The following is a 55,638-nucleotide window of genomic DNA, read 5'->3' as shown; positions in this document are numbered from 1 at the left end:
GCCGGTGAACAGCACCTTGCCGCCCGCCGCCGCGAAGGCGCGCACCACCGCCTCGCCGATGCCGGACGTGCCTCCCGTGACCAGACCGACCTTGCCGTTCATTGAACCCGTCATTGATACTCCCCCTGATACAGTATTTCGCATGGCGGGCCTTGTCGCCTCGTCCACACCGCCCGGCCCCGCTGCCACGGATCATCCCAGCGGGAACCCGGAATGGCAAGTCGCAGGGCCTGCACAAGAACCGGTTCACTATGGGGGCGGGGCGCGACGTGCGCACACTAGCCAAACCGATAGGTCCATTGCGGCGCGGAACACAGGAAGCTTCCAGGGCTTCAGAGCATAGACAAGGGGAGGAAAGCCGATGAGCGACGAGCACGCCCGCAACGAACGCAATATCGCCCTGACCCGGGCGATGTACGAGGCCACCGGCAGCGGCAACTGGGAGGCCGCCGCCGACATGCTGACCGACGACTTCGAGGCCCGGGAGGCGGACTGCCTGCCCTACGGCGGCACCTATCGCGGCCGCAATGCCCTCAAGGAGCTCTACACCAAGGTGATGGGCATGCTGCCGGTCAAGGGCCTCGACATCCATGCCATCACCGCGGGCGAGAACCGCGTGATGGTGCTGCTCAGCCTTGTGCTGGAAAGCGGCGAGGCCATTCCCCTTGTGGAGACCATGCGGTTCCGCGAGGACGGCAAGTGCTGCGAGATCGTGCCCTACTACTTCAACCCGGAACAGGTGCAGCGGGCCGCGGCGCAGCGCGCCGCCTGAGCTGAGCCGGCCGGAATCGAAAAGGCGGCCTGGCCTCCCCCCACGGGACAGCCAGACCGCCTTTTCCATTTTCGATTGATCGAACGATCCTCCGGGCCGGCCCCTGACCGGCCCGGATATCGCGTCTCAGCGCTCCAGCAGCTGCTCCGGCGCTTCGATGATCTCGCGCAGGGTCGCCAGGAACCGCGCGCCGTCCGCGCCGTCGATGGCGCGATGGTCGCAGGACAGGGACAGGCTGATCATCGGCACCATCCGCAGCGCGCCGTTTTCCTCGATCGGCTGCGGGCGCACCGCACCCACCGCGAGAATGGCGCCCTGCGGCGGGTTGATGATTGCGTCGAACTGGTCGATGCCGAACATGCCGAGGTTGGAGAGCGAAAAGCTGCCGCCCTCGAACTCGTGCGCCTGAAGCCGGCCCGCCTGGGCCCGGTCGATCAGCGCGCGGGTCTCGGCGGCGATCTCCGGGATGGACTTGAGGTCCGCCGCGCGGACGACCGGGGTGAGCAGACCCTTGGGGGTCGCCACCGCGATCGAGATGTCCGCGTTGGGGAAGCGGTGGATCTCGTCGCCGTGCACCTGGATGTTGACCTCCGGCACCCGGGTGAGCGCCAGCGCGCAGGCCTTGACCAGATAGTCGTTGATGCTCGCCTTGGCGCCGAGCGCCAGGTTGGCGATGCGCCGCACCTCGACCAGCCGGTCGGCGCGGGCCTGCACCCGCACATAGAAGTGCGGCACGTTCTGCTTGGACTCGGTGAGCCGGCGCGCGATGGTCTTGCGCATGGGGGTCATGCGGATGACCTGCACCTCGCCCGACGGCACGGCGCGGCGTCCGCCGGCCGCCTCGACCGCCGCCAGCACATCGCACTTGCGGATGCGCCCGCGCGGGCCGCTGCCCTGAAGGCTCCGCAGGTCCACCCCGTGCATGACCGCCAGACGCTTGGCCATGGGCGAGGCGAACACATCCTCGTAATCGGCCGTGGTCGGCGCGATCGAGACCGGCGCGCCGCCGCCGACGGCGCGGGGCGGCCGCGCGGCGATTTCCACGTCCTGCGCGGTGATGCGGCCGTTGCGGCCCGAGCCCTTGATCCTGGTAACATCCACCTGAAGCTCGGCGGCGCGCAGACGCGCCTGCGGGCTGATGGCCAGATCCTCCGGAATATGCACGGCCTTCGGGGCCGGTGCCGCAGCCGGAGCCGCCGCGGGCGCGGCAGGTGCCGCAGCCGGCTTTGCTTCCGCCTTCTGACCGCTGGCCGCCGCCATGCGGGTGTCCGCCGGCTTGAAGCTCGCGATGAACGCGTCCACCTCGCTGTCGGGCACGTCAGCGGGCGCCATGACCGCCAGCAGCTCGCCGACCGCATAGGTGCCGCCCGCAGGCGCCAGAATGCGGCGGATCACGCCGTCCTGCTCGGCCTCGATCTCGTTGGTGATCTTGTCGGTTTCCACCAGCGCCAGCACCTGGCCCTTGGTGAAGGACTCGCCCTCCTTGACCATCCACTCGGCCAAATGGCCTTCCGACATTTCGATGCCCCATTTGGGCATCGTGAAGGCTTGGACTTTGCTCACGCCGTCCCTCCTCAGTAGGCCAGGGTCTTGCGGACAGCCGCCTCGATCTTCTCCGGCGACGGCAGGTAGGCGCGCTCCAGCTCCCGCGCAAACGGAATTGGCGTATGCGGCGGCGTGACCATCTCGATGGGCGCCTTCAGGCTGGAGAAGGCCTTGTTGGCCACCAGCGCGGCGATGTCCGTCGCCAGCGAGCAGCGCGGCGGGCTTTCCTCCACGATCACCAGACGGCCGGTCGCCTCGACGGAGTCGAGAATGGCGTCCTCATCCAGCGGGCTGGTGGTGCGCAGGTCGATCACGTCGCAGGAAATGCCGTCCTGCGCCAGCGCATCGGCGGCCCGCTCGGAGAAGCCGACCATCTGGCCGCAGGTGACGATGGTCACGTCCTGGCCCTCGCGGGTCACGCGCGCGTGGCCGAACGGGATCAGGTAGTCCTCATCCGGCACCTCGCCCTTCACCGTGTAGAGCGCCTTGTGCTCGAAGAACATCACCGGGTCGCGGCCGCGCAGCGCCGACAGCAGCAGGCCCTTGGCGTCCGCCGGGGTGGCCGGCATCACCACCTTGAGGCCCGGAATGGAGGTGAGCATGGAATAGACCGCCTGGCTGTGCTGGGCGGCCGCGTTCATGCCCGCGCCGTAGACAAGGCGCACCACCGCCGGGCAGTCGGTCTTGCCGCCGAACATGTAGCGGAACTTGGCCATCTGGTTCCACAGCTGGTCAAGGCAGACGCCGACGAAGTCCGCGAACATCAGCTCGGCGACCGGGCGTTTGCCCGCCAGCGCCGCACCCGCCGCCGCGCCGACAATGGCGCTCTCGCTGATCGGCGTGTCGATCACCCGATCCGGGCCGAACCGCTCATAGAAGCCGGTCGAGGTGCTCCAGATGCCGCCAATGGCCTCGGGACCGCCCGGGGTGCCGTTGCCGCCCACCAGATCCTCCCCGAGCATGATCACGTCGGGGTTGCGCTCCATTTCGCTGTACAGCGTGCGCGAGATCGCCTCGCGAATGGTCATCACAGTCATGAGCCTTCCCCCCCTCAGTACTCGGCATACACGTTGGTGAGCACATCCTCAGGCCGAGGCGGCTCCGCCGCACGCGCTTCCCGCACAGCCTCGTCGATCAGCTGGACCACTTCCGCGTCCACCTGGTCGAGCGCCGCCCCGTCGATCAGGCCGGCCGGGATCACCTTGTTGCGGAAGGCGACGAGGCAGTCGCGCTCGGCGCGGATCCGCTCCAGCTCGCCCGGGCCGCGATAGCGCTGCGGGTCGCCCTCGAAGTGGCCGAAGAAGCGCTCGGTGTCGAACTCGATGGCCGCCGGGCCGTTGCCGGCGCGCACATATTCCAGCAGCTCGCGCATGGCCTCGTAGCTGTCGAAGAAGTCGCAGCCGTTGGCCCGCCACACCCGCATGCCGAAGGCCTCGGCGCGGCTGGCGATGTCGCGCTGCGTGCCGACGGAATAATCCACGCCGGTGTGCTCGGAGTAGTGGTTGTTCTCGAACACGAAGATGGCCGGGACCTTGAGCACGACCGCCATGTTCATGGCCTCGAACGTGGTGCCCTGGTTGCAGGCGCCGTCGCCCGAGAAGGCCACGGCCACGCGGCCCTTGCCGTCCAGCTTGGTGGCAATGGCCGCGCCCACCGCCTGCGGCGCGCCCGCGCCGACGATGCCGTTGGCGCCCAGCATGCCCTTGGTGGTGTCGGCGATGTGCATGGAGCCGCCCTTGCCGCCGCCGAGACCGTCGCGGCGGCCGTAGATCTCCTTCATCATCGCCTTCACGTCGCAGCCCTTGGCGATGCAGTGGCCATGGCCGCGGTGGGTGGAGACGATGAAGTCCTCATCGGTCAGGTGCTCGCACACGCCGACCGCGACCGCTTCCTGACCCGCATAAAGATGGGTGAAGCCGGCGATCTCACCCGTGGTGATTTCCACATGCAGGCGCTCTTCGAATTCGCGTATCGTCTTCATCTGACGATAGGCGCGTAGCAATTGCTCACGGCTCAGCTGCATTGCTGCTCCCCCCACTCCTTACGTGTATGCCCGGATTTCATAGCCCGAGCACGGTTTTGGCAACGATGTTGTACTGGATTTCATTGCTGCCGCCGAAAATTGTCCAGGCCCGGCTGTTGAGATAACGGGCCGCCGCCACCTGGGCTTCCTTGGTTCGCACCGGAGCCGGCGCAGTGTTGCCGTAAAGCGGCCGCTCCTCGGGCAGTTGCAGGCCCGCATAGCCCCAGGTCTCCATCGCAAGCTGGTCCACCTGCTGGTGGAGGCTGGAGGCGATGGCCTTGACCAGCGAGGTCTGCGGACCCGGCCGGCGCCCCTGCGCCAGTTCGGCGAGAATGCGCAGCTCGGTGAGACGCAGCGCCTCGGCCTCCAGCTTCAGCCGCGCCAGACGCGCCGCAAAGGCCGGCTTGTCGAGCAGCACGCCGCCGGTACCCGAGGGCTCCTCGGCCGCCGCGCGGGCGATGCGGTCCAGATCCGCCAGCAGCACCGGCGCAAGGCACGAGCCGCCGCGCTCGTTCTCCAGCAGGAACTTGGCGATGGTCCAGCCCTGACCTTCCTCGCCGATGCGGTCCGCCTCCAGCGCAACCACATTGTCGAGGAACACCTCGTTCACCTCATGATCGCCCGCCAGCGTCTTGATCGGGCGCACCGTGACGCCGGGCTGGTTCATGTCGATGAGCAGGAAGGTGATGCCGCGCTGCGGCTTCACGGTCGGGTCGGTGCGCGCCAGGCAGAACATCCAGTTGGCGTGGTGCGCGTGGGTGGTCCACAGCTTGGTGCCGTTGACGATGTAACGGTCGCCCTGCTTCTCCGCACGGGTTTGCAGGTTGGCAAGGTCAGACCCCGCGCCGGGCTCGGAGAAGCCCTGGCACCAGTAGTGCTCGCCGCTCAGCAGCTTGGGCAGGAAGCGCTGCTTCTGCTCGGGCGTGCCGAAGGTGTAGATGACCGGGCCGACCAGCTTCAGGCCCAGCACCGGCAGCACCGGCGCGCCCGCCAGCGCGCACTCCATCTCGAAAATGTAGCGCTGGACCGGCGTCCAGCCCGGGCCGCCGTATTCGGCGGGCCAGTTGTACGCCAGCCAGCCCTTGGCATAGAGGATACGCTGCCACTCAAGCCCGATGTCGGGCTCGGCGAACACCGTGGGCGACGCCCGCGCGCCGGAGCGAAGCCGTTCCGTCAGATGGGTGTCGAGGAAGCTGCGCACCTCGTCGCGAAACGCCAGTTCCTCGGCTGAAAACTGCAAATCCATAGAATACTTGCCTAACGCTCAAGAATGGTCACGGCGGAAAGACCAGGCGCGCCCTGAACATGGCTGTAGGCGAGACGGGGGTTCTCGACCGCCTGACGCGCACCGGCCTGGCCGCGCAACTGCACTACGTTTTCATAGACCTGGCGCAGACCCGACGCGCCGATGGGCTCGCCGCAGGCCAGACAGCCGCCGTCGGTGTTGATGGGCAGGCGGCCGCCGCGACGGCTCCACCCTTCCGCCAGCCACTGCTCCTGCTCGCCATCGCGACAGAAGCCGTTCTCGGCCATGTGCATGATCTCGGCCCCGGACTCGGTGTCCTGCAACTGGGCCAGGTCGATGTCCTCGGGGCCAACGCCCGCCATCTCGAACGCCGCCCGCGACGCCAGATGGGTGGCCGATTCCCCGCGCTCGATGTCCAGCGCCGGCGAGAACACCTCGAAGGAGCCCGGCGGACGGGTGCGCACCGTCGCCGCGCGCAGCTTGATCAGCGCCGCGCCCAGCTCCCGCGCCTTCTTCTCGCTGGCCAGAATCAGCGCCACGCCGCCCTCGGAGGGCGAGCAGAACATGTATTTGGTGAGAGGATCGCTCACCATCTGCGAATTGAGGATGGTGTCGATATCAACCGGCGTGCGCCGCCAGGCATGGTCGGTGAGCGAGCCGTTCTCGAACGCCTTCTCCGCCACCCGCGCGAGCGTCAGCGGCGTGATGCCGTAGAGGCTCATGTAGCGCCGGATCTTCATGGCGAAGAACTGGGTGGTGAGCATCATGCCCGTCTCGCCGTACCAGTCCGGCAGGCCCCAGTCCGCCGGCTTGGGGTCAAAGGCGCCGCGGGGGTGCTTGTCGAAGCCGACCGCCATGCCGATGTCGAACTCGCCCGACTTGATGGCCGAATAGGCGCCGAACAGCGCCGAGCCGCCGGTGGCGCAGCCGTTGAGCACGTTGATGAAGGGAATGCCGGTCAGGCCCAGCTGGCTGACCATGGTGTCCGCCTTGCCCGCGGCGTCCGAGCCGCCGAAGGCGAACTGCATGTCCTTCCACTCCAGCCCCGCATCCTCCAGCGCCTTGCGCGCGGCGTAGATGCCCTGCTGCAGGCCGGTGCGCTCGGGCGTCCGGCCGAAGGGATGAATGCCGATGCCGACAATGTAGACATTCGTCATTATGCCGTCTCCCTGGCTGGGCCGAAGGCGTAGGTGACAACCTGCACGCCGTCCGGATCGGTACGGAAGGGTTCGAGCGTCAGCGTGAGCGGCATGCCGATCTTCAGCTGATCAAACGGCACGCCGGTGAGGCGCGCCTCGACGATGATCTCGCCCGGCAGCTCCACATAACCCAGCGCAAACGGCTCGAACGGCTCGGGACCCGCATAGGGCGGCGACTTCGGCGCGAACCGCTGGACCGTGAACGACCACAGCTTGCCGTGGGGGCTGAGGGTGATGGGCTCGTACAACTCGCGCTCGGCGCCCGTCGGCAAAGGAAAGACGATCCGGCCAGACTCGCGGTGCCGGCCGCCGATCAGGCGCGGCGGGTCGCCGTCAACAAACAGATCTGGCGCGATGGGGCGCATAGTCATGGTTCCGGCCCACAATCAGTTAACGGAATGCTGTCACTAAGCGCATTTTCTCCAGAGCCGTGGACTCTGATAAATGCTAGGTGGAAACGAGGCCCCCGCAAATTCACAAACAGGGCAGGCCCCCGCTGCCAGAACCGAGTAGCGTTGTGGCGCAAGGATTGCAGGAGAAGCCCTATGCACCAGCCAGATATTGCGGAGCTCGTCGAGCGCACCCAAGCCTTCATTCGCGACGTGGTCATCCCCTACGAGAAGGACCCGCGCGCACGGGGGGGCCACGGCCCGTCGGAGGAGCTGTCGCTGGAGCTGAAGGCCAAGGCCCGCGCCGCCGGTCTGATCGCCCCGCAGCTGAGCCGGGAGTTCGGCGGCTATGGCCTGACCCACCGCGAGACCGCCCAGCTGTTCCGCGCGGCCGGCTACTCGCCGCTGGGCCCGGTGGCCATGAACATCATGGCCCCGGACGAGGGCAACATGCATCTCCTGGAGAAAGTGGCCTCGCCGGCGCAGAAGGAGCGCTTCCTGAAGCCGCTGGCCGCCGGTAAATGCCGCTCCGCCTTCCTGATGACCGAACCGGACGGCGGCGCCGGCTCCGATCCCTCCATGCTGGCCACGACCGCCCGGCGCGAGAACGGCGGCTGGGTCATCAACGGCCGCAAGACCTTCATCACCGGCGGCGACGGCGCTGCCTTCGGCATCGTCATGGCCCGCACCGAAACCGGCGCCACCATGTTCCTGGTGCCGATGGACACGCCCGGCATCCGCATCGAGCGGGTGCTGGACACCATCGACAGCTCCATGCCCGGCGGCCACGCCGTGATCGTGCTCGAGAACGTGCGGGCCGAGGACGACCAGATCCTCGGCGCGGCGGAGGAAGGCTTCCGCTACGCCCAGGTGCGCCTGTCGCCCGCCCGCCTTACCCACTGCATGCGCTGGTGGGGCGCGGCCAAGCGCGCCCATGACATCGCCGCCGACTACGCCTGCCGCCGCATGGCCTTCGGCAAGCCGATCATCGACCACGAGGGCGTGGGCTTCATGCTGGCCGACAACCTGATCGATCTGAAGCAGGCGGAGCTGATGATCGACTGGTGCGCCGGCGTGCTCGACACCGGCGCGCTGGGCACGACCGAGTCCAGCATGGCGAAGGTGGCCGTCTCCGAGGCGCTGTTCCGCGTCGCCGACCGCTGCGTGCAGGTGCTGGGCGGCACCGGCGTCAGCGGCGACACGGTGGTGGAGCAGGTTTTCCGCGAAATCCGCGCCTTCCGCATCTACGACGGCCCGTCGGAGGTGCACCGCTGGTCGCTCGCCAAGCGCATCAAGCGGGAGCGCAGCAATCAGCCCTGACGCCTGATATCCTCTGTGCTATCGGGGAAGCCGCGCCGCCCTGGCGCGGCTTTTCTGTTGAGGACGGGGGGAAGACGCCATGACGGTTGCCGCCGCGGACATTCTGCCGGACGCGCCGGATCTCGCCACAGCGCTCCGGCTGCCGCCCCGGCGCGCCGACTCCATCCGGCGCACCCTCTCGCTGGACGGGTGCCGGCCGGAGGGCCGCGCGGGCCCCTTCCTCATCGCGGCGCGCGGGCGCGACCTGCGGACACCACCCGCCCCGGCCGCCCCGGAAATCCTGACCGAGGACACGCTGCGGGTGCGCCTCTCGCCCGACAAGATCATCGAGGCGCTGGACGCCAGCCCCGCCGCCGATGGCCTGGAGGATCTGATCGGGCGCAGTTCCCTGCGCGGGTTCCGCGCTGCCCTCGCCGCCACCCCCGGCTTGGGCGCCATTGCCGGGCGGCCGCTGCGGGTGCTGCTCGATGATCTGGTGGGCCTCAGCATCATCGAGGGGGCGGTGTGGCTCCACTGGTCGAGCAACGGGCAACCGCCCGGCCCTCCCCCGCCGGACCGCCGGCCGCCCGTTGGCACCTGCCTCGGGTTCCGGCCCGGCTCCAGCGCGCTCACGGCGCGCCACGCCCCGGAGGAGACGGTGTTCGTTCCCCCGCTGGAGACGGGCGGCGACCCTTATGCCTTTCATCCGGGCCTGGTCGACGACGCCGGCCCGTCCGTGCGCCGCCTGCGCTGCATCGACGTCTGGCGCGACGGCGACCTCCACATCCATGCCCTGTTTCAGGACAGCGTCACCCTGCCCGACGGCCGCCGGGCCGGGGTCCACGCCTATGCCTTGCGCGCGACGGCCGACGCCCGCACGCACCGCCTGACCGCGATCGCCGCAACGCCCACGCTGCTGCCGCATCGGGAATGTTTCGACGGCCCCGCGAGCCTTCACGGCCTCATCGGCCTGCCGCTGCCGGAGCTGCGCGACACCGTGCCGGGGCTGCTGCGCGGTATTGCCGGATGCACCCATCTGAACGACGCCGCCCGCGCCCTGACGGAAGCGGCAATACTCCTCCGGCTTCTCCCCGCGGCGTGATGCGGCACAAACAAAACGCCCCGGAAACGAAGCCGGGGCGTTTCTTTGTAAAATGCAGGCTATTTTTTCAGGCAGGGAACCTGCGCCGCCGCACCGCGGCCAGACCAAGACCGGCAAATCCCGCGGCCAGCAGGCCGAAAGCGCCCGGCTCGGCCACCTCCTGCGGAGCCGGATCCAGAGAAACCGGAATCTCGGTGAGCGTAACCCGGGTTGCCGTCCAGAACTCGCCTAATCCCTCCACTGCATTCGGAAGGGTGTAGACAAAGTTGGGCCGCTCCGGATCCGAGAACCAGAGCACAAAGTCATAGGTGGTTGTAGCGGACGGCGTCAGGGACAGCTGGCCGTCGATCAATCCGCCCAGCATGATGTCGATACCAATCCGCCCTATGCGCGTATTTTCCAGGGTGAAGTCGACATCAAGCAGGGAAAAGGTGATCGACGTCAGCGTGAGTGATCCAAGCTCCATGTCGTGCTGGTAGGAGAACCTGCCCTGATGCAGGGTGATCGGCCCCTCGGTTTCAGCCGTGAACTCGTACGTCTTGCTGACAATCGCTGCTTCCGCCGCGCCCGTCGCGCCCCCTGCACAGGAAAGCGCCAGCATCAGAGCGAGCAGCCTGAATCCGGATTTCATATGGGTGCCTCCCTCCAAGAGTAATTCCGGAGCGGATGCAAGAAACCTGCCATCACATAATATCAATGACTTACCCTTTCAGCGCCGCGTCTGTTGTAAGGAATATCTTACACTTCCGCTCCAACGCCGCAGACCTGCGGGCAACAGGCGGCAGGGGCGTCCCCCGCTGATTTGATAAGTTACCCGTATAAGATTTCCCATCCTTTCATATTGGACCTGCGCAACGGCAGATGATCCTATTTCCCCGCTGGAAACGCCGGATCGAGAACATCCAGAGAAAAAGCCGCCGTTCCGATCCTTCCAGCCTCAGCACACCGAATGTTCCCGAAAGAGGGACTTCGAGCCGGACATTTTCGCAGCTGGAGGGGAATCCCATGAGCCGCTCGCGCCCGACACCTGCTCTCAAGTTCGCGTTGATCGCCGCCACCGCTCTGACCAGTCCGTCCATCGCCCTGGCCGATGACCAGCCAGCCGCTCAGGACAGCAGAACGTACATCGGCCTCGAAGACATCGTGGTGACCGCCCGCAAGAGAGCGGAGTCCGTGCACGATGTTCCGGTCTCCATCGTTGCTCTCTCCGCCGAGCGCGTGGACCGGATGGACCTCACCAGCATCGAGAAGGTTGCCGCCCAGACGCCGCAGTTCCAGGTGTCCCGCTCGGCAGCGGGCAGCGCGGCCCGCCTCAACCTGCGCGGCATCGGCTCGTCCTCGTCCTCCATCGGCATCGAGCAGTCGGTCGCGGTTGTTGTGGACGGCGTCTATTACGGCCAGGGCCGCATCATCAACGAGGGCTTCTTCGACCTCGAACGGGTGGAAATCATGAAGGGCCCGCAGGCGCTGTTCTTCGGCAAGAACGCCACCGCCGGCGTGATCTCCATCACCACCGCCGACCCCGGTGACAGGCTCGAGGCCATGGCGCGCGCCGGTTACGAATTCAACGCCCGGCAGGTCTACGGCGAGGCGATCATTTCCGCGCCGCTCTCCGATACCCTCGGGCTGCGCGTCGCCGCACGCGCCAGCAAGATGTTCGGCAGCCTGTTCACCAACGCCGCCGACGACGTGATCTACACCACCCGCGACTGGGTGACCGGCACAGCCACGGAGCATGTTGCTCCTGCCGGCAAGTCCGACACGCCGCGCGAAGGCGACATCCTGACCCGCGCCACCCTGAAGTGGACGCCCACCGACCGCCTGACCGGCACCCTCAAGATGAGCTACGGCCGCAGCACCACCGACAACCCGGCCTGGAACGCCGTTCCCTACCGGTGCGCCTCCGGCAGCGCCACGCTCAACCCCAACACCCCGTGCGGACGGCGGTTTGTTCACTATTCCAACCACTTGCCGAAGGCGCTGGCAGACACCTTTCCCCACACCAAGTCGGACGGAAGCCTCTACAACACGTACAACAGCTTCAGCGTGACCGGCACGATCGGCTACGAGTTCGACAACCTGACCATCACCTCGGTCAACAACTACAACTACAACCGCAACCGGTTCACCTTCGACGGCGACTACGCCTCGTCCTCGGCCTCCAACACCTTTGCGGTGGAGGACACCGACTATCGCGCCTTCTCGTCGGAGCTGCGGCTCCACACCACCTACGACTCGCCCGTCAACCTGCTGGTGGGCGGCTACTACCAGAAGACCAGGCGCGACTACGACCAGTACGTTGCCACCGGCGGCGCCGAGAACAGCGAAGCGCCCGCGCACCTGCGCTATGTCGCCTTCCAGAAGGAATCCCAGACCAAGGGCGAGACGCTCTCCGTCTACGGCCAGCTCATCTGGGAGATGGTTCCGGGCCTCGAAGCGACCGGCGGCGTGCGCTACATCCACGAAACGAAGGACAGCTATTTCCTCCAGCCCTACGTCGCCCCGTCTCTGGCGGCGCTGTTCATCCCGAACGACCGGCTGAAAGCTGACCAGACCTTCGACAACTGGTCGCCTGAAATCACGCTGACGTGGAAGCCGAATTCGGACATCACCGTCTATGGCGCCTACAAGACCGCCTACAAGTCCGGCGGTTTCTCCAACAGCACCACCTACGTGCGCGCGACCCGCGTGCAGGATGTGGCGTTCGGACCGGAAAAGGCGAGCGGCTTCGAGGGCGGCATCAAGACCTTCCTGATGGACCGCCAGCTCCGGCTCGATCTCAGCCTCTACACCTACAAGTACACCGACCTTCAGGTGGACTACTTCAACTCGGCCACCTTCGCCTACATCAGCACCAACGCCGGCTCGGCCCGCACCAAGGGCATCGAACTGGAGGCGGAGTTTGCACCGCATGCGGTGGAGGGCCTGACCCTCAGGGGCTCGATCAACTACAACAAGGCCCGCTATATCGACTTCATCGCGCCGTGCTACTCGGGCGAGACCATCCAGGAAGGCTGCACCTTGCTCAGCCCGCAGGGCGCGCGCATGCAGGACATCAGCGGCGCGCCCACGGCCGTTGCGCCCAAGTGGACGGGCTCGTTCGGAGTGTCCTACGACACGCCGATTTCGAACACCCTCACCTTCGGCCTCTCGGCGGACGGCCGCTACAGCAGCAGCTATCTGGCCTCGGCCTTCAACAACCCCTATTCCCGGCAGAGTTCCTACGTGAGCCTCGACGCCTCGGCGCGCGTGACAACCCAGGACAATCGCTGGCAGTTCGCCCTCATCGGCAAGAACCTGACCAACCGCTTCATCGCCACGGGTGTGGTGGACGGCCCGAGCACCGGCTCGGGCACCGGCACGGCCAACGGCGTGTTCGCCGACCAGGTGGGCTACATCTCCATGCCCCGCACGGTGCAGGTACAGCTGACCTGGCGCTACTGAGCCGAGACGAGCGAAACAGTCCTACCGGAGGTACCGTCATGCACGCACCCCATGCGAACACCACCGCCGCGGAAGCGGCGGTGGAACGCGACCTGCTGGAAAATTCCCTCCGCCAGCTGCTGGAGCGCCACTGGGCCCCCGCCAGACGGCAGGACCTGACCCCCGTCTGGCAGGCGCTGGTGGAGGCCGGCTTCACGGACATGGCGAGCCGGCATGAATTGCAGACCTGGAGCCACGTGTTCCATGCCCTCGCCCAACTGGGGCGGGCCGGGTGCCCGGCCCCGCTGCTCGCCGCCGCCATTGCCGCGACCCTGCTGCCGCCGGGCTGGGTGGCGACAGACCAGCCGCTTGCCCTCGCCTTCTCGGGTCCGGCAGCAGACACGGACGAGGCCACCTTTACGTGGCAGAACGGTCACGCATCCGGCCGCATTCCCTTCGTCGAAGGGGCATCCCGGGCCGGCGCGATCCTGATCTTCCACCAGGACGGGCGCGCACCAGAGAAATCTGTCTGTCTCGCCTTCGACCCCGGTGCTGTCGAGATCGTCGAGACGCCCGTGCTGGCGCAGCCCGGGCACACCGAACTGCGCTTCACGAACGCGCCCGCGCGGGCGCACAGCCTCTCGCCGGAGGATTGGGCGCTGGGCCGCCGCCTGTACCAGCTGGGCAGTCTCGCGCGGGCGCTGGGGGCCGCGCGTCGCGGCGTGGACCTGGCAGTGGAACACGCCCGCGTCCGCCACCAGTTCGGCCAGCCGATCGGCCGCTTCCAGGCGGTGCAGCACAAGCTCGCCACCTGCGCCATCCTGCTCGATGCCTGCGGGCTACAGATCGACGAGGCCGTCGACGCTCTGGTCCGCGGACATTCCAGCAGCGCGCGCCTGACCACGCTTGCCACCGCCTTCGTGGTGCCAACCCTGCGGCAGGTGGCGCTCGAGACCCAGCACATGCTGGGCGCCATAGGGTACGCCGAGGAACACGAAGCGCCGCATCTGTTCCGCCTCATCCATCAGGATGTCATGGGGCCGGGCGCGACCCTGTCGATCCGGCGGGAACTGGCCGCGCTGCTGCTGGACGAAGCCCCCACGGAGGAGCGCCCCGAGTCCGAGGATATCCGCCGGTTCCGGCTGGCGGTGCGGGACTGGCTCGACCGCAACTGGACGGAAGCCGACCGCGCCGCCAACCGCCAGCGCCCCTTCAGCGACAGGATCTGGAACATTGACTTCGCCCGGCGCATGGGCCGGGATGGCTGGACCCGCCTCAACTGGCCGCGCCATGCGGATGGGCAGGACCGCAGCGCCATGGAGCAGCTGGTTTTCGTCGAGGAAATGCAGCGCGCCGGCGCGCCCGACCTTTCGACCATCGTTTCGTGCCGGATCGTGGGGCCGGAGCTGATCGAATTCGGCTCGCCGGAGTTGAAGGCGGAACTGCTGCCCGGAATCAGCGACGGCAGCATTTCGTTCTGTCTCGGCTACAGCGAGCCCGAGGCGGGATCGGACCTCGCCAGCCTGCGCACCCGCGCCGTGCGGCAGGGCGAGAGTTACGTCATCAACGGGCAGAAAATCTGGACAAGCGACGGCCACCGCGCCTCGCACATGATCCTCGCGGCCCGCACCGACCCGGACCCGGCCAAACGCCACGCCGGCATCAGCCTGTTCCTCATTTCCATGGATACGCCGGGCATCGAAGTGCGCCCCAGCATGGCGTTCTACGGGCACCCGTTCTGCAACGTCTTCTTCGACAATGTGGTGGTGCCCGCAACCGCCCGGCTCGGCCCCGAAAATGGCGGCTGGCCCATCCTCGCCCGCGCGCTCGCCTCGGAGCGCATCATCATGGGCGCCTACGCCACGCAGCTGGAGCGGCTGTTCGAGGCCCTGATCGCCCACCTGCGCGACACCCCCAGGGGGGCCGACCCGGTGGTGCGGGACCGCATCGCTCAGCTTGCCGCCGAGGTGCATGCGGCACGACTGCTCGCGCTGCGCTCCATCCGGATGTCCGACAGCGACGAGGCCCCTCTTGTCGAGGCCGCCATGAGCAAGGTATTCTCCAGCGAACTCGGCGAGCGCCTCACCGAAGCGGCCGTCGACATTCTCGGCCCTGCCGCCCTGCTCAGCGAGGGCCCGGGCAATCCGCCGCTCGGCGGGCGTATCGAGGAATTGCTGCGCCGGTCGATCATGATGGTCATCGGCGGCGGAACCAACGAGATCCAGCGCAGTCTCATCGCGCAACGGGGGCTGCGGCTGCCGCGATGAATGAACCTGTCTACTGACATTTGTTATAGCTCTGACGCTTTTTTCACAGGTCTACTCTTCCCCTGATCACACCAAACAAACAATCGGTGGGTCAGGGGAGGACTTATGCATTGGATCGACGTCAAACACGTCCGCATGTTCGTCGCTGTGGCAGAACATGGTTCTTTCACGAAGGCAGCCGAACAACTGAATATCGCCCAGCCCTGGCTTTCCGTACAGATCCGGAAGCTGGAGGACAGCGTCGGATTTCTTCTCTTCAAGCGTGGCCGCAAGCAGGTGGTCGAACTCTCGCCCAAGGCCAGGACGCTGCTGCCCGTCGCCTACGAATTTCTGGAAGCGCACCAGAAATTCGCAAAATGCGCCAGCATGATCAGGAACGGCTTCAACCAGCAGCTGATGATCGGCGCGCCGGAATTCAGCGTCGACGTGACGGAACGCCATGACCTGATCGACTCCCTGATGCAGAAGCACCCGGATCTCGAAATCGACATCCTCAACGGATATTCCAGCACCCTGCTCGAAAAACTGCGCAGCCAGGAACTGGACGCCGCCTTTCTCCTCGGCCCCATGCAGTTGCCGGACATGGACACGCTGGTCATCGGCACCACGGAACTGGCGCTGCTCATGCCCGCCCAACACCGGCTCGCCAACCTGCCGCGCATTCCGCTGGAAGCGCTTGCGGGCGAGACGATCGGCAACTTCCGGCGAAAATTCAATCCGGCCGTTTACGACCTCATCGCGGAAATTCTCGCGAGCAAGGGAATTTCCGTTTCCTTCTGCCCGGAGGCAAGCGCCATGGGCGTGCGCCACCACGCCGTCCGCCACAACCAGCCTGTTCTGGTGACGGAATGGTTCCGGGATTCGCTGGCCCGCCTCGACGGCCTTGTGCTCCGCCCGGTCGATGATCCCTCCATCCGCTTCGAGCTTCTGCTGGCGCGCCGGCAAGGCGACAACCGCCCGCACGTGGCCGCGCTGTGGAAGTGCGCGAAGGCCATGATCCAGGAGTCAGGGCAGCCATCGCGGGACTACAATCATTTCCTCTCAAAAGAGCAGCGGATTGATATTAGAAGTCAGCCCATGGCCTGATTAAGCTTCACTGGCTTTCGGGAGAGAAGCGGCAGAATCCGCCGAAATTATCGGCGCCTTCTCTCCCGGCACTGCCCCTCTGGTGGTCAGGAGAAAACAGCCAGTGTCTGCCTCGTCCTTCCATGAATGGCGTGATCTCAGCGCTTTTTTCCATCCCCGCTCTGTCGTCCTTGTGGGCGGCTCGAACCGCTCCGCCTGGTCTCACCTGATTTTCGGAAATCTGCGCACCATCGGCTTCGAGGGCCGGATTCATATCGTCAACCAGCGCGGCACCGAGGCGCACGGCCTCCAGGGCTACACCAGCTGCACCCAGCTTCCCGAAGCCCCCGACCTTGCCTACGTGTTCGTGCCGCAGGCGGCGACACCCGAGGCGCTGGAGGACGTGGGCAATGCCGGCATCCGCAACGTGATCCTGCTCACCTCCGGCTATGCGGAGGCGGGCGCGGAAGGCGTTGCCCGGCAGAATGAAATCGCTGCCATCGTCCGCCGGTTCGGCATGAACCTGCTGGGCCCCAACGGGCTTGGCTACATCAATTATCCCGCGCGGGTGGCGCTGGCCGGCTTCCCGGTCGACGAGCGGGTGCGCCCGGGCGGCGGCATCGCCGTCATCTCCCAGAGCGGCGCAACCGCCCATGTGATTTCCCGCTTCGCCCGCCAGCAGGGCATCGGCTTGAGCACGGTGGTCGCCACCGGAAACGAGGCGGATATCGCGGTGCACGACGTTATCGCCCATCTGGCGACCGACCCGGACACCCGCGCCATTGCCCTCTTCATCGAAGGCATCCGCAACACCGCCGCCTTCCTCAGGGCGGTGAAACTGGCACAGGAAAACGACAAGCCGGTGGTGGCGCTGAAGGTGGGGCGCAGCTCCCTTGCCACAAAACTCGCCCAGGCGCACACCGGCTCCGTCACCGGCGACGACCGGGTGTTCGACACCATCTGCAAACAGCACAACATCATCCGGGTGGACTCGATCGAGGCTCTGGCCACCACCGCCGGGCTCCTCGCCGCGACGGGCCGGATCAACGGCGGTGTCGCCATCGCCTCCATCTCCGGCGGCGCCTGCGAGATCATCGCGGACCGGGCGGAAGCGGTCGGCCTCAATCTTCCCGAACTCGCGCCCGAAACAAAGGCCCGGCTTCAGGACCTGCTGCCCGAGTTCGGCAGCGTCAACAATCCGCTGGACGTGACGGGCGCCGCCGTGCGCGAGCCCGAGCTGTTCGAGAAAATGCTGAAGGCCCTGGCCGACGACCCCGCCGTGGAACTGGTCGCCTGCATCCAGGATCTGCCCAGCGACGAGGCCGACACCTACGTCCCCGAACTGATGACAAGCGTCGGCAAGGGGCTGGCAGGCGGCCGGCGCCCGGGTCTGCTCATCAGCCAGGCGATGCGGCCGCAGGGGGCCTTCTCCCGCGAGGTGATGGAAAAGTGCGGCATCACCATGGCGATCAGCGGCATCGACCACGGAATCGCCGCCCTCGCCGCTGCGCAGCGCTGGTCCGCCGCCCGGCGGAGCGCGGAACGGCCCCTGCCCGCGCTTGCGGATGCGCGTCCCGGTTCGGAACGGGAAGCACTGGCCTATCTGGCCGGGGCGGGCGTTGGCGTCATTCCCCACCGTCTGGCGACGTCCGCCGACGAGGCGGCCGCCATGTGGGAATCGCTGGGGCGTGGCCGCGTCGTCCTCAAGGTGGCCTCGCCCGACATCGCCCACAAGAGCGACATCGGCGGCGTCAAACTCAGGCTCGACAGCGCGGAAGCGGTGCGCTCTGCCTTTGACGAAATCATGGCGGCCGCAAAAGCGGCCTGCCCGGAGGCGAAGATCGAGGGCTGCATCGTCGCCCCCATGCGGGAAGGCGGCATCGAGATCTTCGTCGGCACGGCGCGGACCGCATGGGGCCCCGTGATCGCGGCGGGTCTCGGCGGCGTCTGGATCGAGGCGCTGGCCGATACCAGCCTGCGGCTCCTGCCCATCACGAAGGAGGACGCGCTCGACATGCTGGACGAGCTCAAGGGCCGCCGCCTGCTCGACGGTTATCGCGGCGCCCCTGCCGTGGACCGCGACGCCCTGGCCGAGACGATCGTCCGCATCGGCGATGCGGCGCTGGCCCTGGGCCCGGAACTGGTCTCGCTCGAAGTCAACCCCGTGCTGGCGCGTGGGAATTCCGTCGAGGCACTGGACGCGCTCGTTCTCTGGGACGAGGCCTCCGCACCTGAAGAGAAGACATGGAGCGTGGCATGAAGACCGGGCTCTGCGAACGGCTGGGCATCCAGTTTCCCCTCTTTGCCTTCAGCCATTGCCGCGACGTGGTGGTGGCGGTCAGCAAGGCAGGCGGTATGGGCGTGTTCGGCGCGGGAAGCCACACGCCCGAGCAGCTGGAGGAGGAGCTTGCCTGGATCGACGCCCACGTGGAGGGCCACCCCTATGGGGTCGATATCATCCTGCCCGAAAATCTGGACGTTGAGGCCAGCAATGTCTCCGCCACGGAGCTCGCCCGGCAGATCCCGGAGAAGCACTGGAATTTCGCGCGGAATCTCCTGACGCAACACGGTGTGCCGACCGACGGGTTCGGCCCCGAGGATCGCGGCCGGCTGGGCGACCAGATCACCGTTCTCCCTGATGTGGTGGAGCGGTCGCTGGACGTGGCCTTCCGTCACCCTATCAAACTGATCGCCAATGCGCTGGGCGTGCCGCCCCGGGCGATGATCGACCGGGCGCGCCAGCACGGCGTTGCCGTCGCGGCGCTGGTCGGCGCGCGCGAACATGCCCTGAAGCAGGCCGCCGCCGGCGTCGACATTCTCGTCGCGCAGGGCACCGAGGCGGGCGGCCACTGCGGGGAGGTCTCCACCCTCGTGCTGGTGCCGGAAATTCTGGACGCCCTCGGGCCGGACCGCTCCGCCTATGTGCTGGCGGCCGGCGGTATCATGACCGGCCGGCAGATGGCCGCCGTCATGGCGCTGGGCGCGGATGGCGCCTGGACCGGCTCGGTGTGGCTTCCCACCACCGAATCCGAATGCGGCCAGGCCCTGCGCGAGAAGCTGCTGGCGGCCTCCTCCCGCGACACGGTGCGCTCTCGCAGCCGCACCGGGAAATACTGCCGCCAGCTCAAATCCGCCTGGACCGAGGCCTGGGACAGCCCGGGCAGCCCCCGGCCCCTGCCCATGCCGTTCCAGCACCTGATCAGCCTGCCCGCCTTCGAGCGCATCGAGAAGGCGGCGGAGAGCGGCCATCCCGGCGCACAGGCGCTCAACAGCTATTTTGTCGGCCAGGGCATCGGCCTGGTGCACGAGATCCGCAGCGCGCGCCAGGTGGTGCAGGATTTTCTCACCGGCTTCACCGAGGCCTACGCCGACCTTCAGGCCTTCATCGGCGACGACAAGGAGAATGCATGATGGCAGCTGCCGCCACCTCCCCTGAGCGGACGCCCGTTCTGATCGGCGTCGGCGAACTCTGCGACCGCACGAACGATCCTTACGAGGCCCTGGATTCCCTCCAGCTCATGCTGGCCTCGCTGGAGGCCGCAGAGCAGGATGCCGGTGTCCGGCTTCTGGACAGGCTCGACTGGCTGGGCGTTGAGGACCAGATCAGCTTCCCCATGGCCGACCCCCAGGAGAGGCTGGCCGCGCTCCTGCCGAAAACGCCGGCCGTGCGCGTCAAGACCAGGGAAGCCAGCGGCGACGGCCCGATCCAGCTGCTCAACGACGCCGCCAACCTGATCGGGCGCGGCGAGATCCGCATCGCCGCCATCGCCGGCGGCGAGGCGCTGCGTACCGCCGGCAAGCGCGCCCAGGCCGAACTGGCCGCAGGACGCCAGCCGCCGTTCAACTCGGTGGCGGCAACCGCCGAGGCGCTCGCCACGCCGCTTGCGCGCCGCTACGGCCTTGTGACGCCGATCGACGTCTATCCGCTCTACGAGAACGCCACCCGCTCCGCCTGGGGCCAGAGCCTCGACGAGGCGCAGGCCGAGACGGCCCTGATCTGGTCCGGCTTCTCGCAGGTGGCGGCCAACAATCCCCATGCCTGGCTGCAGAGGGCCGTCCCGCCCGAGGACATCCGCACGGTGACGGACGACAACCGGCTCCTCAGCTTCCCCTACACCAAGCTGATGGTGGCCAATGCCGGCGTCAACATGGGCGCGGCGCTTCTCGTCACCAGCCTGGCCACGGCCCGCGCGCTGGGCGTGGCCGAGGATAAAATCGTCCACATCGGCCTCGGCGCCGCCGCCCACGAATCCGACGACTTCCTCCTGCGCGACACCTACACCCGCTCGGTGTCGCTGGAGGCGACCGTCACGGAAGCGCTCGGCCGCAACGGCCTGGATGTTGCCGACATCCAGCACGTCGAGCTGTACTCCTGCTTCCCGTGCGTGCCGAAAATGGCGCGCCGGGTTCTCGGCTGGCCCGCCGAGCGCCCGGCCACGGTCTACGGCGGCCTCACCTTCGGCGGCGCGCCGGTCGGCAACTGCATGACCCATGCGGTGGCGCAGATGGCGCGCAAGCTCCGCGCCGACAAATCAACGGGGCTGGTGGTTGCCAACGGCGGCTACGCCACCCACAGCCACTCCATCGTTCTGTCCGGCCGCCCGCTGGACCATGCCGTCTTCCCGCAGGACTACAGCGTGCAGGGCATTGCGGACAGCCGCCGCGGCCAGACGCCCGAGCTGCTGGAATTCTACGAGGGGCCCGGGACGCTCGAAACCTACACCATTCCCTACAGCCGCGACGGCGCGCCCCGCTTCGCGACCGTCATCGGCCGCACGCCCGAGGGCAAGCGGTTCGTCGCCCATGTGCCGAAGGAAGACCAGCACATGCTCGACCTGCTCACCTGCAAGCAGGGCGACCCCATCGGCACGCCCGGCACCGTGACGCGCTCGGGCGAGATGAACATCTGGCACGCATGAGCCTCACACACATCTGGAGCACATCATGTCTGAAACCGACGTTGTCCTGACCGAGCGCGTGGATGAACACATTCTCGTGGTGACGCTCAACCGGCCGGAGAAGCGCCACGCCGTCAACGGCGCCATGGCGCGGGCGCTCGACCGCATCGTCAAGGAAAGCGAGGCAGACCCCACCATCTGGGTGGTGGTGCTGACCTCCTCCGGCGGCCCCACCTTCTGCGCGGGCGCGGATCTCGCCGAGGTTTCCGCCGGCCGGGGCCATGAACTCAGCACGCCCGACGGCGGCTTCGGCGGCATCGTGGAATCGAAGCGCGACAAGCCGTGGATCGTCGCCGTGCACGGCAGCGCACTGGGCGGCGGCCTCGAATTCATGCTGGCCTGCGACCTCCGGGTAGTGGCCGACAGCACCGTGCTCGGCCTGCCGGAGGTGAAGCGCGGCCTGTTCGCGGGCGCGGGCGGCGTCTACCGCCTGCCGCGCCAGATCCCGCGGGCAATTGCGCTCGAAATGATCGCGCTGGGCGAGCCGATCACCGCCGAGCGCGCCTACGCGCTGGGCCTGGTCAATGCGGTCGTGCCGCAGGACAAGGTGCTGGAGACGGCGCTGGACTACGCCCGCCGCATCTGCGGCAATGCTCCGCTGTCCGTGCGGGAAAGCCTCAAGGCCGCCCGCGCCAGCCATGACCGCCACGAGGAGCACTCCATGGCGGAAATGCGCAGGATTCTCGAACGCCTCCTGCAGACCGAAGACTTCAAGGAAGGGCCACGGGCTTTCGTGGAAAAGCGCGCTCCCCGATGGCAGGGCCGCTGATCAGGATAAGGCGGCACCGCGGCCCTCTCCGTTCCTCCCAGCACCTGAAAGAGCCGGACCAACGCGCCAGACGGCTCTTTCTTTTTGCCTGATTGCGCCTGCGCGTTCGCTCGCGGCGGGACAGGGGCAAAGGACAGGACCGCTGCCCTTCCGCCGCCGCGCCGGCGCAGCGGCGCCGCCCGGCACGCGCTGCCCGCAAGAGGCGGCGCCAGTTTCCCGTGCCATTTCCCGATACCCTTAAATCTTTTTTTTTCCTGCGTGCCGGGGCGATCGTTTCTTTCCCGTTCGGAAGGGCAATATTCCTGACGGAATTTTGTTACGAAACCGGAAGCTGTGCTGTTGGGAACACACTTCAACGGCAAGGCGTGGCCACCTATCCATTCAGCTAGTCCGACCGTTTCATTTTTTACCCATAGAGTTTTTGCCAAGCGGGCCAACCGCGGACGCCCTGACAAACAAGGGCATTTTTGCCGCTTAATCAGCGATCTCTCATGGGGAGGAAACAAGCATGAAGTACGCGTTGACTCGCGCATCGACGGCGATGTGCGTCATTTGGGCTGCCGCGCCGGCGCTCGCGTTGGCGCAAACGAGTACGCCTGCCAGCCCGGGCGTTCAGGTCGGCCTCGACGAAATCATCGTCACCGCCCGTAAGCGCGCCGAAAGCGTGCAGGACGTGCCCGTCGCCGTGACCGCCCTCAGCGGCGAGCAGGTGCTGCGGCAGGACCTGACCAACCTGGAGAAGATCGCGGCGCGTACGCCGAACTTCACCGTGGGTCGCGCTTCCAACGGTTCGGGCGCCCAGATGACCCTGCGCGGCATCGGCTCGTCGTCCACCTCCATCGGCATCGAGCAGTCGGTGGCGGTGATCGTTGACGGCGTCTACTACGGCCAGGGCCGCACCATCAACGAAGGCTTCTTCGATCTGGAGCGCCTCGAAATCCTGAAGGGCCCGCAGGCGCTCTTCTTCGGCAAGAACGCCACCGCCGGCGTGGTCTCCATCACCAGCGCCGATCCGGGCGACGAACTGGAGATCATCGGCCGCGCCCGCTACGAGTTCAAGTCGGAGCAGATCCAGGGCGAGGCCATTGCCTCGGTGCCGCTGAACGACACCTTGGGCCTGCGCGTTTCGCTGCGCGCCTCCAAGATGTACGGCGGCTATTACCGCAACATCGCCGAGCCCGTGACCTATCCGGTGGTCGACGTGATCACCGAACAGCCGGGCACGCCGCTGGTCGGCCTGCCGGCTGACCGCGAGGCTCCGGGCGAGGAAGAGCTGCTCGGCCGCATCACCCTCAAGTGGACGCCGAACGACCAGCTGACCGCCACCCTGAAGGCGTCGGGCACCTACAACGAAGTCAACAACAACTCGTGGAACTACGTCGCCTTCAACTGCCCGACCGGCTACAGCATGCTGCTGCCGCAGTACAAGTGCGACCGCAAGTTCGTCACCCACCAGAACAACCTCCCGGCGGAAGTGGCGCGCGACATGCCCTACGCCAAGAAGGACGGCAGCCTCTACAACCGTTACAAGTCCTTCGCCATCACCGGCACGGTCAACTACGAACTGCCGTCGATCACGCTGACCTCGGTGACCAACTACAACTGGAACAACAACCGCTGGGCCTGCGCCTGCGACTTCCAGTCGAGCTCGATCTCGAACTGGGCGACGGAGAACACGTCCTACGACGCCTTCTCCACCGAGTTCCGCGCCCTCACCTCCTATGACGGACCGGTGAACGTCCTGGTCGGCGGCTACTATCAGAAGACGAACCGCAAGTTCAATCAGTGGATCATGTTCGGCAACGTGGCGAATTCCACGGCGTCGCCGGCGAACCGCTACCTGGCCACCACCAAGACCTCGAAGACCGACGGCGAGACGGTCTCCGGCTTCGGTCAGGTGATCTGGCGGCTTGCGGACTCGATCGAGGCCACCGCGGGTGTGCGCTACACCCACGAGACCAAGGACAGCATTTTCTCGCAGCCCTACAACAACCCGGCGCTCACCTGGATCTTCCGCCCGGCGGACGACCCGGACGGCCTGGGCGTGACCACCGCCAAGCAGAGCTTCAACAACTGGTCGCCGGAAGCCACCATCAGCTGGAGCCCGGTTGACGACGTGATGCTCTATGCCGCGTTCAAAACCGGCTACAAGTCCGGCGGCTTCTCCAACAGCGGCATCAACTCCAAGCTCTCCAACGATCCGCTGGGCGACCTGACGTTCGAGCCGGAAAAGGCGGTGGGCTTCGAAGGCGGTATCAAGACGACGCTGCTCGATCGTCAGCTGCGCTTCAACGTCGCCTTGTACAGCTTCAAGTACAAGGACATGCAGATCGACTTCTTCAACTCGCCCATCTTCGCCTTCCAGACCATGACGGCGGACGCGCGGACCAAGGGCGTGGAGATCGAGTTCGAGTATGCGCCGCAGGCGGTGGAAGGCCTGAACATCCACGGCTCGCTCAACTACAACCGGGCGCGCTACCTTGACTTCATCGCGCCCTGCTACGCCGGTCAGACCCCGGCCGCTGGGTGCAACCTGGAGTTCAACGCGGCCGTCAATGCCTATACCCGCCAGAACCTGACGGGCAGCACGCTCGCCATGGCGCCGAAGTGGACCGCCACGCTGGGCGCGAGCTACGAACGGGAAGTGAGCAACAACCTCCTGTTCGGCATCGGCGTCGATGCCCGGTACAGCGACAACTACCTCGCCTCCGGCTTCGGCAACCCAGCCTCGCGCCAGAAGAGCTACGTGAACCTGGATGCCAGCGTGCGCGTCGGCTCGCTCGACCGCCGCTGGGAGCTGGCCCTGCTCGGCAAGAACCTGACCAACCGCTTCTACGCCACGGGCGTGGTGGACGGTCCGTCGACCGGCGGCAACACCGGCACTCCGGACGGCTTCCTGGCCGACCAGCTCGGCTTCGGCGTGCTGCCCCGCACGGTGCAGGTGCAGCTCAGCTGGCGCTACTGATCCGGCGCCCGCAAAGGCAAAAAGGAAAGGCCCGCCAACCGGCGGGCCTTTCTTTTATTCCGCAATCATGAAGCCGGTGCCGCCCCCCCGAGCGGCTCCGGGGTGAGGCGCATCAGGAGGCGACGCTGAGGAAGCCCAGCTGGGCCGCCTTGAACACGGTCTGGCTGCGGTTCACCGCATCCAGCTTCAGCGAGGCGTTGTGGATGTGGAAGCGGACCGTGGCGCGGCTGCGCGCCATGATCATGCTGATTTCCTCGTCCGTCTTGCCGATGGCCGCCCAGCGCAGACATTCCACCTCGCGCTTGCTGAGACGGGCACCGGACGGCAGCCACTGCGACGTGCCCATCGCCTTGACGTAACCGGCAATGAACGTGCGCGCGTAAACCGCCAGCTCGTCCGCCATTTCCTCATATTCCCGGGACAGGTCGTCCCGGTCATCCGACGGCGAGAAGCTGACGGCCGCAATCTGCCCGAACGGCAGGTGGATCGGCACCACGATCGCCGCCGCCGACAGCGAATGCACCTCGAAGCTCGACAGGTCGAGCGCCTCCAGATAGCGGTTCGGCTGACGGGTATAGAAGCCGCGCTTGTTGCACCAGAACGGCTCGCTCTCGTAACGGCAGGCGCACGGCAGCGGCGAGTGCAGCGCCAGGCGCGAATTCTGCCACCACCGCTCATGCGGGGCTGCCCAGCCGAAAACGTCCGCTGCCAGAACATTGCCATCGGCATCCACCATGGGCTGCTTGGACGCAATATTGTGACACGGCGCGATACGCAGGTCGGACATCTCCGACACGATACGCTTGAACTCCTCGGCGGCCCGACGAATGTCAGCCGGCGAGCGGATTGTGACGGCCTCGATATTTTGCGGAGTGAACATGGCGGATCGTCTCTTCTCTCTTATAGTCGTTTTCGACACACACCGTTTCACGGGCCTCCCTCAAACCCTTGTCTGTGAAACGGGATCCAACGGTTAGTTCTACAACGTCGAGTTTATATAAAAGCGTTCGACGTGACCAGCCTCCGGGTGCAAGAACCGGCCGGGACGTGGCGTTTTTCCCTCGATTTTTTGCAATGCAGCGCGAACTAGCTTTTTTGAGAGCGTCCGCGGGACCGCCATCGTCGGATAATGTGCCTCCAAACAAGTACTGAGGCCCGTCTGGTGAATTTTGACCTGACAGAAGAACAAGTATTGCTGAAGAACATGGTCGAGCGATTCGTTGCGGATCGCTACGATCTGGACCAACGCCGTGCCTATCAGGCGATGCCGCTCGGCTTCTCCCCCGAGAACTGGTCGATGCTGGCGGAGCTGGGGTTGCTGGCGCTGCCGTTCCCGTCGGACCTTGGCGGCCTGGACGGCGGCCCCGTCGAACTGCTCGTGGTGATGGAAGCCCTCGGCCGCGGCCTTGTGGTCGAGCCGGTGCTTGGCCACGTGGTTCTGCCCGGCGACCTGCTGATCCGTGCCGGCACCGACGAACAGAAGGCGGAGATCCTGCCCGGCATCATGTCCGGCGAGCGGCACGTCACCCTGGCCCATGCGGAGACGGGCGCGCGCTACAACCTCGCCCACGTGGAAACCCGCGCCGCGCCGGAGGGAAATTCCGTCCGACTGACCGGTCGGAAAATCTTCACCCTTTCCGGCAAGGCCGCTGACCTGTTCATCGTCTCGGCCCGCGGCACGGACAGCGCGCAGATCGAATTCTATCTGGTGCCCGCCGATGCGCCGGGGCTGGAGCGCCGCAGCTTCCGCCTCGCCGACGGCAGCCTGGCCGCCGAGATCGAACTCAATGGCGTCACCGTGCCGGCCTCGGCCCGGCTGGCCGACGGCCTCGAGGCGCTGACCGGCGCGGTTGCCACCACGCGGCTGGGCGCCTGCGCGCAGATGCTGGGCATCATGGGCTCCATGTTCGATGCCACGCTCGAATACCTGCGCACCCGAAAGCAGTTCGGCGCGCCGATCGGCAGCTTCCAGGCGCTGCAACACCGCATGGCGCAGCTCTACGCCCTGACCGAACAGTCGCGCTCGCTGGTCTACGGCGCGGCCCTGGCGGACGAGGCCTCGCGCGAAAAGACCATTGCCGGCGCCAAGGCCTATGTCTCCGAGGCGGCCCTCCGGGTTGGCCATGAATGCATCCAGTTCCATGGCGGTATGGGCGTCTCCGACGAGCTGGCGATCGGTCATGGCCACAAGCAGCTGCTGGTGCTCGCCAACCTGCTGGGCGATGCGGAATCGACCCTGGAGGAATTCATCCAGCGGGCAGCATGACGGATGGCGGGATTATTGGCAGAAAAACCCTTGACCATTCCGTCCCGTCCACCATCCTGTCTGTCCTGCCGCGGCAGGGCGTGAAAAACATGAACGAGTAAGTGCCCATGAGTGAGTCCTATCATCAGGTTCTTCCCGAAGCCGAACTCGCCAACGGCCAGGCGAAAGCCTTCATCATCAACGGCTGGCCGGTGCTGGTGGCGCGCAACGAGGAGCAGCTTCACGCAGTGGTGAACCGCTGCACCCATGCCGCCGCCACGCTGGACGAAGGCCGCGTGCGCCGGGGCACGATTACCTGCCCGCTGCATGGCGCGCGCTTCGACCTGACCTCCGGCAAGTGCCTGGGCGGGGCGAATTACCGGCCGCTGAAACTGTTCCCGGTGCGGGTGGTGGACGGCATGATCGAGGTGGCCGTCCCCGATGAAGCGCCGGGGCCGGACCACGCGCCGCTGCCGCGCATTGCAGGCTGAGGCACCCCCGACCGCCTCTCGAAATTCGAGCAAAAAAAATGCCGCCGGGTCCCTGATCCGGCGGCATTTTTTTTATATGCCGTTGTTTTCGCGCCGGCGGTCTCGCCGCGCCGGCGGCGCCCGCGCCGCCCGACGGCAGCGCGGGGCTTTGCGGCCTCAGCCCGCCAGATACTTGTCCAGCGTCTGCTGGAAGTGGCGGATGCGGATTTCCTGATAGTTGCCGAGGTGAACCTCGCCGTTCTTGGAGGCCTTCAGGCCCTCCTGGACGTAAGGCAGGTTCTCCATGTCCTGATCGAACACGTGGCCAAGCACGCCGAGTTCGGTCGCGGTCGCCCACGGCTCGTCCTCCTTCAGGAAGCGCATCGGCACGCCGCGCGGGATCGGCTGGCCCGGCGGCACGCGGGTGAGAATGCGCACCTCCATCAGGCAGTGGTCAGGGTCGTTGCCCGGCCGCCAGCGGTAAACGATGTTCGGCATGAACCCGCCCCACGGCGCGAAGTTCGGGAACACATTGTAGACCAGCGCGTCGATCATCTCCGCGTCGGACGCATGGCTGTGATCGCGGCCGAACGCCTTGGTGGAGAAGGCGCGCAGGCTCTCGCCCAGCGCCTGGCGCGCGGTCTTGCCCTCCGGCACCTGGACGTTGAAGCTGTCCTGCTCGGGATCGTAGTTGTCCGCCGAGCGGCCGTTGTATTTGACGAATTCGTCAACGATCCACTGCTGGGTCTTGCCGGTCGGGTCGATGTGCGGAGACATGGTGCCGAACGGCACCAGGTTCACGTTCACATTGTCGCCGTAGATGTTGTAGGCGGCGTTGGCGTCGCCGGTGAACGGCAGCAGCTGCGGATGGGTGACCAGCGAATGCCAGGCCTCCATGAAGGCCTCCATCGTCACCTTCCAGTTGGCCGGCACCATCTTGCCGACCCAGATGGCGGTGGTGCATTCCTCATGCTTCCAGCGCTTGAAGTGCTCCGGCAGCGGCGCGAGATAGTCCTCGAGGCTCGGGCCGCCCGGCTCCTCGCGCAGGAAAATATAGCCGCCCCAGCGGCCCACCTCGGGCTCGGGCAGCTTCATCTTTTCCTCGGTCAGGTGCGGGAAGTCCCAGCGGCAGGGAATGTGCTTGAGGCTGCCGTCCGTATTCCAGGTGAAGCCGTGGAACGGGCACTGGAAATCCGCCGCCCAGCCGCTCTCCGTGCGCAGCTTGCGGCCGCGATGGAGGCAGACGTTATGGAATGCCCGCACCGAGCCGTCTTCCTGACGGACCACGAGATAGGAGCGGCCCGCGTTCTCGTAGACCACATAGTCGCCGGGCTCGGGCAGGTCTTCCTCGCGTGCCGCGAACTGCCACACGCGCGGCCACATCTTGCGGTTTTCCAGCTCCATGAATTCGCGGCTGGTGTAGCGCTCCGCCGCCAGCGGCTCGGACCCGCGGTATTCGTAGGATTCCTCCTTCAGAAAATCCGGCACCGGACGGGAGTCGTTCGCCAGAAGATCCTGCCATGACAGCCCCGGACACCGCGCCATGCCCGGTTTCAGTGCATCCCGATCAGCCATGTTTTCTCTCTCCCCTTCAGGGGGCGGCGCGATTTTCTGCCTTTTCTGAGTGCGCCGCCCGTAACCCCATTCAGAGCGTCACGCGACCTTCCAGCCAGTCGTCCAGCAGCTCGTGGAAGCGTTGGATGCGGCCTTCCTGCCCGGTCAGGACACCCCCCGTATACCCACGCGAATGCAGGCCCTGCTGCTGGGTCTCCGCCACGCTCAGATCCTGGTCCGCCACAAAGCCCAGCGTCGCGTCGCCATGCTTGAAGCGCACCCGCTCCGCCTGCACGAACGGCACGCGGCCGATCGGCACGTCCACCTCGGTCACACCTTCCACCGGGTGCATCAGGAACCAGTGGTCGAAAATGCACTTCTCGGGATCGGTGGGGTGCGGCTCCGTCCGCAGCACCTGATAGCCGTCCGCACTCATGGTGAAGGTGAGGTTCGGGAACAGCGTGTAGTGGTGGTAGTCGGTCAGCTGGTCGTCGCTCAGCTTTTCGTAATGGCGATAGCCGCGCGCGGGGCCCAGCTTGCGCTTCTGGAGCTGCACCGCCCGGCGGATCTCCTTGGTGCGGCCCTCGAAGTCCTTCGGATCCAGATCCCACTGGCGCATCATGTCGTCGAGCGGGGGCAGGATCTTGTCCGCATCCGGCGAGCGGGCCGACGGCTCCATGCCCTTCATCAACATGCGGGCGTGCCCGTTGGGCAGCAGCTCGAAGACGGTGTCGGTGTAGTCGTCGTTGATGAAAGTCGCCAGCTCGGGATGGAGCGTCGGCAGGTGGTACGACTCGTTGAAGTTGTCCCGGATGATCTTCCAGTTACAGTCCACCTCGGCGGTCAGGTACATCACCCGGACCATGTCCTCCATGCCGTAGGGCGCCAGCAGATCCGCCACCGGGCCCAGATAGTCCTGAAGCGACACGCAGTTCGGGTCCATGTTGAACCACACGAAGCCGCCCCAGACGGCGCACGGGATCTCCACCAGCTTCAGCTTGCCGCAGGGATTGCCGCCGGCGAAGTCCTCCGGGTCCTGGGCGGACAGGAGCGTGCCGTCCGGCGCCCAGCGCCAGCCGTGGTAGGAGCAGGTGAGCGTGGGCGCGCCGCCCACTTCCGCCTGCACCAGGCGATTTCCCCGGTGAAGGCAGGCGTTGTAGAACGCCTTCACCGAGCCGTCTTCCTGACGGACCATGATGATCGATTCGCGCCCGAGCGTATGCATCACATAGTCGCCGGTCTCCTCCAGATCGCGCATCATGCCGCCAATGTGCCAGATGCGGGTCCAGAGCCGGTCCCACTCGCGCTGCATGAATTCACGGGACCAGTAGCGCTCCCGCGTGATCGGATCACCGCGCAGTGTCGTCCGCAGGTCAGCGCCATCCAGACGGGAACCAAACTGAGCAGTCATGAGGCTCTCCCCTCCACCCTATGCTTTTTGTACGTTTGTTCAAATCTTCCATTCAGGCTTTCTTTTTGTCAATTTGGATTCGACATTTCGTGTGATGGAACGGCAGCAGCGCAGAGAGGCAGTGATGGCGGAGGTATCCGTTGCGGTCCTGAAAAGGCACCCCAACACGGAGCGCACGCGCACCAGAATTCTTGACGCAGCCGAGGCCCTGTTCGCCGAGCGCGGCTATTACGGGGTTTCGCTGCGGGACATTACGCAGGCGGCGGGCGTGCAGCTCGCGCTGGCGAGCTATCATTTCGGCTCCAAGGAGGACCTGTTCCGCCATGTGATCGCCCGGCGGGCGGATGACCATGCGGCGGGGCTGCAACGGGCGCTGGAGGCGGTGATCCGGGAGGCGGGCGACACGCCGCCGCCGCTTTCGGCGATTCTCCATGCCTTCATTGCGCCGGTGTTCGAGCGGGTGCTGCGCGGCGGCGAGGGATGGGCCAATTACATCCGCCTGCTGGCCCAGGTTTCGAGCGCGCCGCAGAAGGAGAGCTTCGTCGCGCCGATCATCGAGTCCTACGACCCGACAGTGAAGGCCTTCATCGCCCAGATTGCCCGGGCCATGCCGACACTGGATGAGGAGGCGTTGAACTGGGCCTTCTATTTCTACCAGGCCGCGATCGTGCATATCCTCACCCAGGCAGGGCTCGTCGATCGCCAGTCCGGCGGACTGTGCCAATCAACCGACCTCGACCGCATCGCCGCCTTCATGATCCCCTATTTCACCGCAGGGTTCGAACAGCTTGCGGCCCAGAATCGGCAGGCGCAACCCGACCGTCAACCTAACGAAAATGCGGGGCCCCGAAAGCGGCGGAAAGGTTGAATAAGGGAGGCGTGACATTTTCCGGTCCGCCCGGCCGGCCGTGGTTGCGGACGGCCTCGACAAGCGGCCCAACGACAAGGATCGTGAACGTTATGAACTCGCCGACGAACTGGCCGATCCGGCGTGATCCCGAGGCCTGCCGCCGCTATCGCGACCTCGGCGTGTGGCGCGACCGCACCATCGCCGATCTCGCCCGCGAATGGGCAGCCCGCGAACCCGATACGGAGATCTTTCTCGACCAGCCGCAGCCGGTGACCTACGCCTCCCTGCTGGCCGATGCGGAAGCCCTGGCTGTCAGCCTCTGGGACAGGGGCCTGCGCCCGGGCGATGTGGTGAGCTTCCAGGTGCCGAACTGGGTCGAGGCGGCCGTCATCAACGTGGCCGCCGCGCTGCTGGGACTGGTGATCAACCCGATCGTCCACATCTACCGCGGGGCCGAGGTCAAGTTGACCCTGGCGGACTGCCGCAGCCGGGCGATCTTCATTCCGGCCACCTTCCGCAATTTCAACTATGCCGAGATGCTGGAGGAAATCCGCGCCGACCTGCCGGACCTGAAGTCGGTGATCGTGGTGCGGGGCAACGGCGAGGGCGACGCCGCCTACGAGGATCTGGTGGCAGCGGGCCGGGGCCGCAGCATCGACTGGCCGAAGGTGGACCCGCAGTCGGTCAAGATGATCATGTACACCTCCGGCACCACCGGACGGCCGAAGGGCGTGCTGCACGACCACAACAGCATCGCCCGCGCCGTGGCCGCCTGCACGGAGTACTGGGGCATCCAGAAGGGCGACGTGGTGCTGATGCCCTCGCCCGTCACCCACATCAGCGGCTACAGCAACGGCCTTGAACTGCCGTTCCTCTCGGGCACGCGCACCGTGCTCATGGAGCACTGGAACGCGGCCGAGGCGGTGAAGCTGATCAACCACCACCGCATCTCCGGCACGGTGGCCGCCACCCCGTTCCTCCAGGAGCTGGTGGCGACGGCGCGGGCCGAGAACACCCGCCTGCCCAGCATCCGCTTCTTCGCCTGCGGCGGCGCGGCGGTGCCGCCGGAGATCGTGCGCCAGGCCAACGCCCTGTTCGAGAACGGCCGCGCCTTCCGCGTGTATGGCAGCACCGAGACGCCGCTGATCACGCTCGGCTGGGTCGGCCCCGACGTTGCCGAACTGGCGGCCACCACCGACGGGCGCATCATCGACTATGACGTGCTGATCGTGGACGACGCGGGCAATCCGGTGCCGCAGGGCCAGGAAGGCGAGATCATCGCGCGCGGCCCGGCCATGTTCCTCGGCTATGCGGACGACGCCCAGAACGCGGAAGCCTTCACGCCCGATGGCTATTTCCGCACCGGCGACATCGGCCTCATCACGCCCGACGGCGCCGTGCTGATCACCGGACGCAAGAAGGACCTCATCATCCGCGGCGGCGAGAACATCAGCGCCAAGGAAATCGAGGACGCGCTGCACCTGCACCCGGACGTGGAGGAGGCCGCCGTCGTCGCCATGCCGCACGCGCGCCTCGGCGAGGGCATCTGCGCCTACATCATCCCGCGCGTCGGCCGCAGACCGGACATGGCCTCGATCACCGCCCACATGGCAACGACCGGCCTTGCCAAGCAGAAATACCCCGAGCACGTGGAGCTGGTGGACAGCTTCCCGCGCACCGCATCGGGCAAGATCAAGAAGGACATTCTCCGCAAGATGATCGCGGAGAAGATGTACCAGAAGACCGCCTGACAGGCGCTCCGACAGGCAACCGCATGAAAAAGGGCGGCGCGGGAAACACTCCCCGCGCCGCCCTTTTCTTCATCCCGGCCTCAGCCCCGCTTCCCCTGCGAGGCCAGCCAGCAGATCGCGTTGGCGAGCAGGCGGCGGAAGCCCTCGTTTTCGTAGGCGCTGGGGCCGTCCCCGCACTGGAGGTAGACCACCGGGCTGTTGCCCGCCTGGCGCGTCCAGCCGATCAGGTTGCTGCCCGGCGGATGCTCCCAGCCTTCGTTGCTGAACATCTTGCCCCGCACGGCAAGGTCCGCCGCATAGAAGCCGTCACGCTCGAAGCGATGGTCCGAGCGCAGGAGAGGCTGCTTGTCCGCCTCGTCCACCTCGACGAGATACAGCTCGTCCTCGATCCAGAACCCCTCGCCCAGACCGGCGGTGACGGGATGGTCCGCCACCACCCGCACGAAATGGCGCACGCCGTGGCGGTAGCCGCTGCGGCCGTAGTCGAAATGGCCGCCGATGGCCTGCCGGTACTCCGGCCAGGCGGGCCAGCCCGCCAGGGCGTGGTGCAGGAACAGCAGGGGCTTGCCCTGCTCCAGCAGCGCCGCAAACCCCGCCTTGAGGCAGGCGGGCGGCTCCACATGCAGCGGCGGCTCGCCGGGCCGGAACAGGAGGCCCGGCATGTCGTAGAACAGGATCACGTCGAACGGCGCGGCCCGCTCGGGGTCGAGCAGCCCGGCGGCCGCCGGATGCTCCGCCAGCGTCCAGGTCCAGCCCTCCGGCAGCACGGCCTCGATCAGCGCCGCGAACGGCTCGCGCTCGAACGGATGTCCCTTGGTCAGCACCAGCACATTGCCCGGGGCATCGTATCGGATAACCATGTCCGCCTCCCTTCGGGGTCGCCCAATCTATTCGGCAGTCGCCGCAGCAGACGGCCAACCCCGCACAGGCACAACTATCAGATTGGCTGGTTACGGGCGGGTGCGCAGACGCACAGAATGTTCGCGCTCATTCAGCCAAGGGGAGGATCGGCCGCATGATTCGGGGCATTCACCATATCGCTTTGCACACGCCAAACTTTGAACGCATGCTGGCTTTCTACCGTGACGTTCTTGGCTTCACCCTGATTTCCGACATCACCTGGGCGGACAGCGAGGTGATCGACAGCACCATCGGCGTGCCCGGCTCGGCCGCCCGCGCCGCCATGCTGCGGGCCGGAAACTGTCACCTGGAACTGTTTGAATATTCGAGCCCCGCGGCGCGCGGCGGCGAGCCGCTGCGCCCGAACGACCACGGCTACACCCACTTCTGCCTGGACGTGGTGGATATCGACGCCGAATACGAGCGGCTGCGCGCGGCGGGCATGACCTTCTGCCGGGAGCCGGTCAACTTCGGCGAGATCAAGGCCGTCTACGGCAAGGACCCGGACGGCAACATCATCGAAATCCAGGAGACGAGCCCGACCCACGACTCCGACCTGTCGAAGCTGCCGCACGTGAAGCTCGACATCGCCTGAAACCGGTGCGGCCGGCGCGCGGGACGCGCCGGCCTTCCGTCCCCGAGGGACATCTCAGGCCCCGATTTCTCAGGAAATTTCCAGCACCGCCTTGCCGGTGGTCTTGCCCGCCATCAACTCGCAGAACAGGGCGGGCGCGTTCTCCAGCCCATGGCGCTTGTGCTCGGACACCATGAGCGCGCCGGAGCGGATCCACGCCTCCAGCTGGGCCTGCGCCGCCGGGATGGACGCCGCATAGGTTTGCAGCAGGAAGCCCTTCATCTCCAGCTGGCGCGCCACCATTTCCCACAGGTTGAAGATGGGCGGCGGGTTGTCCTGCCGGTTGTAGGCCGCGATCATGCCGCAGGCGATGATGCGCCCGTAGGTCTTCATGTTGATGAGCATGGCGTCCAGCGTGGCGCCGCCCACGTTGTCGAAGTACACATCGACCCCCTCCGGGCAGGCCGCGCGCACCGCCTCGGCCAGATCCGGCACCGCGCGGTAGTTGACAACCGCGTGGTAGCCCAGTTGTTCCGTGGCGAACCGCGCCTTCTCCTCCGAGCCGACCAGCCCGATGACGCGGCAGCCGCGCAGACGCGCCACCTGCCCCGCAACGCCGCCGACAGCGCCGACGGCGGCGCTGATGACCACCGTGTCGCCCTCGCGGATCCGCCCCACGTCATGGAGGCCCACATAGGCCGTCAGCCCCGAGCCGCCGAGCGGCCCGACGTAATAGGACAGCGGCAGGCTGCGGTCGGGATGCAGCTTCTCCAGAAGGATGGTGTTCTCGGTGAGGACCGAATAGTCCTCCCAGTGATTGAGGCCGCGCACGATGTCCCCCGGCTGGAAGCCGGGATGGCGGGATTCGACCACCTCGCCCAGGCTCGGCGCGCGGATCGGCCCGCCGATGGGAATGGGCGGGAAATAGCTTTCCTTGTCGTCCAGCCAGCCGCGAATGGCCGGCTCCATGGAGAAGCAGCGGTTGCGGACCAGAATCTCGCCCTCCGCCAGCACCGGCATGGGCGCCTCGGCGAGCGCGAAGTCCTCCGGCACCGGAATGCCGTTTGGCCGCCGCTTCAGCACGATCTGCCGGTTGACTGTCATGAGCCTTCCCTTCCTCCCCGTTAGAGCCGGACCAGCGTCTTGCCGATATTACCGCCCCGGAACAGCTTGCCATAGGCGGTGAGCAGGTTCTCCAGCCCCTGTGTTTCATCGAACGGCAGGGTGATGCGCCCTGCCTCCAGCCAGCCGCGCATCAGCCGGTTGATCTCCGGGCCGCGGTGCATGAAATCCGGCGAGAAGAAGCCGGTGACCGACAGCCGCTTCATCAGGATCTGGTCGAACCGGGCCGGACCGCGCGGCGCGCCGGTCTCCGCATAGGTGGCGACAAGGCCGCACACCGCGATGCGCCCATAGAGCGCCATGTTGGGCAGCACCGCATCCAGCAGCGGGCCGCCCACGTTGTCGAAATAGACGTCAACGCCATGCGGCAGGGCGGCCAGCGCCGCCTCCACATCCTGCGCCTTGTAGTCGATGGCCTGGTCGAGGCCCAGGTCGTCGGTGAGGACGCGGCACTTCTCCGCCCCGCCCGCAATGCCGATCACGCGGCAGCCCATGTTGCGCGCGATCTGCGCCGCGAGCATCCCCGTTGCTCCCGCCGCCGCCGAGACCAGCACGGTCTCGCCCGGCCGGGCACGCCCGGCCTCGGTGATGCCCACATAGGCGGTCCAGCCGTTCATGCCGAGCACGCCGAGGTGCTGGCGCGCGTCCGCCACCGTCTCGTCAAGTACCGCAAGGCCGCTGGCCTCCGGCCGCACCACGGAAATGTCGGACCACTGGCCGAAGGCGCGCACCAGGCTGCCTTCGGGAACGGCCGGGCTGCGCGAGCCGATGACCCGGCCCAGAACCAGACCGGGCATGGGGGTGCCCAGCGGCACCGGCGGCTGGTAGCCGTCCGTGCGCGGGGTCATCCACATGCGGGTGCCCGCGTCGAGCGAGAGGTATTCGCCGCGAATGGCCACCTCCCCCTCGCCAAGCGAAGGGGTCGCCTCCTCCTCAAGGCGCAGCGCCTCCTCGAAACGGTCCCCTTCCGGGTGACGGATCAGGCGCCAGACGTGCCGCGTCGCCGGGATACTCGCCATGACCTTACGCCTCCGCCGCCGCAGGCGAGCGCCAGCGAGCGGCCACGCTGCGGGAGGGGTCGAGGTCGCCGTGCTGGCCGCGCCAGTTGGCGGGCGCTTCGGACAGGCCGCCGTCCGCCAGCGGCTGGTCCCGCCGCCAGTCGAACAGGCCCGTGCGATGGGCGATCTTCCAGACACCGTTGCGGCGCTCGAAGCGGTCCACATAGCGGCCGCCGGTCACCACCTCATAGGCCTGCCCCGTGCCGGGGAAGGCCAGGTCGGTCGGATAGTCCGCCGGCACCAGATGATAGGCGGTCAGGTAGGTCTCGGTGTGGGCAACGTCGCCGTCGAGCGCCACCAGGATGTTGCTCACCTGATGGTGGGTCACCGCAAGGGGGTCCACCAGCCGGCGGGCCTCCGCCACGAAATGCCGCCAGCCGCCTTCGATGGCAGTGAACTTGTAGGTGGCGTCCTCATGGAAAACCGTTTCCATCAGCCACCAGCGGCGGCGGTCGATCGCGTGGCAATAGCGATGGATGACGTCGGAAATTTCCTGACGCGCTGCCAGCGCGGCGACATCGTAGGCCGATGAGGTCATGCCCGGCTCCCTTGTCGGAAATATCGATTATTGAGCAGTCAGGCCGCCATCCACGGTGAATTCGGCCCCGGTAATGTATTTAGCCTCGTCCGAGCTGAGGAACAGGATCATGTTGGCGATGTCGTCGGGCTCGCCCATGCGCCCCATCGGGATCGACGCGTTCAGGATGTCGTACTGCTCCGGGTTGTCCCGGATGGCGACCTTCTGCATGTCGGTCCAGATCACGCCCGGATGGACGGAATTGCAGCGGATGTTGTCGCGCGCCGCTTCCAGCGCGATCGACTTGGTGAACGCCCGCACGCCCGCCTTGCTCGCCGCATAGGCCGACGCGCCCGGCACGCCCACAAGGCCGGCGATGGACGACAGGTTGGTGATGACACCGCCCTTGCCCTGCGCACGCATCACCTTGAGCGCCGCCGCGCTGCCAAGATAGACGCTGGTGAGGTTGATGCGGATCTGCCGCTCGAAATCCGCCAGCGTCATTGCATCCATCCACTTGAGGATGGCAACGCCCGCGTTGTTGACGAGAATATCCAGCTGGCCGTAGGCCTCGCGGGTGCGGGCGATCACCTGATCCCACTGCGCTTCGTCGGTGACGTCCTGCGCCAGGGCCAGCACGTCGCCGCCCGCCGCGCGCAGCTCCTCGCCCCGCTTCAGAACCTCGGCTTCATTGAGATCCGTGAGGACGACCTTCGCGCCCTCCCGCGCCAGCGCCCGCGCCGTCGCGAAACCCAGACCGCCGTCGGACGCAGCGCCCGTGACAATGGCAACCTTTCCGGAAACCCGGCCCATTCTTCTGTCCTCCCCCTTGCGCCGGTGGGTCCGGCGTCTTCAATGCAATCTCGTTGGATTCCATTTTCGACGCCGGACCAGACCACCGCACCTAGCCTTTGGGCTAGGCCGCGGACAGAACGCCCCGGCCGCTCGTCAGAGCGGGTGGAACTCCCCGTTCCACTTGAAGAACTTGCCGCTGTTCTCCAGCGTCAGGTTGGCGATGACGTTGCGGATGCCGGCAGCGCTTTCATCCGGCGTGATTTCCGCATTCGGGCCGCCCATGTCGGTCTGGACATAGCCGGGGTGGATGTTGGCAACGGCGATGCCCTTGTCCTTCAGGTCGATGGCCAGGATCTGCATGATCCGGTTTCCGGCCGCCTTGGCGCTGCTGTAGACATAGTAGCCGCCATAGGGCCAGGTGGAGGCCGCCAGCTGGCTGCTGACGCTCATGATCTTCGCGCCCTTGGCCTTCTCCAGCGCCGGCAGGAACGCCTTCACCACCCGGAACGGGCCCATGGCCATGATGTTGAACGAGTCCGCCCAGGCGTCGTAATCGATGTTCTGGAGGGTCTGGCGCTCGGGGTCACCGCCAAGCACGCCGGCGTTGTTGATGAGAATATCCACCGGCCCGTCCACCAGCTTCGCCGCCGCCTCGACCGAGGCCGTATCGCCGATGTCGATCGCCCCCACCTTCACCCGGCCGCCGGACTGGGCGGCCAGCTTCTGGAGCGCCTCTGCCTTTTCCGGCGAGCGGCAGAGCGCGAGGACGTTGTCGCCCGCCTCGGCATACTGACGGGTCAGCGCCAGACCAATTCCCCGGTTGGCACCGGTAATCACCACATTCGCCACTGCATCCTCCTCACCGTTGGTTTTCGTCATTGCAGGCTCAAGGTTATTGCCGCTCCCGCAGCTCGACACCTGAAGGAAGTGTCAGCCACGGCTGGGCGCTCGTGACCCAGAAATGGGCGGATGGATTGAGATCGGAGATGTCATCGAACGTGGACGCCTTGAGGAGCACGAGCCCCTTCTCCCGGCTCTGCTCCGACTCCGAATGAATGGGCGAGCCGCAGGTGCAGCAGAACCACCGCACCACCTCCCGGCCGCTCTCGGCCTTGTGCCGGAAGGCGCGCATCGTGCCCGAGAACATCACATCGCCCTGCCGGTAAACCGCCAGCACCGACATGGGCCCGCCGCCCTGCTTCTGGCAGTCGCGGCAGTGGCAGGCGACCGTGCGCAGCGGCTCGCGCGACACCGTATAGCGTACCGCGCCGCACAGGCACCCGCCGCTGCGGACCTGTGTTCCAGACATGCTGTCCAACCCCTGATTTCCTCTTTCCATGGAAAGGGGTCGCGGCCTAGCGGCGCCCTTCCAGATAATCGTTCAGCACCTCGTGGAAGAAGCGCACGCGGGTTTCCTGCGCGGCGAGGTAGCTGTCCTCGTAACCGCGCGACTTCATGCCCCGCTGCTGCCCCTCCGCCAGCATCATGTCCTGATAGACGATCTGGCCCTCGATTTCGGGCACGCCGCGGCCGTCATCGAAGTCGCGCACCTGGAGCTCGGCCTCGCGCAGCGGCTGCACGCCCGCCATGATGGACTCGACCTCGGTCTGGCCCTCCACCGGATAGGCCATGCACCACAGATCGAAGGTGCACTTGTTCGGATCGTCCGGGTGCGGCTCGGTGCGGAAGAAGATCAGGTTGTCCGGCAGGAACGAGAGCGTCACGTTGGGGAAGATGACGGTGTGGGGGCTGTCGGTCAGCTCCTCGTCGTTCATCTTCTCGTAGTGCACATAGCCGCGCTCCTTCCACAGGCGGCGCTTGGCCGCCTTGAGGTCGAGCCAGCCCTGCATGGCCTTGGTCTCGTAGTCCGGATAGGCATCCGGGTCGATGTCCCACTGGCGCAGGATGGCGTCGAACGGATGGGGCACGCCCTCCGGCAGACGGTCGGTGAGCGACGGGCGCATGGGCTGCACCGTGCGGCCGTGGCCGTTGGGGAACATCTCGTGCCGGGCGCTGTCCACGTCCTGATCGATCCACGGCGGCACCTGCGGGTGCGCGGTGCGGGTGTGGTAGGATTCGCTGAAATTGTCGGTGGCGAATTTCCAGTTGGTGTTCAGGTTGATCTTCATCCTGAACACGCACACCGCCGTCTCCATGGGGTAGTTCCTGTAGAGCTCCGGCAGCGGCTCCAGGTATTCCTGCAGCGAGGGGGCGTTGTCGTCCATGGTGTACCAGACGAAGCCGCCCCAGGTGTCGCAGCGCAGCTCGCGCAGCTTCAGCTTGCCGCACGGATTGCCCTGCGGGAAATCCTCCGGATCCTGCGCCGCGCGCAGCACGCCGTCGCGGCCCCACAGCCAGCCGTGGTACGGGCACTTGAAGCCCTGCACCGCGTGGGAGTTGTTCCACACCAGCCGCTGGCCGCGATGGCCGCAGGTGTTGTAGAAGGCCCGGATGGAGCCGTCGTCCTGGCGGACGCAGATGACGGACTCGTGCATGAAGTCATGCACGACATAGTCGCCCGGCTCCTCCATGTCCTTCTCGCGGCCCGCCACATGCCAGATGCGGGTCCACATGCGGTCCCATTCCGCCTCTGCGAACTCCTTCGAGTAGTAGCGGTCGCCCGTGATCTTGTCGCCCCGCAGAATGCCCGGGTCACGCCCGTCCAACGTCAGCGGATGCCGCACCGGCTGGGTCATGTTCCCCTCCTCCCCTCATTGTGTTTGCGGGACCATCACCCCCAGAAACGATAGACCGGGTCTTCCTTTCCAAAGCAGCCCAGATTGGTGAGCCCTTCATAGAAGCCGCCGGACTCGTAGGTGGACGGGCCGGCCGAGGTCCAGTCCAGCACGAAGGTGCGGCTGCTGATCTTCCACACGCCGTTGCGGCGCTCGTAGCTGTCGATGTAGCGGCCGCCGGTGAAGGTCTCCTTGTCGCCGACGGTGGAGGTGGCGATCACATAGCTCTCGCCCACCGCCCGGTCGCCCTTCACCTCGATCCAGACGTTGGCGACGGAGTGGAAGCAGCGCTGGAGATTGGCCTGGACATAGTCGCAGATGCCCTCGGCGAATTCCTTGCCGCTGCCGTTGATCACGCCCGAGACCACCACGGCATCGTCGTGGAAAATGGAGGCCAGCAGCTCCTTGTCCGCCCGGTCCACGCCGCGCGCGTAGGCCATGATCAGTTCCTGAATCGCCTGCTTGGACAGCAGGGCATCAATATCTACGTCGATTTCGTGCGCCGACATGGCCTTCCCTCCCTTATCCGTCATTCTGGCGGCCGCCTGCGTCAGCAGCGCCCGGCCCGCATCGGCCGCGCCATGACCGCCGCGCGGCACAAAGTGCGCCATGGACACCGGCGGGTCCGGCCACTGGGCCGTGCTCGGCCAGTTCATGTTCCAGTCCATCACATAGATGCGGCGGGCGATCCGCCATTCGCCCTCGTGGCGGACGAGATGATCGAGATAGCGTCCGCCGATGAGGCGCTGGGTGTTCCCACCCTCGCCCGGCGTTTCCACATACGCCGTCACGTAGCTCTCGGCGCGGGCGGTGTCGCCCTCCACCCGGATCCACATCTGGTTCGTGCGGTGCAGCGTGCTGGGCAGACCCTTCTGCATCTGCGTGACAAACGCGACGAACTGGGATGCGGGGCGGATGCCGTAGGCTTCCTCGGCCTCCGGGTGATAGGTGGACCCCAGCAGATTGGCGTCGGCGCGGTCAACGCCGCGGCTGTGCATGGCAAGGCAGTTGGCGATGGCCTGCTTGTCCGCCACCTGACGCAAGGCGGCGCGCGTTTCCTGGTCGATCGGACCCATATGGTATCTCCCCTGGCGCCTTGAGGCGCCTCTCCCGCGTTTTCCGGGCTTTCTTATTGGACGATCGTACGAGTGCCTTGCGCGTGAACAAGGGGGCACTCGGGCTTCCTGTCAAAAAGGATAGGCCCGGGTGCCCCCCCTGGAACTGTTCACCGCAAGAGCGGCCCGCGATCAGTCGCGCGCCAGGTACTTGTCGATGACCTGCTCGAAGTGGCGGATGCGCGACTCCTGGTAGTTGCCCAGGGTCTGGCCGCGCTTCTTGCTGGCGCGGAAGCCGCGCTGCTGGTCACGCAGGTTGTCCGTATCCTGGTCGTAGACGTGGCCGAACGCCGGGTCCATGCCGGGCACGGAGGAATAGCTCTCGTGCTCGGCGACGTAGTGCACCTCGGCCGGCTCCGGCCGCTCGCCGTTGTCGGGAACGGGACGCAGGAACAGGATCTCGAACAGCGTGCGGTTCGGATCGGTGCCGATGGGACGGAAGCGGTAGACCATCGGCAGCGAGATGCCCGGGAACAGCACCATGTTCGGGAACAGGTGATATTCGATGGTGTCGATCATCTCTGAGTCGGAGAAGCGCGACAGGTCGGCCTTGTACTTCTCGCCCAGGGCCTTGCGCAGGAAGCGCGCCATCACGATGCGGGCGGTCTCGCCCTCCTTCACCTTCAGCTCCTCCGGGTCCAGCACGGAGCGGTCGCCCACCAGCATGCGGTCCACCAGCTCCTGCTCGGTGAGCGGGTTCTCCAGGTGCGGGCTGTTCACGCCCCCCGCCGCATAGAAGCGGGAGACGTGGTCGTCGAAGATGTCGTACTGCACGTTGGCGTCGCCGACACCGTAGAGCAGCTGCGGGTGCGTCTCCAGCACGTGGTAGGACTCGAGGAAGGCCTCCTGCGCGGTCTTCCAGTTGCACGGCAGCTCCTTGGCCATGTGCAGCTCGACAAAGCGCTTGTCGAGATCCCAGTTGGCGAAGTGCTCGGGGATGACGCCCAGATATTCCTCAAGGCTCGGGCCTTCCTCCGACGGGTTGATGAAGATGAAGCCGCCCCAGCGGCCCACCCGCACCTCCGGCAGGCTGAACTCGGACGACTTCACGTGGGTGAAGTCCCACGGGCACGGAATGTGCTTGAGGCCGCCGTCGATATCCCAGCTCCAGCCGTGATAGCGGCAGCGCAGCTCCTTGGCCGAGCCGCAGCCCTCGGACGAGCGCAGCTTGGTGCCGCGATGGAGACAGGCGTTCCAGAAGCCCTTCACGCTCATGTCTTCCTGCCGCACGACGATGAACGACAGGTGGCCCACCTCGTAGACGTAGTAGTCACCGGGGTTGGGAATATGCTCCTCGCGGCAGACCCACTGCCACACGCGCTTCCAGATCTTCTCGATCTCCGCGTCGAAGAAGGCCTGGTCGTAGTAGCGCTCGTAGCCGATGTCCTCGCTGCCGAGGAACTTGTAACTTTCGTGCGCCAGCACCGGCGGCGCCTTCTTGGCATCGTTCTTGATGATTTCCTGCACGCTGGGGGCAGGGCAGCGCATCTCGCCCAGCGGCGTGGAGTCAGCGCCGGGAACCTCCTCGGGCAAACGCGGCGCAAAAGACTGGTCGGTCATTCGTTTCTCTCCTCCCTGCTCAACGCTGGCCCGCCTCGGGCGGCCAGTTGCGCGTAACGCTGAAATCCTCATTGCGGCGCCCGCCCAGATGGAGCGCCGTCTGTTCACGCAGAAAACTGTCGGAAGCCGGATCGGTGCGCGCCCAGTCGACGATCTCGCGGCGGCGGGCGATCTTCCACACCCCGTCGCGCTTCTCGTAGCGGTCGACGTAGCGGCCGGCGACGATCAGATCCTTGTCCTCGCCGTTCTCGACGATGCGGTGATAGGCGATGAAATAGACCTCGCCGTCGGCCACGTCGCCCTGCACGTCGATGTGCACCTGCCCGATGAGATGGTGGCTCGACTTCAGCTCGCCCAGGAACCCCTGCGCGAATTCCACGAAGCCGTCGGCGCTGCCGGCATAGAGGCCGCAGTCCACATAGGCATCGTCGTGAAAGGCGCTGCGATGCAGCTCGGGCAGCAGGCGGTCCTGGCCGCGCATGTAGACGCAGGCCACGTTGTAGATGTCGCGGCGCGCCGCGAGATCGCGCACCTCCGCTTCCAGGTCGAAGGGCTTGTCACTCATACCGCTCTCTCCCCCGGGCCGGGGGTATGGTCCGGCCCGATCCCTCTGCGCCTCTGTGGGCGCATTATTATTGTACAAATGTACAATTAGGGCTGAGGGGGCTCAAGCGCCCGTGCGACGACCTGACAGAAAGGATAGGGTGATCCGCGCCGCAAGAACAGGGGCATTCCGCTCCGCGTTCGCGCCCGGCGATTTCAGTGCCCGGCGAACTCAGTGCCCGGCGATGGCGTGGAGGCCGCCCGCGAAGAACGGCACCAGGTCATCGACGATCCGGTCGATCGCCGCCGCGCGGTGATGCCCGCCGGACAGCTCATCGAGGAAGCCCGGGTCCTGCACCATGAAGATGAGCGAGGCCTCCATGGCGTAAAGGGCGGCGTGGAAGCGCCGCTCGTTCATGTGCGGATAGACGGAGCGCAGCTTGTCGACGAACAGCTCGGTGATGGGGTGAAGGCTGGTGAGCGGGTCGTGCAGCTCCGGCTCGTTGTAGGCCGTCATGAAGCGGGAGGTCAGCCGCACATAGTTGCGCAGGCCCTCGTCCGCCCCGACGCAGATTTCGAGGAACGCCGCCAGAAACGCCCGGATCACCCCCGCCCCGGCCTCGTGCGGGTTGCCGCCAGGCCCGACCGCGCGCAGGCTGGCGGCCACCCGCTCCTGCAACACGTCGCGCCGGCGCAGCACCACCTGGCGGAACAGCTCGGCCTTGGTGGGGAAGTAGTAGTTGAGCAGCCCGATGCCCGCCCGGGCGTCCTGCGCCACGTCGCGCAGGGAGGTGCCATGGTAGCCGCGCTCGGCGAAGATCCGCTCCGCCGCGTCCAGAATGGCCTCGCGCTTGGCCTCGCCCTTGGGCCGGTGCGTCCTGACGACGCCGTTCGCACACTTGCCCGCTGCCGACACGTTGGTCGCCGTCACCCTGTCCTCCGACGCCTTTCGATGGCCAAAGCCTGCAACAAAGGCCAGTAATCAACCCGGCACCGCCGGGGCATCATCGCCGCACCACCACGGATTGCGGAGACACCGTTCTAATGCTTCTGGGCCAGCCGATAAGACAGATCGCCTACTTCGTCAACGACGTGCGGGACGCGGCGCGCCGCCACTCCGCCCTCTACGGCTCCGGCCCCTATTTCGTTGCCGAAAACATCCCGCTGCGCTCCTGCCTGCATCGCGGCCAGCCGGCCCACCTCGACCACACCTCCGCCTACGGCCAGTGGGGCGAGCTGATGATCGAGTTCGTGCAGCAGAACAACCCGGGCCCTTCCGCCTTCCGCGACATGTACCCCGAGGGGTCGGCGGGCGGCGTCCACCACGTCGCCCTCATCATCGATGATCTGGAGGCGAGCATCCGGGCTTTCAACCAGCAGGGGTTCGAGACCGCCCTCTATGCCGAGATGAATTCGGGCTTCGCCTTCGCCATGATGGACACGGTCGCCGTCTACGGCCACATGGTCGAGCTGTACATGCCCGCCCCCGAACTCACCGGCTTCTACGACTTCGTCAAGGACGCGGCCCGCACGTTCGACGGCCGCGACCCGGTGCGATCGATCCGGTTCGACTGAACGGGAAACGGAAGAGACACCCATGTACAAACTCATCGGACTGCTCAAGCGCCGCCCCGGCATGTCCCGGGAGGACTTCATCCGCTATTACGAGACCAACCACCGGCGCATCGGCGAGAAGTACCTCTCCGGTTACGCCGTCCGCTACATGCGGCGCTTCCTCGACCCGCTGCCCAATCCGCTCGACGGCAGCCGGAGCGAGCCGGAATTCGACGTGATCATGGAAATCTGGTTTCCCGATCAGGCCACCTGCGAGGCGGCCCTCGGGCGCATGACCGACCCGGCGATCACCGCGGAAATCGCCGAGGACGAGGAGCAGCTCTTCGACCGCGCCCGCAACCGGTTCTTCACCGTCGAGGAGTACGTCTCCGAGCTGCCGCCTCCGGCAGGTAATTAACCGCCTTACGCGCCCTGGCCGCCGCCCTGACCGCTCTGGGCGGCGGAGTGGCGGGCAATGCTCTCGGCGATTTCCTCGCGGGTGGGGTTGCGGCGCAGCGTCAGGCCGCCGTTCACCTGGAGGTTCTCGCCGGTCATGAAGCACTCGTCCGAGGCGAGGAACACGGCCGCCGCCGCGATGTCCTCCGACGTGCCGATGCGGCCCAGCGGATAGCCGGGCAGGAACGCCTCGACGAGGCCCGGCATGGCCACATGCTCATGGGTCATGGGCGTGACGGTGAGGCCCGGCGAAATGGAGTTGGCGCGGATGCCCCGGCTGCCGAACTCGTGCGCCACCACACGGACCAGATGGTCCGCGCCCGCCTTGGCGCCCATGTAGGCGGCGTGGTCGTTCAGCATGATCTTGGCCGTGGCGGAGCTGATCTGGATGATCGAGCCGCCCCGGTCCATCGCCTCGATCAGCGCCTGGAAGAACATGAACGGCCCCTTGAACTGGAGCGCGCTCATCTGGTCGAACTCCTCCTCGGTGGTCTCGAGGAAGGGCTTGAGCAGGCCCCAGCCGGTGGCGTTGATGCCGACATCCAGGTAGCCCAGCTTTTCCTTGGCGAACGCCACCGCGCCGAACACCTCGTCGCGCCTGGTGATGTCGCACCGGACCGCGTGGCCGCCGATCTCCCGGGCGAAGCGCTCCAGCTCGTCCATCTTGCGGCCGCCCACGACCACGCGCGCGCCTTCCTTGACGAAGCGGCGCGCGATCACCTGCGCCATGTTGTCCCGGTTCGCCGCGCCCAGAATGAGCGCGCCCTTGCCTGCCAATCGCGTCATGCTTTCTTTTCCTCCCCTCGCCGCCTGTTCAGGCGCGCTTTTCCGTAAAGAAATCGGCGCGCGGCACGCCGGCTTCATCATAGACCGGCTCGATGAGATCGACGCGGTACTTCTTCACGTCGAACCCGAGAATGCCGACGGCCCGCAGATGGCCGCCCATGTCCGCATAGGAAGCGGCGGAGAAGTGCCCGGCCAGCGCCGCCTCGTTCTCCCACTCCTCGAACACGTGCACCCGGCCCGGCTTCAGCGGATCAATGGCCCAGGTGTAGGCAACGCAGCCGGGCTCGGCGAGCGCGGCATCGATATACGGCTTGGCGTCGCGGATCATCTGCTCGGCCCGGTTCGGGTCAAAATCCAGATAACCGGCAATCACAATCGGCATGAGCTCCCCCCCTTGGCCCTTTTTGTTCAGTCAGGCAGGCTACCGGTCGCCCGCCCCCCGATCATCCTAGCAAAAAGGCGGGCTTTTCCCGGTCCGCCCGGTGCGGTTCGCTCCCCTGGGGCCAGCCCCGCCGCACGGCGAGCGGGAGCAGACAACACACACTGGCTCCAGACGGAACCCTGGTTCCACATATGGGGGGGGAACAAGACATGGATCTGGATCTTGCCGGTACGGTTGCGTTGGTAACAGGTGCGGCGGGCAACATCGGCGTTGCCACATGCAAGGCCTTGCAGCGCGAGGGGGTGACGGTCATCGCCTCCGACCTCGGCGCCCGGCCCGACGGCATTCCCGCCGCCGAATGGCTGACCCTGGACGTGACCAGCGAGGAGTCCTGGTCGGCGGCGATCGAGCAGATCCGCGCCCGCCACGGACGGCTCGACATTCTGGTCAACAACGCCGGCATCGCGCCCATGAGCAAGCTGGAGGACATGTCGCTTGCGGACTGGCGGCAGTGCCAGTCCATCAATGTGGACGGCGTGTTTCTCGGCATGAAGGCGGCCCTTCCGCTCCTGCGCGACAGCGCCGGGAAGCGGCGCAGCGGGGCGGCGATCATCAACCTCGCCTCGGGCGCGGCGGACCACCCGGCCGCCTACAGCTCCGCCTACTGCACCAGCAAGGCGGCGGTGCGCATGCTGACCCGCAACGCCGCCATCGAGTTCTCGGCGCTGGGGTACAAGATCCGCGTCAACTCGGTGCACCCGGGGGCGGTTGAGTCCAACATGATGGACAGCATCCTCAAGCGCTATTCGGAAATCACCGGCGGCACCCCGGTCGAGGAGCTGTACCAGGGCGTGCTGCGCAGCCACCCGATGGGCCGGTTCGTCACGCCCGACGAGGTGGCGGACGCCATCGTGTTCCTCGCCTCCGACGCCGCCCGCTACGTGCACGGCGACGCGCTGCACGTGGACGGCGGCCACGCCGCCGTCTGAGCGACCGGACAGCCGGGGCGGCCGCTGCCTTCAGGCCCGCCCCGGCGTGCCCCGGATCACAGATGCATACCGCCGCTGGCGCGGATGCGCTCGCCGGTGATCCAGCCCGCCGCGGGCGACGCCAGGAACGCCACCACGTCGGCGATGTCCTGCGCCTGCCCCACCCGGCCCAGCGCCGCCTGCGCCGCCAGCGACTGCATGAACACCTCGTCCTCGGTCAGGTCGCCCAGGAAATCGGTGAGCGTCGCGCCGGGGGCCACCGCATTGACGGTGATGCCCCGCCGCCCCAGCTCCGCCGCCAGCGAACGGGTGATGGAATCGATCGCCGCCTTGCTCGCCGCGTAGGCGATGAAGCCCGGATAGGCATTGTGGCTGACCATCGAGGACAGGTTGATGATGCGCCCGCCGTCCCGGAACCGGGGCAGCGCGTTCTGCATGACGAAAAACGGCGCGCGCACATTGACGGCGAACACCTCGTCGAAGCTCTCCGGGTCGGTGGCCTCGATGTTGCCGACAAGGCCGATGCCCGCGTTGTTCACCAGCACATCGAGGCCGACGGCATTGCGCAGCGCCAGCTCCTCGTCCAGGCGGAAGAACAGCTCCTCGATCTCGTCGATGTTGCGCAGGTCGGCGCCCAGCGCGAAGGCGCGCCCCCCCGCCGCCTCGATTTCCTCGACCACGTCCCGGGCGGCATCGCGCCGCCGGCCGTAATGGACGCACACCAGCGCGCCGGCCTCGGCCAGCTTCAAGGCAATGGCGCGGCCGATGCCGCGCGAGCCGCCCGTGACCAGCGCCGTTGTGTTGCTGAGGGCCCCAGACATGCGTGTTTCTCCCGACTGCCCAGGCTCCGCCGCTGAACCGCGGCGTGTTGCCATGGCTTCTCGTTCCCAGGCGTCGCCCTGACTTGACTATCCCCGGAGTTTGCATGGCTTGCCGGACCTGCCACCTCTCCTAATTGCCAGTACGCGGGGACCACGGAGGGGGGCTTAGATGACATGGGGGAAGAGAATGCCAAAAATCGAGGGGCGACCCGTGACAGCAACAGGAAAACTCGGCGGTAGGGTTGCGTTGGTAACCGGCGCGCTGCGGGGCATCGGCCTTGCCTGCGCCGAACGTTTCATTGCGGAAGACGCGGCGGTGATCCTGACGGACCGCGATCGTCCCGATGACCCGCTGGTGCAGGCGACGCTGGAGCGGCTCGGGCCGACCGCCAGCTACCTGAAGCTGGACGTGACGCTGGAGGAGGACTGGGCCGCCGCGCAGGAGGCCGTCGCCACCCGCCTCGGCCGGCTCGACATTCTGGTCAACAACGCCGGTACCGACATGGTGGGGCCGGTCGACACCCTCTCGCTTGCCGACTGGCGCCGGCTGATGAGCATCAACGTGGACGGCGTGTTCCTGGGCGTGCGCACCTTCACCGGGCTGCTCGCCGAGGGCGGCAAGACGACGCCCGCCGGCTCCAGCATCGTCAACGTCTCCTCCATCATGGGCCTTGTGGGCTATGCCGAAACCTCGGCCTACAACGCCAGCAAGGGCGCCGTGCGGCTGTTCACCAAGGCGGTCGCGATCGAGTTCGCCCAGGCGCGCAAGCCCATCCGGGTCAACTCCGTCCACCCCGGCTTCGTGCGCACGCCCCTGCTCGACGCGGGCATGCAGCGCTGGGCCAACGAGGGCAAGGCGGAGAGCGCCCAGGCCCTGATCGACGCGCTCGACCAGGCCACCCCCATCGGGCGCATCGCCCGACCCGAGGAAATCGCCGCCGCCATCTTCTTCCTCGCCAGCGACGACGCCAGCTACATCACCGGCAGCGAGCTGGTGGTGGATGGCGGATGGACGGCACAGTAAATTCAGAGTTGTGGAACAGTCATGAGTGACCGCCAGACCAAATTCTCCGGTTCAGGGGCCGTACGCAGCGGCTACCAGTTCGACGAGGCGCGCCTCGCCGCCTGGATGCAGGAGAACGTCGAGGACTTCGACGGCCCGCTGACCGTCGAGCAGTTCAAGGGCGGCCAGTCCAACCCCACCTACAAGCTGATCACGCCCCGCCAGCGCTATGTGCTGCGCCGCAAGCCGCCGGGGCCGATCCTCAAGGGCGCCCACGCGGTGGACCGGGAATACCGGGTCATCTCCGCCCTGCACCGCGCCGGGTTCCCCGTCGCCCGCCCGTTCGGCCTGTGCGAGGACGACAGCGTCATCGGCACCAGCTTCTACGTGATGGAAATGGTGGACGGCCGGGTGTTCTGGGAGACCGACTTCCCCGAAGTGCCGGTGGGCGAGCGCCGCGCCTATTTCGACGCCATGAACGAGACCATGGCGCGGCTGCACACGCTGGACCCGGAGGCGCTGGGCCTTGGCGACTTCGGCAAGCCGGGCAACTACTTCGCCCGCCAGATCAGCCGCTGGTCACGCCAGTATCAGGAGGACACGGAAGCGGGCCGGGTTGCCGACATGGACCGGCTGGTGGAGTGGCTGCCGGCGCACATCCCGCCCGGCGACGAGGTCTCCGTCGTCCACGGCGACTTCCGCTGCGACAACATGATCTTCCATCCCACCGAGCCGCGCGTGCTGGCGGTGCTGGACTGGGAGCTGTCCACCCTCGGCCATCCGCTGGCCGACTTCACCTACCACCTGATGATGTACCACATGCCGCCGGGCATCACCGTCGGCCTCCTGGGACAGGACGTGGCGGCCCTCGGCCTGCCCTCCGAGGAGGAGTATGTGGCCGCCTACTGCCGCCGCACCGGCCGGCCGGAGCGCATCGAGAAGCTCAGCTTCTACCTCGCCTACAACCTGTTCCGCATGGCCGCGATCCTGCATGGCATCCGGGGACGGGTGGCCCGGGGCAATGCCGCCTCCGAGCACGCCCGCCAGATTTCAGCCCACGTGGAGACCGTTGCCGCACTCGCCTGGGAGCACGCCCGGCGCGCGGAGTCCGAATAGACCGACCGGAACCACTGACACCAAGGAGACGACAATGGTTTGGACTGGACCGCTGGAAGACCGCATCCTCATCCGCGAGCTGCTCGACAGCTATGCCGACGCTGTCAGCCAGCGCGACGCGGAGGCGTGGGGCGCCACCTGGGCCGAAGACAGCGTGTGGAGCCTGCCCGTCGTCGAGGGCATGTCCGAAATCCGCGGCAAGGCCAACATCGTCGCCGCCTGGAAGCAGGCGATGGAGCTGTTCCCGTTCGTGCAGATGATCGCCGTGCCGGGCAGCATCGATATCCAGGGCGACCGCGCCTACATGCGCTCCTACACCGCCGAGGTGGCGGTCCGCGACGGCAAGGAAATCCGCCCGCGCGGCCAGTATGACGACGTGTGCGTGAAGCAGAACGGCAAGTGGCTGTTCGAGAAGCGCGTGTTCACGGTGCTCTACGGCGAATAAGGCCTGGCCCGACATTCCGCCAAAAAGAAAACCGGGGCAGGATCGCCGATCCTGCCCCGGCTTTTTTTCATGCCGGAAGAGCGCCGGTTCCGCTCAGCGCGTCGGAACCGGAGTCTCGCCCGAGTAGTCGTAGAAGCCGCGGCCCGACTTGCGGCCGTACCAGCCCGCTTCCACGTACTTCACCAGCAGCGGCGCCGGGCGGTACTTCGGATCGCCGAAGGACTCGTGCATGATCCGCATCACCGACAGCAGGGTGTCGAGGCCGACGAAATCGGCCAGGGTCAGCGGACCCATCGGGTGGTTGGCGCCCAGCATCATGCCCCGGTCGATGTCCTCCACCGAGCCGACGCCGTCCTGAAGCGCGAAGATCGCCTCGTTGATCATCGGGCACAGGATGCGGTTGACGACGAAGCACGGGCTGTCCTGCGCTTCCACCAGCTCCTTGCCGATGGCGCGGCCCCAGCCGCGCACCGCCTCGGTGGTGGCATCGGAGGTGGCAAGGCCCCGGATGATCTCCAGCAGCTTCATCACCGGCACCGGGTTGAAGAAGTGGGTGCCGACGAAGCGGTCCGGCCGGTCGGTGGCAGCGGCCAGACGGGTGATCGGAATCGAGGAGGTGTTGGTGGCGAGAATGGTCTCCGGCCGCAGCTTCGGGCAGAGATCGGCGAAGATCTGCTTCTTCACCGCCTCGTTCTCGGTCGCCGCCTCCACCACCAGGTCGGCCTCGGCAAAGCGTGCCGTGTCGGTGGTGAGGGTGATGCGATTGAGCGTTGCCTCCACGTCGGCGGCGCTCACCACGCCCTTGGCCTGCTGACGGGCCAGGTTCTTGGCGATGTTCGCCTTGCCCGCCTCCGCCCGATCCAGGCTCACGTCCGAGAGGATCACGTCATATCCTGCCAGGGCCGAGACGTGGGCAATGCCGTTGCCCATCAGTCCCGCGCCGATCACACCCACTGTTTTCATGCTTGTTTTCCCCAATCGCTGAAATTGCGCGAGCCTACATCCGCTCGACGATCATGGCGATACCCTGACCGCCGCCGATGCACATGGTGATGAGGCCATAGCGGCCGCCCGTGCGCTTGAGCTCGTACATGGTCTTGACGGTGAGGATCGCACCGGTCGCGCCCACCGGATGGCCGAGCGAGATGCCGCTGCCGTTGGGGTTGGTCCGCTCCGGATCGAAGCCCAGCTCCTTGGCCACCGCGCAGGCCTGGGCGGCGAAGGCCTCGTTGCTCTCGATCACGTCGATGTCCGACAGCTTGATCCCGGCCCGCTCCAGCGCCACCGGCACCGCCTTGATCGGCCCCAGGCCCATCACCTCCGGGTCGACGCCCGCATGGCCCCAAGAGACGATGCGCGCCAGCGGCTTGGCGCCCCGCGCTTCGGCGGCCGCGCGCGACATCAGCACCACGGCGGCCGCGCCGTCGTTGATGCCCGAGGCGTTGCCCGGGGTCACCGTGCCGCCGTCCCGCTTGAAGGCGGGCTTCAGCTTGGCCAGGTCCTCAAGGTTGGCGTCGGCGCGCACATGCTCGTCGGTGTCGAACACCACCGTGCCCTTGCGGGTCTTGATCTCGACGGGGACGATCTGCTCCTTGAACCGGCCCTCGGCGATGGCCCGGGCGGCGCGGCGGTGGCTCTCCACCGCCAGCTCGTCCTGCGCCGCGCGGGAGATGCCATGGCGCTCCGCCACGTTCTCGGCGGTGATGCCCATGTGGCCATGGCCGAACGGATCGGTCAGCACGCCGATCAGCGCGTCGATCATGGTCGCATCGCCCATGCGCTGGCCCCAGCGGGCGGACGGCACCACATAGGGCGAGCGGCTCATGCTCTCCGCACCGCCCGCCACCGCCACGGCGCACTCGCCGAGCGTGATGGTCTGGGCGGCCGAGATGATGGCCTGAAGGCCCGAGCCGCACAGGCGGTTCAGCGTCAGCGCCGGAGTGGCGGACGGAATCCCCGCATTGATGGCAGCGACGCGGGAGAGGTACATGTCCTTCGGCTCGCTCTGGATCACCTGGCCCATGACCACGTGGCCCACCTCGCGGCCCTCGACCCCGGCGCGGCGCAGGGCCTCGGCGATGACGATCCGGCCCAGCTCGGCCGGGGCCAGATCCTTCAGCGAGCCGCCGAAATCGCCGATGGCGGTCCGGGTGCCCGAGACAATCACGACATCCTGCAACATGTTCAAATCCTTTCCACCATCTCCGGCACGGCCTGGAAGAGGTCGGCGACGAGGCCGAAATCGGCCACCTGGAAGATGGGGGCCTCCTCATCCTTGTTGATGGCGACGATGATCTTGGAGTCCTTCATGCCCGCCAGGTGCTGGATGGCGCCGGAGATGCCGACGGCCACATAGAGCTCCGGCGCGACGATCTTGCCGGTCTGGCCCACCTGGTAGTCGTTGGGCATGTAGCCCGCATCGACCGCCGCGCGCGAGGCGCCGATGGCCGCGCCCAGCTTGTCCGCCAGCGGCTCGATCACCGTCTTGAACGCCTCGGCCGAACCCAGCGCCCGGCCGCCCGAGACCACGATCTTGGCCGAGGTCAGCTCCGGCCGGTCCGACTTGGACAGCTCCGAGCCCACAAAGCGCGACAGGCCCGCGTCGCCCTTGCCCGCAACCGTCTCGACCGCCGCCGCGCCGCCCGTCGCCGCCGCCTTGGCAAAGGCGGTGGTGCGCACGGTGATCACCTTCTTCGCGTCCGCCGACTGCACGGTGGCAATGGCGTTGCCCGCGTAGATCGGCCGCTGGAACGTGTCCGGCCCGTCCACCGAGATGATGTCCGACACCTGCGCCACATCCAGCAGCGCCGCCACCCGCGGCGTCACGTTCTTGCCGAACGAGGTGGCCGGGGCCACCAGCGCGTCATAGCCCGCCATCAGCTCCACGATCAGCGGCGCCAGGTTCTCCGGCAGGCCGTTGGCATAGGCCGCGTCATCCGCCAGCAGCACCCTGGCAACGCCCGCAACCGACGCCGCCGCATCCGCCGCGCCGCGCGCACCCGCGCCCGCCACCAGCACGTGGACCTCGCCGCCCAGCGCGCCCGCAGCCGTCACCGCCGCAAGGGTCGCGTCCTTCAGGGAATTGTTGTCGTGTTCCGCCAGAACCAGGACGCTCATGCAATCGCTCCCACTTCCTTGAGCTTGCCGATCAGCTCGTCAACGCTTTGAACCTTGATGCCCGCCTGACGCTTCGCCGGCTCGGAAACCTTCAGCGTCTTCAGACGCGGCGTCACATCCACCCCATAGTCCGCCGGCGTCTTCTCCGCGATCGGCTTGGACTTGGCCTTCATGATGTTGGGCAGCGACGCATAGCGCGGCTCGTTCAGACGCAGGTCCGTCGTCACCACCGCCGGAAGCTTCAAGGCCACCGTCTCCAGGCCGCCGTCCACCTCGCGCGTGACCGAAACCTCGCCCGAGCCCGGCTCCACCTTCGAGGCAAAGGTGCCCTGCGCCCAGCCCAGAAGCGCCGCCAGCATCTGGCCCGTCTGGTTGCTGTCGTCGTCAATCGCCTGCTTGCCCATGATCACAAGCTGCGGCTGCTCCTCGCCCACGATCTTCGCAAGCAGCTTGGCCACGCCCAGCGGCTCCGGCGACACTTCCGTCTTCACCAGAATGCCCCGGTCCGCCCCCATCGCCAGCGCCGTGCGCAGCGTCTCCGTCGCCTTGGCCTCGCCAACCGAGACCACGACAACCTCCGTCGCCACGCCCTTCTCCTTCAGACGAACCGCCTCCTCGACCGCAATCTCGTCGAAGGGGTTCATGCTCATCTTCACATTGGCAAGCTCAACGCCAGTCCCGTCCGGCTTCACCCGAACCTTCACGTTCGCATCAACCACCCGCTTCACGGGCACAAGAACCTTCATT

The 55,638-nt window shown here is 66.8% G+C and carries 52 protein-coding genes (1 of these 52 only partly in view); 22 read left to right on the top strand and 30 right to left on the bottom strand.

Features of this window, described 5'->3' with window-relative positions:
* Positions 1–114: the beginning of an SDR family oxidoreductase gene (locus tag ACSJJU_RS13945; RefSeq protein ID WP_435916203.1), read on the bottom strand. The gene continues 669 nt to the left of window position 1, outside the view; 114 of the gene's 783 nt are visible here — the first part of the coding sequence; its start codon is at positions 112–114; its stop codon lies beyond the left edge, outside the window.
* 247 nt (positions 115–361) lie between these two features.
* Here ACSJJU_RS13945 and ACSJJU_RS13940 point away from each other — a divergent pair, with 247 nt between their 5' ends.
* The gene (locus ACSJJU_RS13940) at positions 362–772 is read left to right on the top strand and encodes a nuclear transport factor 2 family protein (protein WP_435916202.1); all 411 of its coding nucleotides are present in this window, start codon (positions 362–364) and stop codon (positions 770–772) included.
* Between the two features lie 126 nt (positions 773–898).
* Here ACSJJU_RS13940 and ACSJJU_RS13935 read toward each other — a convergent pair whose 3' ends face one another.
* Genes ACSJJU_RS13935 through ACSJJU_RS13910 form a run of 6 tightly spaced genes read right to left on the bottom strand, consistent with a single transcriptional unit; the run spans position 899 to position 7,156 of the window.
* A complete protein-coding gene (locus tag ACSJJU_RS13935; protein WP_435916201.1) occupies positions 899–2,335 on the bottom strand; it encodes a 2-oxo acid dehydrogenase subunit E2 in 1,437 nt (478 codons plus the stop codon).
* An 11-nt stretch (positions 2,336–2,346) separates the two neighbouring features.
* The gene (locus ACSJJU_RS13930; protein ID WP_435916200.1) at positions 2,347–3,354 is read right to left on the bottom strand and encodes an alpha-ketoacid dehydrogenase subunit beta; all 1,008 of its coding nucleotides are present in this window, start codon (positions 3,352–3,354) and stop codon (positions 2,347–2,349) included.
* Between the two features lie 14 nt (positions 3,355–3,368).
* Positions 3,369–4,340, bottom strand: a complete 972-nt coding sequence (locus ACSJJU_RS13925) for a thiamine pyrophosphate-dependent dehydrogenase E1 component subunit alpha (protein ID WP_435916199.1) — start codon at positions 4,338–4,340, stop codon at positions 3,369–3,371.
* 37 nt (positions 4,341–4,377) lie between these two features.
* Positions 4,378–5,586, bottom strand: coding sequence for an acyl-CoA dehydrogenase family protein (locus ACSJJU_RS13920; protein WP_435916198.1), 1,209 nt, complete (start codon positions 5,584–5,586; stop codon positions 4,378–4,380).
* Positions 5,587–5,597: 11 nt separating this feature from the next.
* Positions 5,598–6,743 (bottom strand): thiolase family protein, encoded by a 1,146-nt coding sequence (locus tag ACSJJU_RS13915; protein WP_435916197.1) that lies wholly within the window; start codon positions 6,741–6,743, stop codon positions 5,598–5,600.
* Entirely contained in the window at positions 6,743–7,156 is a 414-nt protein-coding gene (locus ACSJJU_RS13910) for a Zn-ribbon domain-containing OB-fold protein (protein WP_435916196.1), read from the bottom strand. Before ACSJJU_RS13910 ends, ACSJJU_RS13915 begins: the two co-directional genes overlap by 1 nt.
* 174 nt (positions 7,157–7,330) lie before the next feature.
* On the opposite strand from ACSJJU_RS13910, the gene ACSJJU_RS13905 reads away from it, so the two are divergent.
* Together ACSJJU_RS13905 and ACSJJU_RS13900 are read left to right on the top strand one after the other, a co-directional pair.
* On the top strand, positions 7,331–8,494 hold the full coding sequence (locus ACSJJU_RS13905) for an acyl-CoA dehydrogenase family protein (protein WP_435916195.1): 1,164 nt from the start codon (positions 7,331–7,333) through the stop codon (positions 8,492–8,494).
* A 79-nt stretch (positions 8,495–8,573) separates the two neighbouring features.
* Entirely contained in the window at positions 8,574–9,575 is a 1,002-nt protein-coding gene (locus ACSJJU_RS13900; protein ID WP_435916194.1) for a DUF2889 domain-containing protein, read from the top strand.
* A 67-nt stretch (positions 9,576–9,642) separates the two neighbouring features.
* Here ACSJJU_RS13900 and ACSJJU_RS13895 read toward each other — a convergent pair whose 3' ends face one another.
* On the bottom strand, positions 9,643–10,206 hold the full coding sequence (locus ACSJJU_RS13895; protein ID WP_435916193.1) for a hypothetical protein: 564 nt from the start codon (positions 10,204–10,206) through the stop codon (positions 9,643–9,645).
* Positions 10,207–10,580: 374 nt separating this feature from the next.
* Between ACSJJU_RS13895 and ACSJJU_RS13890 the strand changes: the two genes are divergently transcribed.
* The 8 genes from ACSJJU_RS13890 (at position 10,581) to ACSJJU_RS13855 (ending at position 25,022) form a co-directional block, all read left to right on the top strand.
* Positions 10,581–13,019: a TonB-dependent receptor gene (locus ACSJJU_RS13890; RefSeq protein ID WP_435916192.1), complete on the top strand. Its 2,439-nt coding sequence runs from the start codon at positions 10,581–10,583 to the stop codon at positions 13,017–13,019.
* 38 nt (positions 13,020–13,057) lie between these two features.
* Positions 13,058–15,265 carry an acyl-CoA dehydrogenase family protein gene (locus tag ACSJJU_RS13885; protein WP_435916191.1) on the top strand — a complete coding sequence of 736 codons (2,208 nt, stop codon included), beginning with the start codon at positions 13,058–13,060 and terminating at the stop codon, positions 15,263–15,265.
* A gap of 105 nt (positions 15,266–15,370) precedes the next feature.
* Entirely contained in the window at positions 15,371–16,351 is a 981-nt protein-coding gene (locus ACSJJU_RS13880) for a LysR family transcriptional regulator (RefSeq protein WP_435916190.1), read from the top strand.
* Positions 16,352–16,454: 103 nt separating this feature from the next.
* Positions 16,455–18,590, top strand: a complete 2,136-nt coding sequence (locus tag ACSJJU_RS13875) for an acetate--CoA ligase family protein (RefSeq protein WP_435916189.1) — start codon at positions 16,455–16,457, stop codon at positions 18,588–18,590.
* The gene (locus ACSJJU_RS13870; protein ID WP_435916188.1) at positions 18,587–19,741 is read left to right on the top strand and encodes an NAD(P)H-dependent flavin oxidoreductase; all 1,155 of its coding nucleotides are present in this window, start codon (positions 18,587–18,589) and stop codon (positions 19,739–19,741) included. Before ACSJJU_RS13875 ends, ACSJJU_RS13870 begins: the two co-directional genes overlap by 4 nt.
* A complete protein-coding gene (locus tag ACSJJU_RS13865) occupies positions 19,738–21,249 on the top strand; it encodes an acetyl-CoA acetyltransferase (protein ID WP_435916187.1) in 1,512 nt (503 codons plus the stop codon). The genes ACSJJU_RS13870 and ACSJJU_RS13865 overlap by 4 nt, the downstream gene beginning before the upstream one ends.
* A 25-nt stretch (positions 21,250–21,274) precedes the next feature.
* Positions 21,275–22,057 carry an enoyl-CoA hydratase-related protein gene (locus ACSJJU_RS13860; RefSeq protein ID WP_435916186.1) on the top strand — a complete coding sequence of 261 codons (783 nt, stop codon included), beginning with the start codon at positions 21,275–21,277 and terminating at the stop codon, positions 22,055–22,057.
* Positions 22,058–22,565: 508 nt separating this feature from the next.
* Positions 22,566–25,022, top strand: a complete 2,457-nt coding sequence (locus tag ACSJJU_RS13855; RefSeq protein WP_435916185.1) for a TonB-dependent receptor — start codon at positions 22,566–22,568, stop codon at positions 25,020–25,022.
* 112 nt (positions 25,023–25,134) lie between these two features.
* Here the strand turns inward: ACSJJU_RS13855 and ACSJJU_RS13850 are convergent, their stop codons facing one another.
* Complete coding sequence (locus tag ACSJJU_RS13850) at positions 25,135–25,902, bottom strand: helix-turn-helix transcriptional regulator (RefSeq protein WP_435916184.1); 768 nt, start codon at positions 25,900–25,902, stop codon at positions 25,135–25,137.
* Positions 25,903–26,151: 249 nt separating this feature from the next.
* Here ACSJJU_RS13850 and ACSJJU_RS13845 point away from each other — a divergent pair, with 249 nt between their 5' ends.
* Both ACSJJU_RS13845 and ACSJJU_RS13840 read left to right on the top strand, forming a co-directional pair.
* On the top strand, positions 26,152–27,288 hold the full coding sequence (locus ACSJJU_RS13845) for an acyl-CoA dehydrogenase family protein (protein WP_435916183.1): 1,137 nt from the start codon (positions 26,152–26,154) through the stop codon (positions 27,286–27,288).
* Positions 27,289–27,395: 107 nt separating this feature from the next.
* Positions 27,396–27,758, top strand: a complete 363-nt coding sequence (locus tag ACSJJU_RS13840; RefSeq protein WP_435916182.1) for a Rieske (2Fe-2S) protein — start codon at positions 27,396–27,398, stop codon at positions 27,756–27,758.
* Between the two features lie 156 nt (positions 27,759–27,914).
* On the opposite strand, the gene ACSJJU_RS13835 is transcribed toward ACSJJU_RS13840, so the two are convergent.
* Together ACSJJU_RS13835 and ACSJJU_RS13830 are read right to left on the bottom strand one after the other, a co-directional pair.
* Positions 27,915–29,312 carry an aromatic ring-hydroxylating oxygenase subunit alpha gene (locus tag ACSJJU_RS13835; protein ID WP_435916181.1) on the bottom strand — a complete coding sequence of 466 codons (1,398 nt, stop codon included), beginning with the start codon at positions 29,310–29,312 and terminating at the stop codon, positions 27,915–27,917.
* Positions 29,313–29,382: 70 nt separating this feature from the next.
* A complete protein-coding gene (locus tag ACSJJU_RS13830) occupies positions 29,383–30,702 on the bottom strand; it encodes an aromatic ring-hydroxylating oxygenase subunit alpha (RefSeq protein ID WP_435916180.1) in 1,320 nt (439 codons plus the stop codon).
* Positions 30,703–30,826: 124 nt separating this feature from the next.
* Between ACSJJU_RS13830 and ACSJJU_RS13825 the strand changes: the two genes are divergently transcribed.
* Positions 30,827–31,570: a TetR/AcrR family transcriptional regulator gene (locus ACSJJU_RS13825; protein WP_435916179.1), complete on the top strand. Its 744-nt coding sequence runs from the start codon at positions 30,827–30,829 to the stop codon at positions 31,568–31,570.
* Positions 31,571–31,662: 92 nt separating this feature from the next.
* Positions 31,663–33,303, top strand: a complete 1,641-nt coding sequence (locus ACSJJU_RS13820; RefSeq protein ID WP_435916178.1) for an AMP-binding protein — start codon at positions 31,663–31,665, stop codon at positions 33,301–33,303.
* Positions 33,304–33,383: 80 nt separating this feature from the next.
* Here the strand turns inward: ACSJJU_RS13820 and ACSJJU_RS13815 are convergent, their stop codons facing one another.
* The gene (locus tag ACSJJU_RS13815) at positions 33,384–34,163 is read right to left on the bottom strand and encodes a ThuA domain-containing protein (RefSeq protein WP_435916177.1); all 780 of its coding nucleotides are present in this window, start codon (positions 34,161–34,163) and stop codon (positions 33,384–33,386) included.
* A gap of 155 nt (positions 34,164–34,318) precedes the next feature.
* On the opposite strand from ACSJJU_RS13815, the gene ACSJJU_RS13810 reads away from it, so the two are divergent.
* On the top strand, positions 34,319–34,798 hold the full coding sequence (locus tag ACSJJU_RS13810; RefSeq protein WP_435916176.1) for a VOC family protein: 480 nt from the start codon (positions 34,319–34,321) through the stop codon (positions 34,796–34,798).
* Positions 34,799–34,867: 69 nt separating this feature from the next.
* On the opposite strand, the gene ACSJJU_RS13805 is transcribed toward ACSJJU_RS13810, so the two are convergent.
* The 11 genes from ACSJJU_RS13805 to ACSJJU_RS13755 form a co-directional block, all read right to left on the bottom strand.
* Complete coding sequence (locus ACSJJU_RS13805; RefSeq protein WP_435916175.1) at positions 34,868–35,881, bottom strand: NADP-dependent oxidoreductase; 1,014 nt, start codon at positions 35,879–35,881, stop codon at positions 34,868–34,870.
* 20 nt (positions 35,882–35,901) lie between these two features.
* Entirely contained in the window at positions 35,902–36,918 is a 1,017-nt protein-coding gene (locus tag ACSJJU_RS13800; protein ID WP_435916174.1) for an NADP-dependent oxidoreductase, read from the bottom strand.
* 4 nt (positions 36,919–36,922) lie between these two features.
* Positions 36,923–37,495: a nuclear transport factor 2 family protein gene (locus ACSJJU_RS13795; RefSeq protein ID WP_435916173.1), complete on the bottom strand. Its 573-nt coding sequence runs from the start codon at positions 37,493–37,495 to the stop codon at positions 36,923–36,925.
* 27 nt (positions 37,496–37,522) lie between these two features.
* Entirely contained in the window at positions 37,523–38,287 is a 765-nt protein-coding gene (locus ACSJJU_RS13790) for an SDR family NAD(P)-dependent oxidoreductase (protein WP_435916172.1), read from the bottom strand.
* Positions 38,288–38,422: 135 nt separating this feature from the next.
* Positions 38,423–39,148, bottom strand: a complete 726-nt coding sequence (locus tag ACSJJU_RS13785) for an SDR family oxidoreductase (protein ID WP_435916171.1) — start codon at positions 39,146–39,148, stop codon at positions 38,423–38,425.
* Positions 39,149–39,161: 13 nt separating this feature from the next.
* Positions 39,162–39,578: a GFA family protein gene (locus tag ACSJJU_RS13780; protein ID WP_435916170.1), complete on the bottom strand. Its 417-nt coding sequence runs from the start codon at positions 39,576–39,578 to the stop codon at positions 39,162–39,164.
* 46 nt (positions 39,579–39,624) lie between these two features.
* Positions 39,625–40,965 (bottom strand): aromatic ring-hydroxylating oxygenase subunit alpha, encoded by a 1,341-nt coding sequence (locus ACSJJU_RS13775; protein WP_435916169.1) that lies wholly within the window; start codon positions 40,963–40,965, stop codon positions 39,625–39,627.
* A 35-nt stretch (positions 40,966–41,000) separates the two neighbouring features.
* Positions 41,001–42,080: a nuclear transport factor 2 family protein gene (locus tag ACSJJU_RS13770; protein WP_435916168.1), complete on the bottom strand. Its 1,080-nt coding sequence runs from the start codon at positions 42,078–42,080 to the stop codon at positions 41,001–41,003.
* 171 nt (positions 42,081–42,251) lie between these two features.
* Positions 42,252–43,679, bottom strand: a complete 1,428-nt coding sequence (locus ACSJJU_RS13765; protein WP_435916167.1) for an aromatic ring-hydroxylating oxygenase subunit alpha — start codon at positions 43,677–43,679, stop codon at positions 42,252–42,254.
* Positions 43,680–43,698: 19 nt separating this feature from the next.
* Positions 43,699–44,244: a nuclear transport factor 2 family protein gene (locus ACSJJU_RS13760; protein ID WP_435916166.1), complete on the bottom strand. Its 546-nt coding sequence runs from the start codon at positions 44,242–44,244 to the stop codon at positions 43,699–43,701.
* Positions 44,245–44,454: 210 nt separating this feature from the next.
* The gene (locus tag ACSJJU_RS13755) at positions 44,455–45,153 is read right to left on the bottom strand and encodes a TetR/AcrR family transcriptional regulator (RefSeq protein ID WP_435916165.1); all 699 of its coding nucleotides are present in this window, start codon (positions 45,151–45,153) and stop codon (positions 44,455–44,457) included.
* Between the two features lie 113 nt (positions 45,154–45,266).
* Here ACSJJU_RS13755 and ACSJJU_RS13750 point away from each other — a divergent pair, with 113 nt between their 5' ends.
* A complete protein-coding gene (locus ACSJJU_RS13750; RefSeq protein ID WP_435916164.1) occupies positions 45,267–45,797 on the top strand; it encodes a VOC family protein in 531 nt (176 codons plus the stop codon).
* A 22-nt stretch (positions 45,798–45,819) separates the two neighbouring features.
* On the top strand, positions 45,820–46,194 hold the full coding sequence (locus tag ACSJJU_RS13745; RefSeq protein ID WP_435916163.1) for an EthD domain-containing protein: 375 nt from the start codon (positions 45,820–45,822) through the stop codon (positions 46,192–46,194).
* Positions 46,195–46,199: 5 nt separating this feature from the next.
* Here the strand turns inward: ACSJJU_RS13745 and ACSJJU_RS13740 are convergent, their stop codons facing one another.
* Both ACSJJU_RS13740 and ACSJJU_RS13735 read right to left on the bottom strand, forming a co-directional pair.
* The gene (locus ACSJJU_RS13740) at positions 46,200–47,018 is read right to left on the bottom strand and encodes an SDR family oxidoreductase (protein WP_435916162.1); all 819 of its coding nucleotides are present in this window, start codon (positions 47,016–47,018) and stop codon (positions 46,200–46,202) included.
* A 28-nt stretch (positions 47,019–47,046) separates the two neighbouring features.
* The gene (locus ACSJJU_RS13735) at positions 47,047–47,400 is read right to left on the bottom strand and encodes a putative quinol monooxygenase (RefSeq protein ID WP_435916161.1); all 354 of its coding nucleotides are present in this window, start codon (positions 47,398–47,400) and stop codon (positions 47,047–47,049) included.
* A gap of 209 nt (positions 47,401–47,609) precedes the next feature.
* On the opposite strand from ACSJJU_RS13735, the gene ACSJJU_RS13730 reads away from it, so the two are divergent.
* Complete coding sequence (locus ACSJJU_RS13730) at positions 47,610–48,389, top strand: SDR family NAD(P)-dependent oxidoreductase (RefSeq protein ID WP_435916160.1); 780 nt, start codon at positions 47,610–47,612, stop codon at positions 48,387–48,389.
* Between the two features lie 56 nt (positions 48,390–48,445).
* On the opposite strand, the gene ACSJJU_RS13725 is transcribed toward ACSJJU_RS13730, so the two are convergent.
* A complete protein-coding gene (locus ACSJJU_RS13725) occupies positions 48,446–49,210 on the bottom strand; it encodes an SDR family NAD(P)-dependent oxidoreductase (protein ID WP_435916159.1) in 765 nt (254 codons plus the stop codon).
* Between the two features lie 211 nt (positions 49,211–49,421).
* On the opposite strand from ACSJJU_RS13725, the gene ACSJJU_RS13720 reads away from it, so the two are divergent.
* From ACSJJU_RS13720 to ACSJJU_RS13710, 3 genes are read left to right on the top strand one after another with little or no spacing between them, the layout of a single operon-like run.
* Positions 49,422–50,234, top strand: coding sequence for a glucose 1-dehydrogenase (locus tag ACSJJU_RS13720; protein ID WP_435916158.1), 813 nt, complete (start codon positions 49,422–49,424; stop codon positions 50,232–50,234).
* Positions 50,235–50,255: 21 nt separating this feature from the next.
* A complete protein-coding gene (locus ACSJJU_RS13715; protein WP_435916157.1) occupies positions 50,256–51,329 on the top strand; it encodes a phosphotransferase family protein in 1,074 nt (357 codons plus the stop codon).
* Between the two features lie 34 nt (positions 51,330–51,363).
* Complete coding sequence (locus ACSJJU_RS13710; protein WP_435916156.1) at positions 51,364–51,774, top strand: nuclear transport factor 2 family protein; 411 nt, start codon at positions 51,364–51,366, stop codon at positions 51,772–51,774.
* Between the two features lie 93 nt (positions 51,775–51,867).
* On the opposite strand, the gene ACSJJU_RS13705 is transcribed toward ACSJJU_RS13710, so the two are convergent.
* Genes ACSJJU_RS13705 through ACSJJU_RS13690 form a run of 4 tightly spaced genes read right to left on the bottom strand, consistent with a single transcriptional unit; the run spans position 51,868 to position 55,637 of the window.
* Positions 51,868–52,737 carry a 3-hydroxybutyryl-CoA dehydrogenase gene (locus tag ACSJJU_RS13705; protein WP_435916155.1) on the bottom strand — a complete coding sequence of 290 codons (870 nt, stop codon included), beginning with the start codon at positions 52,735–52,737 and terminating at the stop codon, positions 51,868–51,870.
* A gap of 34 nt (positions 52,738–52,771) precedes the next feature.
* On the bottom strand, positions 52,772–53,953 hold the full coding sequence (locus ACSJJU_RS13700; RefSeq protein WP_435916237.1) for an acetyl-CoA C-acyltransferase family protein: 1,182 nt from the start codon (positions 53,951–53,953) through the stop codon (positions 52,772–52,774).
* 5 nt (positions 53,954–53,958) lie between these two features.
* On the bottom strand, positions 53,959–54,891 hold the full coding sequence (locus tag ACSJJU_RS13695) for an electron transfer flavoprotein subunit alpha/FixB family protein (RefSeq protein ID WP_435916154.1): 933 nt from the start codon (positions 54,889–54,891) through the stop codon (positions 53,959–53,961).
* Entirely contained in the window at positions 54,888–55,637 is a 750-nt protein-coding gene (locus ACSJJU_RS13690; protein WP_435914342.1) for an electron transfer flavoprotein subunit beta/FixA family protein, read from the bottom strand. The genes ACSJJU_RS13695 and ACSJJU_RS13690 overlap by 4 nt, the downstream gene beginning before the upstream one ends.
* Between the last annotated feature and the right edge of the window lies 1 nt (position 55,638).

The sequence above is a fragment of the Pedomonas sp. V897 genome (assembly GCF_051304405.1).
GTDB lineage: Bacteria > Pseudomonadota > Alphaproteobacteria > Sphingomonadales > Sphingomonadaceae > Pedomonas.
The sequence above is the reverse complement of the archived record's forward strand: the minus strand, read 5'-3'. Positions and strand labels throughout refer to the sequence as shown.

Excerpts from the sequence above, each read along its gene's own strand:
- ACSJJU_RS13940 (WP_435916202.1), top strand. The coding sequence starts at position 362 with ATGAGCGACGAGCACGCCCGCAACGAACGCAATATCGCCCTGACCCGG.
- ACSJJU_RS13770 (WP_435916168.1), bottom strand. The coding sequence starts at position 42,080 with ATGGGTCCGATCGACCAGGAAACGCGCGCCGCCTTGCGTCAGGTGGCG.
- ACSJJU_RS13740 (WP_435916162.1), bottom strand. The coding sequence starts at position 47,018 with ATGACGCGATTGGCAGGCAAGGGCGCGCTCATTCTGGGCGCGGCGAAC.
- ACSJJU_RS13840 (WP_435916182.1), top strand. The coding sequence starts at position 27,396 with ATGAGTGAGTCCTATCATCAGGTTCTTCCCGAAGCCGAACTCGCCAAC.
- ACSJJU_RS13920 (WP_435916198.1), bottom strand. The coding sequence starts at position 5,586 with ATGGATTTGCAGTTTTCAGCCGAGGAACTGGCGTTTCGCGACGAGGTG.
- ACSJJU_RS13870 (WP_435916188.1), top strand. The coding sequence starts at position 18,587 with ATGAAGACCGGGCTCTGCGAACGGCTGGGCATCCAGTTTCCCCTCTTT.
- ACSJJU_RS13930 (WP_435916200.1), bottom strand. The coding sequence starts at position 3,354 with ATGACTGTGATGACCATTCGCGAGGCGATCTCGCGCACGCTGTACAGC.
- ACSJJU_RS13745 (WP_435916163.1), top strand. The coding sequence starts at position 45,820 with ATGTACAAACTCATCGGACTGCTCAAGCGCCGCCCCGGCATGTCCCGG.
- ACSJJU_RS13830 (WP_435916180.1), bottom strand. The coding sequence starts at position 30,702 with ATGACTGCTCAGTTTGGTTCCCGTCTGGATGGCGCTGACCTGCGGACG.
- ACSJJU_RS13915 (WP_435916197.1), bottom strand. The coding sequence starts at position 6,743 with ATGACGAATGTCTACATTGTCGGCATCGGCATTCATCCCTTCGGCCGG.
- ACSJJU_RS13855 (WP_435916185.1), top strand. The coding sequence starts at position 22,566 with ATGAAGTACGCGTTGACTCGCGCATCGACGGCGATGTGCGTCATTTGG.
- ACSJJU_RS13765 (WP_435916167.1), bottom strand. The coding sequence starts at position 43,679 with ATGACCGACCAGTCTTTTGCGCCGCGTTTGCCCGAGGAGGTTCCCGGC.
- ACSJJU_RS13925 (WP_435916199.1), bottom strand. The coding sequence starts at position 4,340 with ATGCAGCTGAGCCGTGAGCAATTGCTACGCGCCTATCGTCAGATGAAG.
- ACSJJU_RS13695 (WP_435916154.1), bottom strand. The coding sequence starts at position 54,891 with ATGAGCGTCCTGGTTCTGGCGGAACACGACAACAATTCCCTGAAGGAC.
- ACSJJU_RS13900 (WP_435916194.1), top strand. The coding sequence starts at position 8,574 with ATGACGGTTGCCGCCGCGGACATTCTGCCGGACGCGCCGGATCTCGCC.
- ACSJJU_RS13795 (WP_435916173.1), bottom strand. The coding sequence starts at position 37,495 with ATGACCTCATCGGCCTACGATGTCGCCGCGCTGGCAGCGCGTCAGGAA.
- ACSJJU_RS13845 (WP_435916183.1), top strand. The coding sequence starts at position 26,152 with ATGTGCCTCCAAACAAGTACTGAGGCCCGTCTGGTGAATTTTGACCTG.
- ACSJJU_RS13775 (WP_435916169.1), bottom strand. The coding sequence starts at position 40,965 with ATGACCCAGCCGGTGCGGCATCCGCTGACGTTGGACGGGCGTGACCCG.
- ACSJJU_RS13865 (WP_435916187.1), top strand. The coding sequence starts at position 19,738 with ATGATGGCAGCTGCCGCCACCTCCCCTGAGCGGACGCCCGTTCTGATC.
- ACSJJU_RS13880 (WP_435916190.1), top strand. The coding sequence starts at position 15,371 with ATGCATTGGATCGACGTCAAACACGTCCGCATGTTCGTCGCTGTGGCA.
- ACSJJU_RS13760 (WP_435916166.1), bottom strand. The coding sequence starts at position 44,244 with ATGAGTGACAAGCCCTTCGACCTGGAAGCGGAGGTGCGCGATCTCGCG.
- ACSJJU_RS13825 (WP_435916179.1), top strand. The coding sequence starts at position 30,827 with ATGGCGGAGGTATCCGTTGCGGTCCTGAAAAGGCACCCCAACACGGAG.
- ACSJJU_RS13860 (WP_435916186.1), top strand. The coding sequence starts at position 21,275 with ATGTCTGAAACCGACGTTGTCCTGACCGAGCGCGTGGATGAACACATT.
- ACSJJU_RS13885 (WP_435916191.1), top strand. The coding sequence starts at position 13,058 with ATGCACGCACCCCATGCGAACACCACCGCCGCGGAAGCGGCGGTGGAA.
- ACSJJU_RS13810 (WP_435916176.1), top strand. The coding sequence starts at position 34,319 with ATGATTCGGGGCATTCACCATATCGCTTTGCACACGCCAAACTTTGAA.
- ACSJJU_RS13780 (WP_435916170.1), bottom strand. The coding sequence starts at position 39,578 with ATGTCTGGAACACAGGTCCGCAGCGGCGGGTGCCTGTGCGGCGCGGTA.
- ACSJJU_RS13790 (WP_435916172.1), bottom strand. The coding sequence starts at position 38,287 with ATGGGCCGGGTTTCCGGAAAGGTTGCCATTGTCACGGGCGCTGCGTCC.
- ACSJJU_RS13805 (WP_435916175.1), bottom strand. The coding sequence starts at position 35,881 with ATGACAGTCAACCGGCAGATCGTGCTGAAGCGGCGGCCAAACGGCATT.
- ACSJJU_RS13710 (WP_435916156.1), top strand. The coding sequence starts at position 51,364 with ATGGTTTGGACTGGACCGCTGGAAGACCGCATCCTCATCCGCGAGCTG.
- ACSJJU_RS13730 (WP_435916160.1), top strand. The coding sequence starts at position 47,610 with ATGGATCTGGATCTTGCCGGTACGGTTGCGTTGGTAACAGGTGCGGCG.
- ACSJJU_RS13800 (WP_435916174.1), bottom strand. The coding sequence starts at position 36,918 with ATGGCGAGTATCCCGGCGACGCGGCACGTCTGGCGCCTGATCCGTCAC.
- ACSJJU_RS13750 (WP_435916164.1), top strand. The coding sequence starts at position 45,267 with ATGCTTCTGGGCCAGCCGATAAGACAGATCGCCTACTTCGTCAACGAC.
- ACSJJU_RS13725 (WP_435916159.1), bottom strand. The coding sequence starts at position 49,210 with ATGTCTGGGGCCCTCAGCAACACAACGGCGCTGGTCACGGGCGGCTCG.
- ACSJJU_RS13890 (WP_435916192.1), top strand. The coding sequence starts at position 10,581 with ATGAGCCGCTCGCGCCCGACACCTGCTCTCAAGTTCGCGTTGATCGCC.
- ACSJJU_RS13785 (WP_435916171.1), bottom strand. The coding sequence starts at position 39,148 with ATGACGAAAACCAACGGTGAGGAGGATGCAGTGGCGAATGTGGTGATT.
- ACSJJU_RS13815 (WP_435916177.1), bottom strand. The coding sequence starts at position 34,163 with ATGGTTATCCGATACGATGCCCCGGGCAATGTGCTGGTGCTGACCAAG.
- ACSJJU_RS13715 (WP_435916157.1), top strand. The coding sequence starts at position 50,256 with ATGAGTGACCGCCAGACCAAATTCTCCGGTTCAGGGGCCGTACGCAGC.
- ACSJJU_RS13705 (WP_435916155.1), bottom strand. The coding sequence starts at position 52,737 with ATGAAAACAGTGGGTGTGATCGGCGCGGGACTGATGGGCAACGGCATT.
- ACSJJU_RS13735 (WP_435916161.1), bottom strand. The coding sequence starts at position 47,400 with ATGCCGATTGTGATTGCCGGTTATCTGGATTTTGACCCGAACCGGGCC.
- ACSJJU_RS13820 (WP_435916178.1), top strand. The coding sequence starts at position 31,663 with ATGAACTCGCCGACGAACTGGCCGATCCGGCGTGATCCCGAGGCCTGC.
- ACSJJU_RS13850 (WP_435916184.1), bottom strand. The coding sequence starts at position 25,902 with ATGTTCACTCCGCAAAATATCGAGGCCGTCACAATCCGCTCGCCGGCT.
- ACSJJU_RS13895 (WP_435916193.1), bottom strand. The coding sequence starts at position 10,206 with ATGAAATCCGGATTCAGGCTGCTCGCTCTGATGCTGGCGCTTTCCTGT.
- ACSJJU_RS13690 (WP_435914342.1), bottom strand. The coding sequence starts at position 55,637 with ATGAAGGTTCTTGTGCCCGTGAAGCGGGTGGTTGATGCGAACGTGAAG.
- ACSJJU_RS13905 (WP_435916195.1), top strand. The coding sequence starts at position 7,331 with ATGCACCAGCCAGATATTGCGGAGCTCGTCGAGCGCACCCAAGCCTTC.
- ACSJJU_RS13835 (WP_435916181.1), bottom strand. The coding sequence starts at position 29,312 with ATGGCTGATCGGGATGCACTGAAACCGGGCATGGCGCGGTGTCCGGGG.
- ACSJJU_RS13910 (WP_435916196.1), bottom strand. The coding sequence starts at position 7,156 with ATGACTATGCGCCCCATCGCGCCAGATCTGTTTGTTGACGGCGACCCG.